This window comes from Acinetobacter higginsii, assembly GCF_000369845.1.
GTDB classification, from domain to species: Bacteria; Pseudomonadota; Gammaproteobacteria; order Pseudomonadales; family Moraxellaceae; genus Acinetobacter; species Acinetobacter higginsii.
The window spans coordinates 918087-975757 of the sequence record NZ_KB850211.1; the positions used below are offsets into that span (position 1 = coordinate 918087).

Consider the following 57671-nt stretch of genomic DNA (forward strand, 5'->3'; position numbering starts at 1 on the left):
CAAAAACTTTGGAACAACATTATTCCAACATTGAATATTTTGAATCAGTTGGTTGAGCAGCAAGTGATTCAAAATTTCACAGTGACCTCCGTTTATCGAAATAATTTATTAAATCAGTGTGCTGGTGGAGCTGGAAGTTCAAGACATGTTTTTAATGCTGCTTTAGATTTCCGCATTGGCAATCAAAACCCAGATGCTAAACAGCAAATATTCATCCAAGAAACGAAACTGAAACTTTGCCAATTTTGGTTAGATCACGGTGAAGCGCTGAATATGGGATTGGGTGTCTATGAATCAGGACAAATTCATATTGATGCTGCTGGTTATCGTACATGGGGTGTGGATCATCGTTATAGATCATCACCGTGTATGAAAGATTTTTCTAATTCTGTTCTCTCACATCTCAACACGATGGGTAAAACCGAATGAAAGCAAAACATGCCAATTCTTAATCCTAATCATTAAAGAATATTAGGTCTAAATCTTCCGTGCTTTTGAGTATGGATTCTAAAAAACTTAAACAGTGAGAACGCCAATGAATCATTCTTTAGCCACTCCATCAAAACTTCCTGTAACGGTATTATCAGGTTTTTTGGGTGCAGGAAAAACGACGCTACTGAATCATATTTTAAATAATCGAGAAGGCAGGAAAGTTGCTGTAATTGTTAATGATATGTCTGAAATTAATATTGATGCTGCTTTAGTTCGAGAAGGTGGAGCAGAGCTATCACGCACAGATGAGAAATTGGTTGAGATGAGTAATGGCTGTATTTGCTGTACTTTGAGAGAAGATCTATTACTTGAGGTACGCCGTTTAGCCGAGGATCAACGTTTTGACCAATTGGTGATCGAGTCAACAGGTATTTCTGAGCCTTTACCTGTTGCTGAAACTTTTACTTTTGAAGATGAAAATGGTATCTCATTAAATGAATTTGCCCGACTAGATACAATGGTGACCGTGGTTGATGCTTATAATTTTCTAAAAGACTATAGTTCGCTAGACAGTTTACAATCTCGAGGAGAATCATTAGGTGAAGAAGATCAACGGAATGTCGTCGATCTCTTAATTGATCAAATTGAATTTTGTGATGTAATCGTATTGAATAAAGTCGATTTAGTCGACGAACAAGAAAAAGCCAGACTATTTGGAATTCTCCATTCACTTAACCCAAGAGCAAAAATCGAAACATCAGAATTCGGACAGGTTGATCTTAAGTCTGTATTGAATACGCATTTATTTGATTTTCACCAAGCAGCTCAAGCACCAGGATGGCTAAAAGAGCTTAGAGGGGAACATCAACCAGAAACCGAAGAGTATGGTATAAGCAGCTTTGTCTATAGTGCTCGACGACCATTTCATCCGCAACGCTTCTTTGATTTTGTCCAATCTGAATGGCCAGGGGTGATTCGTTCAAAGGGCTTTTTTTGGCTAGCGTCTCACCCAGAGTTTGCAGGCTCTTGGTCTCAAGCCGGCGCTATGGCGAGACACGGGGTTGCAGGTTATTGGTGGGCAGCTGTACCAGATGAACATTGGCCAGAAGATCAACAGAGTCGCGAAGCTATAGAAAAGAAATGGGATGATCTAACAGGAGATGCCAGACAAGAAATTGTTTTGATTGGAATGGAAATGAATCAGTCTGAACTGATTCAAAGTTTCAATGCTTGCTTATTCAATGATGAAGAAATGGCACTAGGGGCAAATGCGTGGAAAAGCTTTGACAATCCATTTCTAGAATGGGATGAAATGACTCAAAACAACTAAATTTAGTACTGATAAGTATCGATAAAAAAACAAGAGAGTTTTAAAACTCTCTTGTTAAATCTCTAACGTTTTTATACAGGCATATCTAAATCATCAAATGTTTCTAGTGTTTTTCCTGCTTCCAAATGCTTTTGATAATATTCCAACCGAACTTCATCTAAAATCGTACTTGAAAGACCAACATTCCAATAACCTGTCACTTGTACATCTTTTTTAGGTAGTGACTTTTCCTCTAAAAAGAATTTGCGAATTGCTCTGGCTTCATTCCGTTCGCATGCAGCCCAAACAACTAGGTCATTTGTTTCTTTAAATTGGTAAGCAGCTTTTAGCAACAGCCCCATTTTTCCTGCTTGATCTTGGCGTTCTCTTTGCAGTAAATGTATTTGAACATTTTCTTGATTTGGAAGATATTCGCAAATATTGGCGTCATGACTTTCAACAAAAATATCTGCAGTTATATTGTTTTGCCAATGTTGCAAGATTGAATAAAGCGCAGGAAGGGCGGTGTCATCAGCAAACATCACGATATGCTTTTCTGCTTCAAAATCTGGAACAAAATGTGGTCTTGGTCCAATCAGCTGCGTTTTTGTTCCTACCTTGGCTTGATGTATCCATTGCATTGCAGGACTCTCATCTTCATGTTCAATCAGATCAATTTCTACTTCGTGGTGATCACGATTAAATGAGCGAATAGTATAAACACGGGTTAAATTTTCAGAAACTTCAATACGGACAGCTAAATTTGGCTTATCCCACATACCTGGTTGATTTGTATTAATTTTACCATGAACTCTTAAAATGCTTGGGAATGGCCTTGAAATTGCAGTGATTGTCATCTCGGTCTGTTCGAGATTTCTCATATGATCGTTTTGTTTGAGTATATTATTATCGTTTGAAGTCACTTTTTGCTTAATCATTGTCAATTTACCTATCATAATTAAGTGAAATTTCATTAATTATGCATGGTAATGATAATTATTTGCAATAACTTTAGCATAAAATAAGAGCGAGAGAATGCATTCGACATTTTCTCGCTCAGCTTAAAATAACTTTTTTGTTAGAACTTTCCTCTTATCCAACCATATGCAGCTGCAAAGGGTAAAGCCGTTCGCGCCAAGTAAGGTACATGCCACAAGCCACCATGATTGGCATTTTCCATAATCAAATCTAAAGGATGATTTAACTGTTTGGTTGGATTGGTCGCACTTTCTGGATTATTTAAATCATGTACCCAAAGCGCTGCCATGATGGCATTGGTCGTCTCTGGACTGAATGTTTCTACTTTAAATAAATCTGCACCGGCAAAGGCAGCTTTGAGAATTGGATTTTTAACCACGGAGTGTGTTGTTGTAGAGGGTGCAATATTGATGACCGTTTTTTGGCCACGTGCACGGCTGCGTATTGCAAACCATTGTTGTAGGCGTTTAGCAAGGGCGTAGTTCGGCCCTTGTTCAATGACCATACAATCGGAGATACCGTACTGTTGACCATTATCAGATTGGATTAACTGCTTTGCATTTGGTTTAAAGAAGTTAGTCAAGGAAATATTGTGAATAGATCGAGTGAGTAACTTTTCTATCATTGGACGCTGTTGAGTTTTTTCTTGTATGGAGTTCACTACAGCTTTTGGAATCGCATAAATATCAGTTGGCGTCAGCATAAACATGATACTGCTGTCCGCTTTTTGTTTGCTCAGTTGCTCCATAATGCTAATCATGGCGATTGAAACACGGACATGTTTTTCACCATCTAAATATGCAATACCTGCAAGGTCTAAGGTTTCTGCAAAGGTATTCAGCCAATTCGCAATTTCTGGAGTTTGGGTTAATAGGTTGGCACCGAGCTGTTTCTCTTTATTGGCTAAGCTGATCTGTGGAGCGATCAATGTCGCGTTACCTTGCTCAACTGTTTGAGTAATTTTTTCCCATATTTGAGGATTTGGTAAATCAATCGCAATAATATTGGCACGCCATTTTGCCAACCAACTGAGAGGACCCGCTTCAGAAGCTGCACCGAACAACACCATAGTCCGTGACGATAGATCAAACCATTCAGGGTGAGCGTGGAGTAGGCGTAGTGCTTTTGCATGGCTAGGTTCGATAACTTTTTGATTTTCCCAGCGATCTATTTGTTCGAGTAATGCTTGTCCCTGTAATTTTTCTCCATTGAAAGGAATATACCAAGGTTCAATCGCAGAATTACCTACGCCCTTTAAAACATAGTTATCAAAAGGTTGGTCTTTAATATCAGACATAGCTTGTTCTAACGTCGATTGTTGACCAGCTCGGTTAAATGTAAAGAGATTTTTAGCTGCATCTAGACCATTTTGGGCAATAAGTAATGGATAATGTACCGAGCTAATTCCTGTTTTTACAAGTTCTTGAAAGTAAGCTGGATATTTTTTTCTCCAATTTTTTTCTGCTTTAAGTTGTGATGCAAGTGGAGAATCAACGCTACTCAATGCGGCATATAGAATTTTCTTTGCTGTATTTGTCGTACTGGGAGCCTGTTTGCCGGATTGAATTGGAAATTGTATCCCATCATTTTTAGACTGTAATATATTACTCAACTCACTGCTCCCATCTATTGAATCCAGAAATCCCAGGTCAGGATGTCTCTATGCTTTTTCCATTCTATCTTTCAGAATAAAGCAAAATCCTGAAATACAAAATAGCGAAAATAGCGCAATTGATTGACTTTTTTGAATAGAGAAAATGTCGCAATAAATTTGTTGATTGTTTGAAAAATCTTTTTTATACAATTTGTTATGATGAAATATGTGCTTTTATATTGATTACATTGATAGGTAAAATATTACTTTATACATACTTAAGTTGCTTTAATGAATAAGCTATTGCAGTCAGATGAGCATTTTAAATTAAGGGCTAATAGTCACCATATGCAGAATAATCGGCGCTCATTTCAAAGAGGATGAGGCTGATACAGTCATTGTATTGGCACAATTATTTTTCGCATACTCAACAAATTCCTCTAATCTGATTGTCTCAGCTTTCACTTTACAGCGATATATTACCCCATACATTGGATGTTTTTGCTCATTGGTCATATAGTAATTTTTAACATGAACAAAAGAATAATAATGGAACAGGGTAGAGTTTTCATCGCCGTCATAGACATATTGCGTACCTGTAAAATGGATCTGTAAGGCTTTGGTTTGGTTCATTAATTCATCTAAATTATCCATAACTTCATGAGTACAGATGTCGAATGCTTTTGTTTCTTTTTTATCAAGATTTTTTAAATAATCACCAGCGCATTGTCTGATATACGCTTCATAAATCATTCCGTTTTCTTTCTTAACCGAAAAATATTGATAGCTTTTATTGGCAAGTGTCTTTATTTGGTTCTTTTCAATAATTTCTTTTCCATTGATTGTAATTAATGATTCTTGTAAATCTTTATCTAACAAAAGCGATAAGTTTTTTGCTAAACAAATTGATGAACTAAGACCCATACACATCAATAAGGGGAGGATTCGAAAAGACAATTGATACAGGTTCATGGGTACACCATACAAGATATTGCTTAATTTTTAGTAAGCTATTTCTTTCATTGAGTTTCATCTAAATTTTTTATGCTAGCGAACTAGCATAAAAATTAGGCTTAAATCTTACTTATTGAAGTTTGTCTTGCGTATGGGTATCAAAGTCACTTGCATCATGGCGTTCATGCAGTTGGGTTTCCAAATCCCCAAAAGTACGGTTAACCATTCGTCCTCGTTGCACGGCGGGCCGCGCTAGAATCGCATCTGCCCAGCGCTGTACATGTTTATATTGATCCACAGCTAGAAATTCATCTGCATTGTAGACCCAACCTTTCACCAGACTACCGTACCAAGGAAAAGCTGCAATATCGGCAATGGTATATTCTGTGCCAGCCAAGTACTCATGTTGTGCTAAATGTTGATCTAAAACATCCAATAAGCGCTTGGTTTCCATAGCAAAGCGATTAATGGCATATTCAATTTTCACAGGTGCATAAGCATAAAAATGTCCTAAACCACCACCAAGGTAGGGTGCACTTCCCATTTGCCAAAATAACCAATTTAGGCATTCAGTACGTGCAGCGATATCAGTTGGAATAAAGGCTTTAAATTTTTCGGCTAGGTAAAGCAAAATTGAACCTGATTCAAAAATACGTAATGGTGGATTTTGGCTATGATCAACTAATGCTGGGATTTTAGAGTTAGGGTTAATTTCAACGAAGCCACTGCTGAATTGTTGGCCTTCTCCAATTTTAATCAACCATGCATCATATTCGGCATCTTGATATCCCAAGGCTAATAGTTCCTCAAGCAGGATCGTCACTTTCTGGCCATTTGGCGTTGCCAATGAATACAATTGAAGCGGATGTTTACCAATAGGTAATATATGTTCATAGCGGCTGCCAGACGTGGGTTGATTTAAATCAGATTTTTCTCCAGTCCATTGCCAAACTTGCGGGGGGATATAGTTTGAATCACTCATTGTTATTTGCCATATGATCAACAGATCATTCTAGTCTAGGCGAGCTGACCCAAGATTGGGTAGCTTTTTTGTGGCAAAGCTTTATCCATTTTTCTGAGAATGTTATTCCTCTTTTTCACTGCTCTAACTTGGGCCTAATTTTTTGAAAATGTTGATGAATCACACTGAGCCATGCTTGTACTGCAGGAGAGACAGGAAGGTTTTTTTTCCATGCCATGGCCAAATGCCATTGAATGTTGGGCTTTTCCAGCGGGATTGCTGCGAATAATTGGGGATCAAGCATATCGGTATAATATTGTGGCAGTAGGGCAATACCCATACGTTGTAGTACCATATCAGCCAATAAATTCCATTGACTGGTACGGCAAGCAATCGTTGGATAAAAGCCGTGCTGTTGGCAGGCATCAAGAATGATGCTGTTGAGCGAAAAATTTTCAGGAAACATCAGAAAGGATTGCTGTTGCAGTTCTTCCAAATTTATTTTCTTCCGGTTTGCCCAAGTTGCATCTCGTCGCAATAGTACCATCAATGGGTAATCACACAGTTCGATACTGTTGAAAATTTGATGGTCAAAGGGCTGTAATAACACACCGACATCGAGTTCATTATTCAACAAGGCTTGCTCGATCCCTCGAGAACCGACTTCAAGAAAAGCAAGTTCGATATCTGGCCATTGCTGATGATAATCAAACAGGGCGGTGGTGAGTAGTTGCGAACCGAGTGGAGGCACACCGAGTTTTAAGGTGCCTGTTTTTAATTGTTGGTAATTTTCGATTTCCAGAAAGATATTTTGTTCGGCTTGCAATAATCCTACTGCATGTTGATAAACACGCTGTCCAATTTCAGTCAGTTCAACCTGTCTTTTTCGACCATATTCAGGTTTTACAAATAATGCCACCTGAAGCTGTTCTTCTAGCTGTTGCAGTATTTTACTGATGGTCGGCTGTGTCAAGGAAAGCTCTTCAGCAGTACGGGTAAAGCTTTTGCTGTTTACCAAACTGACAAAGCATTGCAATGATTTTAGTGAAAGCATAACAAACCTAAAATTATTCCATTTAGGCATAATTTTAACATGAATAATTCATATTATATCGATGTACAGTGGATAAGATAATTATGTTGTTCACCATCTGATGCCGTTAAATGAGTACCGAAGCTGTTCCTAAACCTCTCCCTCAAAATTCGCTTTTGGCATTAGTTAAACAAATTTTGATTCTTGCTGGATTCTGGTTGGCAGGTTATGTCTTAAACCAGAAAATCGGTATCCCAATTTCAGCAGGTATATTGGGTATGTTTCTATTGCTTTTCTGCCTGTTTTTTAAAGTCATTAAGATGGATCAAGTGGCAATGGGCGCTACCTTTGTCTTAGGGGAGCTATTGCTGTTTTTTGTACCTGTGGTGGTCGCTGTCGTGCAATATAAAAGTCTGTTTATGACCGAAGGCTGGCAAATTGTATTGAGTATTGCCATTGGTACTATTTTGGTCATGTTAAGCACCTGTTTAACCATCCATTATTACAACCGCTTAAGAAGCTACCTACAGACACGTAAGCGTTTTCAGCATAAGCACATCTAAGGTCATCAATATGAATATTTGGTCAATTGTTTGCTTGATCTGGACGCTGCTTGCATACATCGTGGCAAAGCGTGTCTATCAAAAGCATCCTCAACTCTGGTTATCTCCTGCGATTAGTGTGCCCGTACTCACGATTCTGTTGATGGCGATCTTTGGAATTTCATATCAAACCTATGCACAAGATACGCAGTGGATCGTAAATTTACTTGGGCCAGCAACGGTTGCTTTCGCCGTACCAATTTACCGTTATCGGGACACGATTCGTAAAAACTTGGGTGTCTTGTCGATTGCGATTGTGGTGGGGATGAGTGTGGGTGTGATGTCTGCTTACCAAATGGCAAAGTTATTTCATTTTAGCCCTGAAGTCACCAATAGTTTGATGGCACGCTCTATCTCAACACCTTTTGCCATGATTTTAGCAGAAGATATCCATGGCTCAGCCGCTTTGGTTTCTTTATTTACGGTCATTACAGGCTTGGTTGGGATGATTTGTGGCGATGCCATTTTAGCCATTACCAAAATCCGTTCTAATGTGGCAAACGGCGCAGCATTTGGTAATGCGGCACATGGTTTTGGTACGGTAAGAGCACAGCAACGTAATAGTGAAGAAGGTGTGATCGCAAGTTTAACCATGGTGATTGCGGGTATTTTGATGGTATTGGTTGGGCCATTTGCGATTCATTTATGGATTTGATGCAGCCAATTAATTAAGTATTAAAGCTGAAGAAATTCAAAAAGGTAAAGATAGCCACTTTTGAGCGGCTATAACTTTTTAAATTACCACTTATGGCTATAAGACACTTTGAGTGTTATGCCGTTAGCTAATAAGTGACTGGTATTATTACTATTTCTCATCAGTTGACTATAGAGCGGGTAATACTGATTATTAAATATATTTTCTAAGCCAATAGTCATTGTGTCCTTTTTATTTAGTGCGAAGCTGCTGAGTAAGTCTGCAGTTGTATATGACTTCACATCATAACGACCAAAACTATTCACACCATTTAAGCGGTAATCTTCTGCACCGAAATAAGTGGCTTGTAGACGGTTGGTCCATGTATCGGTCGGACTATAAGAAATATAGCCTGTGACTTTTAGCGGTGGGATACGATAGCCTGTCATATCTTGCTCGGTATTACTATTCTGCGGTGTTTCACGACCTTTCATCCAAGTGATACTACCACCAGTTCCCCATACTTTAGTATCGTCAAGATAGTCAAGCGTTGCTTCAACACCCGTCACTTTTTCTTTGGTTCTGGCCAACACTAAACCATTGTTAAAAGACTGAACCCCGCCTAGATCTGATTTGGAATGGAACACCGCTAAACTAGAACTAAAATTCTTAAAATGACCATTCCAACCAAGTTCATAATTATCCACTTTTACTGGCTCTAAAAATGAAGAAGCTAAGTTAAAGCCTATGTTAGCATTTCGAATGACAATACCAACATCAGGTAATTGGAAACCTTGGTTAAATGAGGCGTAAATCGAGTGCTCATCGTTTGGTGCAAAGCTGACATTGGCATTGTATAGCCAAGCATCTGCTTTAACTTTTCCACCTTGCACCGTATATGGATTGGCTTTGCCAAGTTGGGACAATGGAATAAAGCTGTCAATTTTGGCATAGCTGTCTTCATAGCGTGTACCTACTTCCGCTGACCATTGATCACTGAAACGGTGCTTTAATTGCGCAAATCCACCGATACTTTGAGTGGTGAGTTCTGGTAAATAAATCAGTTTTCCATTTTTGACAAATTCTAGACCACTAGACTGATCATAAATTTTGGGGTCAAAAGTATCTAATGGCATTTCACTTTTTTCACGGCTAAAGTCACCGCCCCAAACAATTGAGGTGTCGCCGAAGAACTCAAGTGGCGTATTGACCGTTAAACGGCTACCCAGCACATTATTTTCTTGGTATACCTGATCCACTTGTCCACCGCGTGTTGCCACTTTACGGGCATCAAATGGAGCAAAACGAGTAAAGAAATCTCGGTAATAGACTTGAGCATCTACTTTGTTGCCAAAAAAATCTTTATTGGAATAGGTCAAATTGTAGATTTGATTTTCGTTCTTATTCTGGTCTTTTAGTTTAAGCCCCTTGATTGCTTTAGCAGGAACGCTTCCCGCAGGGAGTTGGGCTACGCTCGGATCAGATGCATAGTCTGAGTCTTGTTCAGCGTTATAATAATTTGCGGCAAACTGAAGATATTGATTGTCATCGATGTGGTAACCAAGCTTGGTACCGATGCTATAGGCATCTGCATCAAATAGATCCCCTTGGCTTGGTTCAGGCGCAACACGTCTTCCACGTGCATCGTATGGACTGCCAATACGTTGATAACCAAAGTCTAGTGCATAATCGAAGTTATTTAGGCTGCCTGAAAAATATTGATGGATGTCACCACTCAAGGCATCGGAGCGAAGATTAGTTAAGCCACTTTGCAGTCCAATCACTGTTTTTGCTGTAGGTTCACCACCTGCAGCTTTTGTGGTAATGGAAATTGTACCTCCAGCTGCACCGCTACCATATATGGCATTACTGCCACGGATGACTTCTATACTGCTAATACTTTCAGGATCAATTGCAGAAAGGCCTCTGGAGGTATCTCGGGTTAAATTCATGGGTACACCATCGACTAAGATCAGTGCATTACGACCACGTAAAGTTTGCCCATAATCGGTAATGGTACGACTTGAATCAGATAAACCTGGGACTATTTTTGCTAGTACGGTGGCAATATTTCCTGAAGAGGAATTTTTCAGAAGTTCAATTTGTTTTTCATCTAATTTGGTGACTTGCTTTGCCGAGGAGGAGAGTTCATCTGCACGTGAAGCTGTAATGGTAATGGTTGGCAGTACTTCTGAGGCTTTCTCAGAATTCGCAGTTTCTGTAGGTGAGGCAGCAAAAGATGAGTTGGATAAAAAGATAAATCCACCTATTGATAAAAGTGGAATGAGGTGTTTGACTTCATTTTTTCGGTTGAACAGTTTATCTTTTATCATCTTATTTCCTTTGATCTTAGCCTGAAATTACTTTTAAATTGACGGAATTGTAATTGAGAATCATTCTATATTAAAAATATGAAAGCTTATACTAAACTCAAGCAACACTTATCTCTTTCATTGATTTTGTATCGAAAAAATTTATAAAAAATTGAGATATATTGCATAACATGCTTGTTCAATTTGGGAAAATTGTGAATACTCAAGCCCGTAAAATTCATGCTGTAAGATTATCTTTTGGGGTTAGACAACGACTGTGAAAACGTATCCATTTTCTCGTTTACAAAAAGCATTATTGGCGGTTGGTTCTTTTTCATGTCTTGGGCTAAGTTCCATATCAGCCTATGCTGAAACTGAAGGTGATACACCGCGATTAGCACCCATTACAGTAAAAGCCCAAACAGCAGGGGCTTCTTATTATCAACCGACTGTTAATTTATCGGGTTTTACTCAACAAAATCTTGCTGAAATTCCAGCCTCTATCAGCACAGTAACTGCTGTACGAATTGCAGATCAACATGCTAAAACATTAACAGATATTATTAAGAATGATGCTGCGGCAGGCGATGGCTATGCACCTATTGGTTATTACCCAAATATTGTTATGCGTGGCTTTGCTTTAAATCTAGGGTCAAGTTACTTATTGAATGGTAATTTGTTACGGGGTGAGCAAAATGTTGCACTTGAGAATAAAGAACAGGTTGAAATTTTAAAAGGTATTAGTGCCATTCAAAGTGGAATGTCAACGCCTGCTGGTGTGGTTAACTATGTGACCAAACGTCCCAAAGAGATTCGTTCTATCACCGTGGAAACAGACAGTCATGGCGGTAATCGTGTAGCCGCAGACTTAGGTGGTTTGCTTGGTGTAGATCAGCAATTTGGCTATCGAGTCAATCTTGCCAAAGAAGAAATTCATCCCTATGTCGAGCATGCTAATGGACAACGTTGGTTTGGTTCCGTTGCTTTGGACTGGAAAATTTCAGATCGTTCAAAACTCGAATTTGATCTCGAGTCACAACGTCAACGCCAGCGATCAGTTCCGGGTTACCAATTACTTGATGGAAAAACAGTACCTACAGATGTTGAGTGGGATCGTTTATTGGGACATCAAAGCTGGGGTAAACCAGTCATTAATGAAAGCATAAATACTGGTTTAAAGTATAGCTACCAAGTAAATGATGACTGGACAGCAAATCTTTCAGCGTCACAAAGTCGAGTGGTGGTTGATGATTATTCGGCATTTGCTTGGGGGTGTTATAGTGAAATATGCCAAACAACGGGTCTAGGAAATAGCTTTGATCAAAATGGTAACTATGATATTTATGAGTTTCGCAGCCCTGATGACAGCTATCTAACCAATCAATTTAAAGCTGGATTAAACGGTAAGTTCGACACAGGGACATGGCAACACAAACTCAACTTAGAGTTATCACAAAGCTATAAACGCCATGCACAATATGATGCGATTAATGAGTTAGTGGGTACGGGAAATATCTATACTGATCCTATTCAATATACACCGAGTGATAAGAAGCTAGGTCCGCATTACAAATCATTAAATAGTCAGCAAACAGCCTTGAATGTATTAGATCAGATTGATTTTAATAACAATTGGTCAGTTTTGGCAGGTGGAAAGCTTTTGCATTTAAATGAAGATGCTTATGATGCGGAAGGCAACAAAATCAGAGACACTAATTTTAATCGCTTTTTGCCGCAGTTTGCAGTGATGTATCAGCCTTGGCAAAGTACTCATGTATATGCTTCCTATGCCAAAGGTCTGAGTGATGGTGGACAAGCGCCATGGTATGCCAACAATGCATTTGCCACATTGGCACCAAAACATTCAACTCAGTATGAATTAGGTGTTAAGCAGCAGTGGCAAGATTTACTCTTTACAGCAGCCTTATTTAATTTAAAACAGGACAATCAGTATACCGATACAGCGAGTAACTATGTTACCGAAGGTAAACAACACAATCTTGGTTTGGAGTTCGGTGCACAAGGACGCTTAAGTCAAAATTTAGATATCACTTCTACTTTGGCTTTGACACGTTCACGTTTAAAAGATATTCAATCGGCTGAATATCAAGGGCATCAAACTCAAAACATACCTGCTGTGCGCTTTGCCAGTTATCTATCTTATCAACTACCACAAGTGGAAGGCTTACGCTTATTGGCTGGTATGCAATATAGCAGCAGTAAATATGCAGAGAAAACAGGTACTGTAAAAGTGTCAGGCTATACAGTGTTTAATGCAGGAACAGCTTATAACTTCCGTGCTTATGGTTATGACAATAACTTGAGATTAAATGTAGATAACCTATTTAATAAAAAATACTGGCGTGATGCAGGGAGTTTCTTCGGGGATGATTACTTATTCCTTGGCGCACCTCGCACGGCACAGTTGTCATGGAGTGTAAATTTCTAACTTATTATAAAAATATAGACATTCTCTTCATCTATAAAAGATAAACCGAATATTTTGAAAAGACCAGTTAAGCTATTAGCTGGTCTTTTTCTTTAATGCTATACAGAAATAATCTTTATCAGTGTTTCAATAAGTATCAAATATCACGGAAATTCAATATTTTTGTTTTATAAATAGAACAATTCGTCTTAATAATACTGCTGTGTTCTTTTTCTTAATTTGCAATATTAATCCTGTGTTCAGAAAACATCGATAAACAAGGAAATTCAATATGAGCCATTCAAATTTAGAACTATTGACTGCACAAAACTGCCAAATTATTTTTATCGACCATCAGCCGCAAATGGCATTCGGCGTACAGTCGATTGATCGTCAAGTACTAAAAAACAATACAGTCGGTTTAGCAAAAGCTGCTAAAGTTTTTAATATTCCAAGCATCATTACGACCGTTGAAACAGAAAGCTTTTCAGGTCATACCTATCCCGAACTCTTAGATGTATTTCCTCAAGCACCATTATTAGAACGTACTTCAATGAACTCTTGGGATGATCAGAAAGTGCGTGATGCCTTAGCAAATAATAAACGCAAAAAAGTAATTGTTTCAGGCTTATGGACAGAGGTATGTAATAACTCATTTGCTTTAAGTGCGATGCTCGAAGGTGGTTATGAAATTTACATGGTTGCAGATGCTTCGGGTGGTACCAGCAAAGAAGCACATGACTATGCAATGCAACGAATGATCCAAGCGGGTGTCATTCCAGTGACATGGCAACAAGTTTTACTTGAATGGCAACGTGATTGGGCAAAACGTGATACTTATAATGCAGTAATGGATATTGTTCGGGAACATTCAGGTGCCTATGGGATGGGTGTCGACTATGCATATACCATGGTACATAAAGCAGCAGAACGTACCACTTCACCACACGAAGTATTGGCGCCGATTGCAGCGAAATAATTAAAAATGGTGGAGGAATGATATGCCTCCACGACCTAAAACTGAAAATAATAAGGCTAGGCTCGGAGGGAATGACGGATGTCAGACGTTCAATTGATTTTAAGAAATGCCAAAATAACCACCCTTGATGAACAGAGTTCAGAGGCGCAAGCGATTGCAATTGCTGATGGAAAAGTTGTAAAAACGGGCAGTGATGATGACATCATGCGCTTATCAAACAGTACAACCAAAGTGATTGATTTAAATGGCCGTCGAGTCATTCCTGGTTTAAATGATAGCCACTTGCATATTATTAGAGGTGGTTTGAACTACAACATGGAGTTGCGTTGGGAAGGTGTTCCTTCACTTTCAGATGCATTAAGACTGTTAAAAGAGCAAGCAGAGAATACCCCAGCACCACAATGGGTTAGAGTCGTGGGCGGTTGGACTGAATTTCAGTTTGTGGAAAAAAGAATGCCCACTTTGGACGAGCTAAATCAAGCCGCACCAGATACCCCCGTATTTGTCTTACATCTTTATGCCAGCGCGATGTTGAATCGCGCAGCACTTGATGTACTGGGCTTTAATAAAGATACACCAGACCCACCAGGTGGAAAGATTGAGAGAAATGAGCGAGGTGAGCCGACTGGGCTACTTCTCGCGACACCATCCGCAATGATTCTCTATTCTACTTTAGGAAAGGCACCAAAACTGCCGCTTGAAGATCAGGTCAATTCTACACGTCATTTTATGCGTGAACTCAATCGTTTAGGCATTACCTCCGCAATTGATGCGGGAGGTGGTGGCCAAAATTATCCTGATGATTATGAGGTGATTCAGTCTCTGCATAATAATGATCAAATGACAGTTCGGATTGCTTATAACCTATTTGCACAAAAAGCAGGAGAAGAACTTGATGATTATAAAAAATGGACAGAGATGACATTCCCTGATGATGGCGATGAATTATTGAAGGTAAATGGTGCAGGGGAAAATCTGACATGGTCAGCAGGAGACTTCGAAAATTTCTATGAACCACGACCAGATTTACCAGAAAATATGGAAGCTGAGCTAGAAAGCATTGTTGAGTTGTTGGCTGAAAAGAAATGGCCATTCCGCATTCACGCCACCTATGATGAAAGTATTAATCGCTTATTGAATGTCTTCGAACGCGTCAACGGTAGACAGCCTTTTGCGACACGGTTCATTATCGACCATGCTGAAACTGTTTCAGATCGAAATATTGAGCGGATTGGTGCTTTGGGTGGGGGTATTGCGATTCAACATCGTATGGCCTATCAAGGAGAGATCTTTGTTCAGCGTTATGGTTTGGACGCTGCAAAATCGACTCCACCTGTGAAAAGAATGCTGGAGTTAGGCGTGCCTGTTGGTGCAGGTACCGATGCTACACGTGTTGCTTCATATAATCCGTGGGTCTGTTTAAGTTGGTTAAGTACAGGCAAAACAGTGGGTGGTTTACCACTTTATGATGAACAAAATCTATTAGACAGAAAAACCGCGTTAAAGCTCTGGACCAAAGGCTCTGCATGGTTCTCTGGAGAACATCAGCATAAAGGTGCGTTAAGTTCAGGTGAGCTTGCCGACCTGATAGTGCTTTCAGATGACTACTTTGCTGTGGACGATAATGAAATTCAGTGGATTGAGTCTGTTATGACAGTGATGAATGGCAAAATTGTCTATGCAGGTGCAGAGTTTAAGAATCAAGATCCATCGATTCCACCAGCATCACCAGATTGGTCACCAGTCAAACGTTTTGGTGGGCAATGGCGACGGTCAGAAAATCGCAATGCACCTTCGTTATCACCGTTACAAAGTAGCTCGGCACCGTGTGCGTGTTCTAGTAGCTGTGGTATGCATGGGCATAGCCATGCATGGATGCTGGATATGCCCATTAATGACAAAGACAAAAAGTCTTTTTGGGGTGCATTGGGCTGTTCTTGTTTTGCTTTTTAACTTGGATCCGCAGATAGATTTCACTTTATTTTAAGTGAAATCTAGGGAAAAGCACGATGAAAATGTATTTGATCTCTTTAGCTGCTGGGCTTTTGGTCGGTGTCATATATTACTTGTTGAATGTTAAATCACCCGCACCACCGTTAGTGGCATTGTGTGGCCTGTTAGGAATGGTCATCGGTGAACAATTACTTCCTGCGCTAAGAAATTTAATCAGTTGAAATTTAGCCGAATATAGGCTTGTTTTTTAGGAATTAGAAGATGGATGAGATTATAAAAAAACAGCCCTTGAGCTTATGGGACAGTTGTCGAGATCCTGTATTACTCACTGTCGTAGGCGGTGCAATCGATACCATAGGTTTTATTGCACTATTCGGCTTTTTCACTGCACATGTAACAGGAAACTTGGTACTGGCTGGGGCAGCATGGGTGAGTGGTGGGTCGGGTATCTGGATCAAACTTGCTGCGATTCCATTGTTCATTGTGACGGTGGCGATCACCAAATATTGTATCGATCGTAGTGCTCAAAAGAGTAAGACGCTGAGTTACCTATTTCTTGGTGAAGCCATTTTTTTAACGGGCTTTATGCTCTCTGGGCTTTATTTCGAGCCGTTCAACAATGCAAATAGTCTCACAGTCGCACTTACAGGTGGTCTGGGTTTAATTGCCTTGGCAATTCGAAACACATCAAGTAAAACGCTAATTAAACACATTAGTCCAAGTACAATGATGACAGGAAATACCACCCAGTTAGGGATCGATATTTCGAATTATATGAGACAGACCAATCCTGAAAATAAACGGAAATTGTTGCAAAGTTTAAGCATTGTTGTTGGTTTTATTGTGGGTGCATTTTTGGGCGCGATTCTTTATGTTTACCTCGATTTTTGGAGTGTCGCTTTCTTTATCATTCCTGTGCTTTATTTGGCTTATCTTGCAGCTCATCATCGTTTTGTTCAACCTGAAACATAAACGGACAGAGTTAGTGCTTTGTTGTTGAATCGTGATGAATGAGGTTGTATCGCATGATAATCAATAGAAGAACGCTAATAAAGGGCATTGTTTTACTTTGTCTCTTTTACAGCTTATCTGCCTGTCAGCTCGTCAAACTTCAACAACGAAGTTTGAGTGCATCCTTGACCGATAAAACTCAAAGTATTTTAACGAGACCTCAATTAAGCGATGCTTCACAAAATACCTTGCTTCTGGCTGGTATTCCAGCCAATGAATGTATCAATCAGCCCGATAGATGTATACAGACTTTAGAAAAAAAACTAACTGATAATAACGAACAGCGTTATGCTGCAGCCAGTGAAGTGTATTTGGCTCAGGCTTTACGGTTAAGTGAAGAAAAAAGATGTCATGTATCCTTGTTGGAAAGACAGCATTCAACGAAACAAAATCAGTGTTTAGATCAAGTACTGACTTTACTTGATCTAAGTATCCGTTTTAGCTATGCCTATTTATTCGAAACGCAACATACACCTCAACAACGTATTTTTGATCAGAGGCAAACGCAGGTTCGGCTTTTTTATAACGTGGCACTTTCACGATTAATCACGACGGCTTATTTACGCTATCAATTCAGTCAGTTTCCAAAACAATTGCTCATTAATCAGCATCGTTATTCTTTCAATTTCGATGATTATCCAGAATTAGCAACGACAGATATTCAATTACTGCAGTCGAGCTACAATATGCGTTTTTCTGGATTTTACAGTGTCAATCGTCGAGATGGCTTTGGTTCTGAATTTGTGTTGGTTGCAAAGAATAAGCAGCCATTCAACTCAGATTATGTTTATGATCCAGAAACCTTTTATGCTGCTCAGGAAAATCCATATATTCATACAGCAAGATATTTATCTGTTACTGCTGTAGCACAACCATTGAAACAGACCCAAGTTGAAGATTTACTTCGAGATGCCGCATTAGAAATCAAGCTGATTGATCCTTTTCGCCATGATGAGGTTCAGGTCGCGGGTGGGAATTATTTATTAACAGCGAATTATTCAGCACCATATGGTCTTTGGTTAGCAGAAAATAACTTAGGTGGTACAGGCTACAAGAGCTTGATCGATCGTAAAGAACAGTTGAGCATGCCACATTTATTCATGTTGGAGCCGTATCAACCGAATAAAAAAATTATTATCTTTATCCATGGTTTAGCAAGCAGTCCCGAAGCGTGGATTACTCTGACGAATGATATTTTAGGGGATGATAACTTACGTAAGCAATATCAGGTTTGGCAGGTTTTCTACTCTACCAACATGCCGATTTTAGAAAGCCGTGCCCAGATTTATGCTTTGTTGAAACAGGCATTTTCAATGCATGATCCTAAAGATGCTGCAATGTCTGACGCTGTTCTGATTGGACATAGTATGGGTGGTATTATTAGTCGTCTGATCATGGGGCAGGGTGATATCCGTCAGCAGGCTGTTGAAGCCATCAATAATGATAAAGCACATGATTTTATTTTCTCACCTGCCGTCAGTAAGCGCTTTATCTTCCGTCCAATTGATCAAATTAACCGTGTGATTTTTATTGCAACACCGCATAAAGGTACTGCCTATGCAGATCGCTGGTTTACACTCGCGTTACGCAAAGTTATTCATTTACCCAGCAAGTTTTTAACTGCAGCCGAGGTTGCGGTCAAAGAAAAGAAGATTGATTTACATCAGATGAAAAATAATCTTTCCTCAGGCATCATTGAAAATGGACCAAGTGATTTAAGCTATCAGTCCAAATTTATGAAAATGAGTCAGGATGTTCAACCAATAAAGGGTTTAGCGTACCATTCAATCATTGGTAATATCACTCAAAGCCAAGACCCCAAAAAAATGACAGATGGGATTGTGCCATATACCAGCTCACATTTAGAGGGTGCATTATCTGAAAAAATTATCCAAGGTGGACATTCGATTCAGGAAAAACCAGAAGCGATTTTGGAGTTAAGACGAATTTTAAAATTACATGCGAAACAGCATCCTTTGCCACAATGATGATTTAGAGTCCAACAATTTGATGATGGGAACTGTAGTCTCTAAATTTTAGTTATCTCTTAAGATTGCTTCCCCTGTGCGCGGATTGGTGAGGGTCACATTTTCTAAAGCACGAATCAACCAAGATCCGTTCTGTTTGCATAGGACAGCAAGAATTAAAGTATCTACCTGATGTACACCAGCAGGGTGAGCTAGACCTGCTGTTAATCTGCTCCAAAAATGGATAATGACCACTTCATCGGTGATTGGACTCAACTCTATGATTTCATTCTGAAGCGTCGAATCTCGATAGATGGTTTCATGAATAGGACGATGTAAGGCAACAATTTCTTTTATACCTTTTACATAGTGCCCAAAGCGATTTACAAAACTTGCATCCTCACAAAATAGCGAGGAAAACCCAGCTATATCATGCTCATTCCACGCAGTTTGGAATAAATATGGGATTTGTTCTGGGGTAGTTGCTTTAGCCATGATCATTTCCTTAGCTCAATCCCTTGATCAATGCACTGATCGTCATTTCTTTTAAGGTATTCGGATTTCCCCAAGGATATTCTGGAATACCAATCAGACTTAAGGTAATCCCTAACATACTACAGAGTAAAACGTTCTTGATTTCGTTCGCATCACCTGCACGTATTTCACCACGGGCTTGTGCTTCCTTAATCGCACGCGTGTAAATTTCTAATTGCGGAACTGCTTGTGAAGCATCGACAAAATAATGTTCCTCAGCATTTTGTGGATGATCTTCAATGAGGAAAATTGCTCTGCAATCATTTGGTCGATTTAACCAAAAATCAACTTGAGCAGTACACAGCTTTTCGAGTCGTTCTGATTCAGGACTGTTGTTATAGCATTCTTCCAGCTCAAGCATTAAATCTAAAAAAATCACTTCCCAAATATGGTGCAGTAACTGTCTTTTACTCGGAAATAAGGTGTAGAGCGTTGCAGGTAAACAGTCTGCTTGGGCTGCAATTTTACGCATAGATACACCTTCGTATCCATGTGCTGCAAATAGGTCTCTGGCCGCCTGAATAATTACATTTCGATTGGCTTCGATTTGTTCCTGACTGCGCGGAGGACGTCCACGGCGGGGGGCTTTTGTTTGATTATTTTCCATAGCTATTGATTTTAGTGAACACGTTCCATAAAATCAAATTTAATTTTAATGAACGCGTTCATTAAAATATGGATGATAATTTTAATAGCAGGAAATAATGATGAATACTCAAACAACTGAAAAAACGTGGGATGTAATCGTGGTCGGTGCTGGTTTGGCAGGTTTAAAAGCAGCACTGGAATTGAAGAAAGCGGGTAAAGATGTATTGCTTTTAGAAGCGCGTGATCGTGTCGGTGGGCGCTCAAAAGCAGGTGAAATCTATGGAGAAACCATTGATCTAGGTGGGCAGTGGGTTGGTCCGCAACAAAAACTGTTATTGGCACAGGCACAAGAACTGGGTGTCAAAACCTATCCTCAATTTATCAAAGGTGCGAGCTTGGTTAGTCGTAATGGTTTAGTTAAATCATATCGCTCCAATATCCCCAAGCTCCCAATTGCTTCACTGCTTGAAATTGCGCTACTTGAGCGCCGTTGGAATAAAGAAGCTCAAACATTGCCGAATGGAGAACCCTGGTTAGCATCACAAGCGAAGCAATGGGATGCTGAGTCGGTTGAAAGTTGGCTGTTAAAGCATGTGCGTACAGACGGTGCGCGAGACTTTATGCGAACCATCGTAGGGGCTCTCTTCTGTTGTAATACCTCTCAATTGTCCTATCTGTTTTTTCTCGAATATTTTAGACAAGGGCATGGACTTGAAGTTCTCATCTCAACAGAAGGCGGAGCGCAGCAAGATAAATTCATCGGTGGTGCATGGCAAATTTCCAAACTGATTGCAGATCAATTACAAGACCATTTAATCTTAAATTCATCAGTTTTAGCTGTTGAGCAGCATGCCGATCATGTCAAAGTTGTGTGTAAAACCCAAAGCTATAAGGCAAAAAATATCATCATTGCCACACCACCTGTACTTGCATCCAAAATTCATTACACACCACCGTTACCTACAAAGCGTGAACGCTTATTACAAAGTATGACCATGGGTGCTGTGATTAAAGTTCATTTGGCCTATAGCAACGCTTTTTGGAGGCAACAAAACTTAAATGGTGCTGTGGTTGCGACAGATCGAGCTGTCAGCGTTGTGTTTGATCAATCTCCAGAAGGAGCAAATCATGGTGTCTTACTGGGCTTGATCGAGGGTGATTATGCAATTGAGTTAAGTTCGCTGGATGTTGAAGCACGTCGTCAACGGGTCATTGCAGATTTTGTTTATTACTTTGGTCAACAAGCAGCACATCCTTTGGAGTATATAGAACAAGACTGGCTCACCGAAGAGTGGTCTCAAGGGGGATATGTTGCACATATGCCACCAGGGGTGATGACCACTTATGGCGATTGTATCAGACAGCCTGTCGATCGAATTCATTGGGCGGGTACAGAAACGGCGACCGAATGGAGTGGCTATCTAGATGGTGCTTTACAGTCAGGTATACGCGCTGCCAAAGAAATTATTCACAAACAGACCTTAAGTCTGTGATTGTTCAGTAGACACCTTGAATTACATGGTCTTCATTCTAATGAATAAGGAATAAATATGCGGTCTCAACAGTTTCTAAATGGAATTAACTATGAATTGCAAAATCGTGCCTTTGCGCTTAGCGCAATTGCACGTATCGCCAATCGCGTGCAGGGAACACAAGAATATATTTTCTGGAGTGCCTATGAAAAGTTAGAACAATTCAATACAGCACACTATTTTGCGTATGCAGAGAAGTTAGGCCTCAATGCGACACCATCTTTTTTGACCATGACAAAAGCATCACTGATTAGTTCAACGCCATCTTTCTTATTGGATGAATTACTTAAACTGGTTTATTCAAAAACGAAAATTTATATGGAGGATTTAAAACAAGTCCATGCTCAAGGAACAGAAGCAGATCGTGAGTTTCTAGACTATATGCTTGTACAAGAGCAAGTCCAAATAGAATTGATGGAACTGGCAATCAAGAAACAATATCGTGAAATTCCGCCTAAAATTGATCACTTTATCCAGCACTACGGAGAAAAGGTATTGGTCTAGCGCGTGTTTTATTCTTATGAGTTGAAAGTAAATCGTCCTATAGCTGCATCGATATAGGACGTTTAAACAAATAAAATGGCTAAGTCATTAAACGCACACCATTATTTAGATTCGGACTTTATCATATATTGCTTTTGCAGCTGATGTGATCGCTAACATATGAATAGCGCCATGAATCATGCCTTCTAACAGGTGAAATTTCACATTGACACCAGCTTTTCTCAATTTCTCTGCATACTTTTCACCATCATGTCGAAGTGGATCATATTCACATACAAAAATTGTGGCATCAGGTAAGTCTTGTAATGAATGCGCAAGCAAAGGGCTGACAAGCTCATTTACTTTGTCTGCCTCAGCATTAACATATTGATCCCAACAATAAGCCATCGTCGTCGTCGTTAAACCAAAGCCTTGTGCATATGTTTGATAAGAAGCGTTACTCATGCTGGCATCTAATGCTGGGTAGAACAGCAGTTGATGACTGATTTTAATATCAGGATGTTGTTTTGCCAGTAGGCAGGCCGCTGCTGCAATATTTGCTCCAGCACTGTCTCCACCCACTGCAATACGATTTTTATCAAGACCAAATACCGAAGCATTTTCCTGAATATAAGACAGTGCCGTAAAAAAATCGGTTAATGGTATTGGGAATTTAACTTCTGGCGCTAAACGATAGTCGACGGAGAATATCACTTGCACCATTGATTCAGCCAATAAACGACAAGCACGGTCCCATGCATCTAGGCTGCCAAGACACCATCCACCACCGTGAGCAAACACCATCGCTGGACGTTGTTGCACATGTTCTAAAACATAAGGAACATAAACACGAACTTCAATTTCTGCTTGATCCTCAGTCATCACCCTAAAGCTGTGTTGATAAGATGAGTCTTGTTCAACGCCTTGTTGTTGGATAATCGATTGATTTACCTGTACTCTCAGTTCATCCAATGTGTTTGCAGCGGGTAATGCAGACTGAGACTTAAGCCAATTTTCGATTTCAATATCTAAAGTCATCTTGCTTTTTCCTGCTGTAAAAAATTAAGAATCAATGAACAAAATACTTCTGCTTGTTCTTCCATAATGAAATGGCCACAATCTTTGACAATCGCACTGGATAACTGAGTACTCACTTTTTTCATGGTTTCATAAGGTGCATCATTTGTCGCATGCTCGGCACCGATTGCGAATACGGGCATATTTAAAGTTTTGGTTTCCCTAATTTTATTCTGACGAATAGTTTCAGGGATGGCACGATAGTAATTAAAACCTGCTGTTAAACGCCCTGAAACTTTATAAGCCTCTATATAGGTTTCAGCAGCAACTTTATCTCGATGCCATGACCATTTATCAAAAATATAATTGAGATAGGTTTCTTCACGGCCCATCACTAAAGCTTCAGGCAAATCGCTAATCTGATTAAACATAAAATGCCAGAGAAAAATATTCTGTTCAGGTGGAACAAAAATTGGGGGCGGTGGAGCCAACCCAGGAATTACAGCTTCTGTGACCGCAAGATGAGTGACTGATTCTGGAAAGTCGCAGGCGAGTGCATAGCCAACCCACATTCCAATATCATGCCCAATAACGGCATAGCGATGATGTCCAAGTTCGGACATCAGACTCGATAGAATGGCTGCAATATGTCCAGTATCATAATGAGCATCTAGTGGAGCTGAATATCCCGTTCCAGGTGGATCAACCGCAATCGCTTGATAACCATGCTGAGCCAACTCAGCCATGACGTGTCGCCATGCATACCATGTTTGAGGCCACCCCGGAATCAGTAAAACAGCGGGGCCATTGCCTGTGGATACGTAATGTAATTTTTTACCTTCAATATGGATGTAGTGATGATTAAATTGATTTGATAATTTTTCAGTGTGCGTCGTCATCATTATTTCTCGTTCTACGCTTAAATGCCCAATAATTGGTTGATTTGTGATTGATTTACGGGCGCAGCAGCAAAGTCATCAAATATTTTATCGGTCACATGGATAATATTTTGTTTAATGAATTCAGCACCTTCTCGCGCGCCATCATCTTTATTTTTTAGACAACATTCCCATTCCAAAGTTGCCCAACCTTGATAATCATTATGTGCTAGTTTTGAGAAAATCGATTTAAAATCAACTTGTCCATCACCTGTAGAACGGAAACGGCCAGCTCGATCGCCCCAATTTTGATAGCCACCGTACATGCCTTGACGACCTGTCGGTGTGAACTCGGCATCTTTTACATGGAACATACGAATGAAGTCTTTGTAGATATCTAAGTATTCTAAGTAGTTCAGTTGTTGAAGAATAAAATGACTAGGGTCGAACAATATCTGACAACGTGGGTGATGATTGGTGCGTTCTAAAAACATTTCAAAGCTAATCCCATCATGAAGATCTTCACCAGGATGGATTTCATAGCAAAGATTGACATCGTATTCATCACAGGCATTTAAGATTGGAGTCCAACGGCGAGCAAGTTCATCAAAAGCTGTTTCGATAAGCCCTTCAGGGCGTTGTGGGAAGGGAAAGATATAAGGCCATGCAAGAGAACCAGAGAAAGTTCCCATCTCATGTAGCCCTAAACGTGCAGAAGCTTGAACCGAAGCTAACATCTGTTGTTCGGCCCATCGGGTTCTTTCTGTTGGTTTACCATGCAAATATGAGGGCGAAAAACCATCACATAAAGCATCATAAGCAGGATGAACCGCCATTAACTGACCAAATATATGCGTGCTTAACTCACTAATTTGCAAACTGTTTTGATCTAAAACACCTTTGATCTCATCACAATAATTCTGACTTTCCGCTGCTAAATTGACATCAAATAATCGTTTATCCCAAGCTGGAAGTTGAACAGCCTTGAAGCCATTGTCAGCAACCCATGCGGCAATACTTGCTAAATTATTGAAAGGGAAAATATTATCACTGAACTGCGCGAGATGAATGCTTGGGCCTTTGATTGTTTGCATCTTTGAAACTCTATTGGTTGTCGATCGACAAACAATAGGCTGAATATTATTTAAAAACAACTTATTTTTTCAAATGAATGTCGATAATTGGGTTTGGATACAACAAATCATATTGATTTATTTGCGAAAAATATTTTTACGATTAATAATAAAAAACACTAAATTTGAAAAAAGAAATACTATGGCGGGTCGACCAAGAGAGTTTGATAGAGAAAAAGCGTTGGTCAAAGCACGGGATTTTTTCTGGCAGCATGGCTATGAAGGAACATCTATGTCAGATTTAGTTGAGGTTTTGGGTATTGCTTCAGCACGTATATACAAAGCATTTGGTTCAAAAGAAGCGCTTTTCAGAGAAGCTGTTAAGCATTATGAAGAACATGAAGGTGGCTTTGCTGTCCAAGCATTGCAACAACAAGATATTAAAGTGGCAATCAATCAATTATTCCAACAAGCGATCAAGATATACACCCAAACCAATCACGCGTATGGTTGTATGGTTGTTTCTTCGGCAAGTGTATTAAGCGAAGAGAATCAAGATCTTCTCGTCTGGATGAAACAGCAACGTATTCAGCGTGTTAAAGGGCTGATTCAACGTTTTGAGCAAGCTAAACTTGATGGTCAATTGCAGGAGGATGCCGATCCTGAACAATTAGGGCAATATTATGGGCTGGTTTTACATGGCTTATCTGTACAGGCAAGAGATGGTTATTCAGAACAAGTGCTATTATCAAACATCAGCTTTGCGCTTAAAAATCTAGATCAATATCTGGTAAAACCTTAGCAAATCAATAGCAGCCGATACTCGCCGTCTTTCTCAGCAGGTGCTCGGTGCACACATGGTGGGACTTGTTGCGTTGGATGATCAACTGCTAAACGCCAAAGATGTCCTACTCCTAAATTAACAGGTTCAGCATTGGGTTTAGCTTGATAATGCAAATCAAAGAAATACTCTGAGAGGAACGTTTCAAACTCAGCATCTGGACCATCATATAATTTCTTGAGTTGGTCTCTTATTTCTGGGATCAAAATCTTTTGTTCAACTTGATCATGAGCCAGAATATCGCTTGCAGGGCCGTAGTACGTACATAAAAAAGTATCTGTTTCGATAGGTGACCGATCAACATGATATGAATATACATCGGTTGAAATGAAATCGAGGTCTTCGTCACGCTCATAACTTTTAAGTAAATTCAGGCACGGCGATGCGCCTAAATCAGTCAGTAGCTGTATATCAGTTAATATCCTTTCTCTTGCAAAATCGCCTTTTTCTGAAAGTTGTAATGCCAAAAGATCCTCAACAGAAACCTCTGTAATATTCTCTTTTAATTCAAGTTTATTCACAATTTCTTTAAAATCACCAACCAAATTTCTATACCAGCAAAGGGCATTCATATCACCTTGAAAATGGCTATTGATAAGCTCAGAAAAACTAGAAACCGTTTTAATTTGGGTATTGTCAGAAAAGGGATTTTTCATATCAGAATTAAAAATAGATCATAGCTCATTATACAAGTAACTTTAGAGAAATGTCGTATGTACATTTATATTCAGTAAGCTTAACTCTTATTTAATGGTTTTTTATTTATGCTATTGATTTATTTAATAATTTATTTTGGTAAGTGATTTTATATATATTCTAGATAATTGAATAAACAAATGGGATTTTCATTAATCTGCAATGTAATCGGCACAAAATAAACAATGGAAAAATTTACGTCTAATCACGTATTAGAAAAATCACTTTTTATAAAATATAGAGTAACTCATGACTTCTATGCATGCACTTACAAATGGTCAGGAACACTGTTTGGAAACTTATATAAATCGAGAGTTATCATTATTAGAGTTTCATAAACGAGTGCTTGCACAGGCAAAAGATGATGGGCATCCACTACTGGAACGCCTTAATTTCTTAATTATTTTTTCTCGTAATCTGGATGAGTTTTTTGAAATCCGTGTTGCCAGCCTAATACAACAAATGAATTTGTCGACTCAGACGATAGGGCCCGAAGGGACCGCTCTCACGGACGTATTACAACAAATTTCTAAAGTCGTTCATGAAGCAGTAGAACAACAATATGAAATATTAAACCATTCCATTCTCCCTCAATTGCAAGGTCATGGAGTTCATTACATCCAGTATGCTGACATCCTAGAAAAGCATAAGGCATGGATTAAAGATTATTTTTTTAATGAAGTACAACCTGTTGTCACACCGATTAGTTTAGATCCTGCACACCCATTCCCTCGATTGGTTAATAAAAGTCTGAATTTTATTGTGACCTTAGAAGGAAAAGATGCATTTGGACGAGAAATTGATTTAGCTATCGTACCGGCACCGAGATCTTTACCTCGATTGGTCAAATTACCACATCAAATTTCAGGTAATTCAGAACATTACATTTTACTCTCTGCGATTATTCAGGAACATATAGCGGATTTGTTCCCGGGGATGAAAGCAACGGGATGCTATCAATTTCGTGTCACACGTAATGCCGATTTAACCGTATCAGAAGATGTTGAAGACTTGGCGATTGCGCTCAAAGGAGAATTATCAGCAAGACGTTTTGGACGCGCCGTTCGATTAGAAGTCAATAAGAACTGTCCTGAGCATATCGCTGATTATCTATTGGAACAATTTGAGTTAGAAAAAGAACATTTATATTTTGTTGATGGTCCTGTCAATCTGGCTCGTTTCATTTCCAATTTCGATTTACCAGAATTACGATTCCAACCTTACCAACAAAAAATCCCAAAAGCGCTCTATACCAAAAAGCCAATTTTTGATGTGCTGCAAGCAGGCGATGTATTGTTACATCATCCATTTGATAGCTTTGCCCCTGTGATCAAACTGCTCAGAGACGCAGCCTATGATCCCAAAGTACTTGCAATTAAACAAACGTTGTATCGGAGTGGTGCAGACTCTGAGATTGTCAAAATTCTTGCAGAAGCAGCAAGAAATGGCAAAGAAGTAACAGCCGTTATTGAATTAAGAGCGCGTTTTGATGAGGAATCAAATATTGAAGTAGCCAATGTACTTCAAGAAGCGGGTGCAGTCGTTGTATACGGGATTGTTGGTTATAAAACCCATGCCAAAATGATTCTGGTGGTACGTAGAGAACAAGATAGAATCAAACGATATGTGCATTTAGGTACTGGAAACTATCACGCGACCAATGCAAAAATTTATACCGATTATGGCCTATTAACCAGTGATGATGAGATTTGTGAGGATGTACATAAAGTTTTTCAGGAGTTAACAGGAATGGGGAAAATGGCAAAATTAAAAAAACTTTTCCATGCTCCATTCACCTTACATTCCCAACTTATCGAATTAATACAACAGGAAATTGAAAATAGTAAAGCGGGTAAAAAAGCGCAGATCATAATCAAGGTAAATGCATTGACTGAACCTCAACTGATTAATGCACTTTATAAAGCATCGCAGGCAGGTGTGCAAATTGATTTGATTATTCGTTCAATTTGTTGTTTAAGACCACAAGTGAAAGGGCTTTCAGAAAATATTAGAGTCCGCTCAATCGTAGGACGTTATTTAGAACATACTCGTGTTTATTATTTTTACAACGATGGTGAAGTTAAGTTGTACTGTGCCAGCGCGGACTGGATGGGGCGGAATCTGTTCTCTCGAATTGAATGTTGTTTCCCAATTGAAGATAAAAAGCTAAAAAAACTCATTATTGAAGATGGCTTAAAGAATTATTTGAAAGACAATTGCAGAGCATGGGAGCTTAAAGCAGATGGAACGTGGTTACAATGCCAGCCGAAACAAGATCAATCAGTGCATATCGCGCAAAGATATTTGATGGATAGAGAGGTTGGGTGAGTATTACTGAGTCACTGAATTGTGATGAAGCTAATTTAAAAACAACTGGCAAGAGCATATAAGCACCTATATCTGATCGATTCAAATTTTAGTCAGATAATGATATATCGATTGGATAATGGCGTTTCTTAGCTCTTGTGGCTTCACATTGACTGGTGGTTCAAGCATTGCTGCATGAATGAGTGACTCTAATAATTGTAAGATCATCCAAACAATGAGCGGTTTATTTTTTTCTACGATCTCCTCTTGATGTAATTCAACTAAACGGAAGATTTCTTGTCGAATCCCAGTTTCATCTTCAACTCTATTGATATCAAAGAAAGGGAGTTTCTTTTCAAGCAATTTGTGCAACTCAGGTTCAAATGAATGGGCAGCAATAACACCATCAACCAAAGACTCGATTCGCTGTTTTAAAGTTTGGGCATTTTGGTTATTAATCACAGTCCGCAGAAGATCTCCAATGTGCTGCGTATGCTTTTTATGCAATGCTACAATGAGTGAGTCTTTATTGGGAAAGTATTGATATAACGAACCGATACTAATACCAGCGCGCTCTGCAACTAAATTCGTATTAAATTTTGCATAATCCATTTCCTTCAAAATTTCTGCTGCACTTTGTAAAATTGCATCGACAGTCACTTTTGATCGGCCTTGGCTAGGTGCTTTTCTCGGTTTGAGCGCTGATTTCATGATAATAAGTAGACAGCCTAAATGTGAGCATTAACTCACTTTTATCAGCGACGATCAATATAATTGCTACCTAAAAATATGAGTAATATCTAAACCATCTACAAATACACAATAGAGATGAATTTTAATTAATTGATTTTATTTAATTTACATTCAGCTCTTCGACCATGGCTAAATGCGAGTATCTAATGCGAGCTTTTACTCATATTATGAATTCATCCTATGACTTCTTCAAATTATTGAGGAAACTGAAACAATGAAGATCAAACAATTTCTCACTTTTTCCCTCATTGCATTAAGCGGTTTTAATGCTTATGCAAATAGCCAGATTCCAGAGAGTCGTACTCAGTACCAGCTCACGGCTGCACCAATTGTCCAAGTAGAAAAGAAACATCAAATTGCCTCTGGGGTATGGCTTATCCCAGACCCATATATTAATTATGTACCTAACATTGGAATCATTGAGGGAAAGGATGCCATCCTCGTTATTGATACGGGTATGGGCCAAAGCAATGGTCAAAATGTCTATCAAGTGGCGAAAGACATTGCTCAAAACCGAAAGATTTATCTTACAACCACCCATTTTCATCCAGAGCATCAGTTTGGAGCTTCTGAATTCAAAGACGCGACCTATATCATTAACAAAAAACAAAATGATGAGTTAATCAATAAAGGCGAAAATTACCTAAAAATGTTTCGAGCTTTTGGGCAGATCGAAAAAAATGCACTTGAAAATGTAAAGCTCCGTTATGCAGATCAAACTTATACAAATCGGCAAGTCCTAGATTTGGGAGGCCGACTGGTTACACTACAACAGATGCCTGCACACACTCGTGGTGATCAAATTATTTATGATCAGCGTTCTGGTGTCGTTTTTATGGGAGATCTATACGAGAGAGAGTTCTATCCGATCATGCCTGATGAGGACTCGAAAGGGAGTCAATGGATTAAGGTGATTCAACAAACAATTGATATGAAGCCAAAGATTGTTGTACCTGGCCACGGCAAGCTTTCAACAGTTAAAGATTTACAAGAATTTAAGCAACATATGCTTCGAGTAAAAAGCTTGGTTAAACAGCAAATTGATTTAGGGCTTAACCAAAATCAGATTATTAAAAAGATATCACCTACGATTTATAGAGAATATCCTCAGTGGAATAATAGGGTGTTTCTCCCATTCCAGATTGCAAATTTTTATGCCGAGCTTACAAAACAATCAATCGTGTTACCTAGCTTAGTTAACGAACTTCAGTCTGATCCTGCTAAATAATTTTGGGAGTATGGCATGGAATTAAATTTAGAAAATTTCCCGATAGTGGAAGTGAGTCATCTTCATCAAGGTAGTTTAGCTGAATTTATACAGCAGTTAGATCAGTTGCTACAGCGCAATCAACCTTTCGTATTAATCCGAGATCTAAAAACCAAATTTAATGAACCATCGCCATCACAAGTACAATGGAAACAGACCATTCAGTGGATCAAAGCAAATGCACAAGCATTATCCATCGTGAAAGGGTGGATTGAGATTGCGGAAGAAAAAGTTGATCCCATGTTTTTAGATCGGGATCAAAAAATCTGGAAAATATCGTTCTACCAAGTCCAAACGCAAGAAGAAGCAATCCTGCTGAGTCAGAAGTTATTGTCTTCAACGTTTTAGAATGATTTCTAGAAAAAGACCGAGGAAGATAAATAGATTCTTCACTTGGTCTAAAGCTCTCATTTAGTTTTCAATAATGTTCTTTAGCCATTCACGAACGCCACTTTCAATGTCTGGTGGCATTTGGTCTTTAATCTCTACTTCTAGACCTTCAATAATGACATTGCATTTATGGAAACATTCGACTCCACTTTTTTTGCTGATGATACAAATGGTTATGCTCAAAGTAGCAGCTCAGATATATCAGCCAATGAAAAAGTACAGCAGACATGGATCAATTTTATATATTCTCCCGTAACACCAATTGACCTGGGTCTAGAATATATAAATGCTCAGCGCGAAACCTTTGCTGGTGAAAAATATCGCGATAACCGTATTGGAATTATGGCTAAGTATACGTTTTAATTTTAATCCGTCGTTCTTAGCTATCTTTAAATTAAAATAGCCCCTCAGATCTGAGAGGCTATTTCTATCTTCTTTAATCAATGAATGCAATTAAGCAACTAGATAAATCAAAGTGATAAAAGTAATGAATAGTAAATAAATCAGTGCACTGATTTATCCTCTATATGAACAGCACCTCAATATAAATATCTTAAGATACTGATAATCATAATTTATTTATTATTTGGGTCTGGCTCTTGTGAATCCTCTAGTTTTGATGAGTCTTCTGGTTTTGGAGTAGGTTGAGGGGTGTTTACCTGAGTATGTTCATTTGCTTGTAATAGTGGTGATTGATCATGGGTCGCTTTTTTAGAAAACTCTTTAAAATCAGACATTTTTATCTTCTTTGTTTCGTTATGGAAACCTCATACTACGCTGTTATTTTACTTACACTACAGCAGCTTTAAGAGCGATTTGTAGGGATATGTAGATGAATCAAAGAATATATCTATGAAATATTTCTTAAATAAAATCAAATAAATATTACTTGTTGATTGCTATCGCTTAAAAACTATTACTAGACCTCAAGAATTTCAAGGGCAAGTACACAAAGATCACAAATCTTATTTTTAAATAAATCCAATTACTCAGGTGTGATATTTATTGAAAAGTATTTCTAGCGAAGAAAGCAAGAAAGCTATCTTGTCTGATGATTTGTCGTAATTCGCTCACAGTCAGTTGAGTAGCTCACTCAATTGCTCAAAGAGGCTAAGCGAATGTTGCAGATCAAGCTGGATAATGCATTGGGGTAACCAACCACATCTTGCCTATTGAAGCTAAACTAAGACCTCGCCAAAGCTCTACATAAACAGCCCGATAAAGCAGATGTATATATGATAAGGTGAGCATTCAATCTGAGTGGTGATGATATTGAAATTATGTATTGGTGGTGATTTAGATGGAATGACGGTAGATTTGAATAAAAAAAACTTTAAAGCTGGAGAGATCGACAGTAAAAAGTCTTCAGAGTACGTTAAGCAGATTTATGTAAAAAACGATAGAGTCTACAGCTTTTGGATCTGTCAGGATTTGAGTGCCGATGAGGTGACAAGTCGCGTTGCGGATATTCTTGGTAAGTTAACGTAGTTAATTAATTGCTGAACTTGTTCTGGAATTTCATTAGTTACTGCTGTTAATAATTTAACGTTTGTATATATGTGCAGCTAGGCATACTATGATTGATTAAATTGGAGCATATTGATGCTAAAAGACATTATAATTATTGATTTCCAAGGTAAAGAAAGAAGGGCGCAAGCAAGCTACACCGAAGTAAAGACAACTAATACAATTCAATCAACTCGGGGGCAGAGTCCCAAAGTTGAATATATTTTGATAAAAGGTGAGATTATTTACCCGACATTGAATTGGGTTTTTAATAGCTCTGATGGTAATAGCTATTATATCGAGTAAAACATGACCCGCTTTGGCGGGTTTTTTAATGGGTAAATTTTATGAACGAAATCAGTTTTGTGACTCAGCCCGCATATCCACAAAATAGATTTTTGCTTCAGATCCTCTAAGCTGTGATCACTAAGCGTTAACCTTAAAAAATAGAAGTTAACTGATCGTACCTTCTATCTATTAGAATATTCGCTGAGTTGGATCAGAGTATCCATCTGGGGTATGTGATATTAACGCTTTGCTATTTATTACAATAAATAGCCCGAATTCCATCAATAACATGCTCATATCGCAACAGCGTATACTGAGAATTATTCTCAAAAAATTTCCAAAACTCCATAATTGGGTTAGAAAATTCTTGATGTGTGAAGTCCTTTTGAAGTTCAGGTTGTTTTTTTATTATCTTAAACCCGATAAACATGTCGTATCCTTACTTTGTTAGGAATCTATACTAACTTAAACTCAAGTAAAAGTATGTCTAATCTCTCAAATATCGACAAGTAGAGTGTAGCCTAAGCTTATATTGCTATTAGACAAGCTCTAAATGCGGTGAGGCAGAGAGAAAACATACCTAGAATCTGGTCCATAGACTAATTTTAATCTGGTGATGGTCTACTTGCTCATTTCAGCAAAATTCCAAGCCATGGTTTTCAAGTTTCGAATGAAGACCAATGTGTTTTTTCTATTCTTAACCAAGGTAAAAGATCACAAGTTGCTTTTACCAGACTGTCATTTAATTAGTTTGGATCAGTGAAAAAGCTCACGTTATGTGAGCTTTTTTGTTTTCTTATAAAATTTAAATCTTTTGATGTATTAGATTAGAAAATTAATACAGGCTTTTTTCACCTTTGGGCCGAGTTTTGAATCTACGATGGAACCACATATATTGCGTAGGATACATTTTTATTTGGTTCTCAATCACAAGATTGACTCGTGTTGCATCCTCAACTTCACAGTCACTTGGAAAATTTTGCAAAGCAGGCTCTAGCAAAATATGGTATTGGGGGTTACGAATGTCACCAGTGCGATAAAAAAATAAAGGAATTGCCGCTGCTTTGGTAATTTTAATTAACCGTCTATGTGCTGTTACTGTTGCTGCTTGTATATTGAAGAAAGGAGCCATCACCCCTTGTTTAAGTCCAAAATCCTGATCTGGACTATACCAAATAGCATGTCCATGCTTTAAACTTGAGATCAATCCTTTCATATCATCTTTAGAAATCTGATTCTGATAAATTGTAGCTCTACATCGACTAATAAGCATATCTAAGAGAGGATTATTTTGAGGACGATAGACAACATCAAGTTCAAAAAAACGACCACAAATATAGCCACCTGCATCTAATAAAGTAGAGTGTGTTCCTAAGAGTAGAACGCCATTTTCTTTAGCATTTTTAAGATGCTCTAAACCGTGAATATGCATCTTTTTTTGAAACCAACGAGGGCTGTACCAAGCATTCAATGCTTCAAAGAGTCCCAACATCATATTGAAAAAGACTTGTTTTGCATCTGCTTGTATTTCTTGTTCGCTTTTCTCAGGAAAACACAGTTCAAGATTCCTAATCGTTGTTTTGCGTCTAGATTTCAGCGCTTTCCAGGCAAGTGTCGAGAGGATATTTGCGAGTCGCCACTGTATCGCCCATGGAAGAATTGCAAACATCATTAAAAGAATTAAAGCCATCCATATTCCCCAATACTTAGGCAATAGAAATGACCAGTGAAACTTTCCTGCCCTAAATTTCCGTGTATACGTCATAGCAGCTGTTTCTTAAGAAAAACTGATCAGCCTAACATAAGTAAATTAGTTTTATTGATTTATTTAAATAGAGATCATTACGCTAAATCACGTACTGTACTTTCATCGTTGCGTTGCTAACACAAGTTCTAAAGATTGGTTGCTACTGACCTAGGCAGAAAATTCATGTGATGTCTTGTAATTGGCAGGATAGGCTATACTTCTTGTAAGACCTTCACAGTTACTTGGCACAGATGCCAGCAATATTGTATATCCCTAAAAGATCAATTTTTTATTGAAATTAAATGAGTGAGAGTAATGAGTAGTAATGTCCCTTTAGAATATGAAGTGGTAGATGAATTAACTGATAGTGATTTGGACAAAATAAATCAGATGATCGTTTCTACTTGGGATTATAACTCATGGGTGCCTGAAAAGAATGTAAGACCTATGGCAGAATTTTTTTTGGGTGAGGTGATCATAAGCTCCTCGCGCATTTTTGTGATGCGTGATAAAGACGAAATTATTGGAGTAATTGCTGCATCAATCATAAATAACATTAGACAGAAGGCTAATGCGAAAATAAGAAAATATAGAGCTCTACAGGAAATAATCTCAGACAAAAGAGAAGAAGTTTTTGAACATTATCTGGATACATTGATATTAAATGAAAAATTACTTCTTGAAAGTGGTAAAACCTTTGCTGCGTCCTTGAATTTTTTTATCTTAGATGAACGATATCAAGGTTTAGGAATAGGCAATAAATTGTATTCTCTTTTTATTGATTATCTGCAAGATAATAAAATTAAAGACTTTTTTCTTTTCACTGATAACAGTTCAAACTTTCAGTTCTATGAAAGAAAAGGATTATTAAAGATCGCAGAAGAGAAATATAGTTGGGGTGGAGATGTTGAAGATGCAGAATTGTATTACCTATACGAAGGACAAGTAAAATGACGAATGGAAAGGTTTATATACAATTGATAAAAGCTTTGATTTAAATCAATCAGGTGTAAATCATTGCTTACATTCGAACAAATGTATTTCTGGATTAAACTTATTGTTTAATCCAGAAATAAGAAAATTCTAATTTCTTCAAATTATTTAACTTTATACCAAGTCTGACTTCTACCAAGCGCAGAAATACCAATGTAACCACGACCGCTGAGCTTCTTGCCGTCAGGAGATAGGGCGGCATTAAAGCTGTAGGTTTTACCTGTCTTTGGATCTAAGATTGATCCATTGGTATATTTGTTTTCACCTGAACTTTTTAAATTTTTGACAATCGTCAGACCAACTAATGATTTATTTTGGTAGGCTCCTTCGCACTTAGTACATTTATTCGCTTCACTAGGAACCAGAATTTTTTCGATAGTCGCTGATAGAGCACCATTTTTATCTTCATTAAATCTTACAAGAGCTCTTGGTTGATTGGTTTCATCATCAATCGTTTTCCATACCGTACCATTGAGCTGGTCAGATGCGTATGACTGAACAGGATGGGCTGCAAATAAACATAAAAACAAATATTTTTTCATAACAATGGATTCTCTACTTAACAAACAGTATGTTTTTGATAGCCTAAATTGATTTTGCCATCACTACTAAAAATATGAGATTCAATCTGATCACCAATTTTCAGATATTGGGAACGTCTGGACTGGCTTTTGTTGAACAATTGCCATTTAAGCTTCTCAGGTAAAAGCGCCGTCATTTTTATCAGTGTTGTCGATGGTAATCCAAGTGCACATCCAGATGGGGTACCTGTCATCAGTACATCACCCACTTCAAAATTAGTAATCTGAGAGAATTCGGTCAGTGTCTCAGCGGGTTTAAAGACTAGATTCTCAGTAGAGTCTTGTTGGCGGACTTCACCATTTACTTTCAGGCTAAGTTGTAGTTTGTTGAGATAATGCATTTCTGCCTTACTCAATAAACACAATACAGGACCAAGCGGACAGAAAGTACGATAGCTTTTTCCTTTATAAAATTGCATTTGTGGAATCTGTATGTCACGCGCTGAAACATCATTACCAATACAGATACCTGCAATATATTCATGTAAATTTTCTGTAGTGACGGTGATACTATCTTGCGTTTTTTTCCCTAGGACTAGTGTTAATTCAATTTCATAGTCTAATAAATCAACATGGTTTGGTTTTTCAATCCATCCAGTTGGACCATGAAGCGATGCCAATGATTTGGTAAAAAACATATTAAATGACTGGGTATCAGGATTGATTCCCGAATCAAGCATATGTTGGCGATAATTCGCACCCTGACATAATATTTGAGATGGATTGGTAATTGGGCTCAGTAATTTCACGTTAGCAAGTAAGTATTTTTCTTTACTTTCCGTTGCCAATTTTGCCAGTTGGAGTATGCCACATTGAATGATTTCCTGAGTGCTTTCAAAGTCATGCTGAAAGGAAATAATTTCATCATTCTGAATGAGTCCCCAACGTTTTTTCTGTTGAGCATCAATAAAATGAACAATATGTAAAGCCATAACAAATATCCCAATTTTATTTTGAGCGTTTCTTTTCTGCGATAGCGATAATCGGCTGAGTCATCCAACGTTTAAATTTATTGCCGAAAGATTCTTGTTGATAAATTGGGCGCGGACTGACTTCTTCATTTGCTTTTTTGTATTGAGGGAACAAACTAAGCGCATTTCCTCTTTGAATTTTATAATGATCGGCTTCATTAAAAATGCTTAATTCGCCAAGGGTCTGTACTTGCATATGTGACACTGGTGCAGGTGCAAATGGAAAATCACTACCAAATAAAATTCTTTCAGTCCCTACGAGTTCTTTTAATGCTGACATGGCGTAAGGAGATGGTGATAACGCAGTATCAAAATAAAAACGCTTGATATAGGTCATGATCCCTTGTGGCGCATTTTTATTCATTTCAGTCATTAGGTTGCCTAACGAGACTCGCCATGCAATATAAGGTAGGAAACCGCCTGCATGAGCTAAAATAAACTGGATATCTGGAAAGCGTTCCATCACACCAGAAGTAATCAGGTTGACTGCTGCGCGTGTGGTATCAGGTAAAAATTCTAGAATAAATCCAGGCGTAGTCAATCCTAGATTTTCACTGGTCTCATGCAGATTGGGATGAATAAAAACAATCGCTTTACGTTTGTTGAGTTCAAACATGAGTTCTTCAAAGCGACTGTCACCAAGAAAAATACCATTGGTACTTCCCAATAAGACAATGCCATCCGCTTTCAGGACTTCTAATGCATATATTGCTTCAGCACAAGCTTCTTGAGTCAATGGCATTGGGAGAACAGCAAAGAATCCAAACCTGTTTGGAAAGTTTTGACGCATTTCAGCCGTATATTCATTGCATTGACGAGCCAAGCTGCATGCTTCTTGAACGTCTCCGAAATAAACGCCTGGTGCAGATAAGGAGACAAGCGCAGTTTCCGTTCCAATCTGATCCATAATTTCAATCGATTGTGATGGTGTCCAGACAGGTAAGGGAGCACCCGCGACTTTGTCGATGCCTTTATTCAGCATTGCCTCTCTAAAAACTGGAGGAACAATGTGATGATGCACGTCAATTCTTCCTTGCTGAAATATTGTATTTGTCATATCTGATCCTCAGCCGAGCTGTTCGTTTTTAGTTGCTAGTATTTCTAGACAACAAAATGTCAATATGCTTATATTAGATCAATAGTGGTTAAAATTGAACAATAGTGTTTAATATTTTTGTATTATTTTAATTGCGAATACGTTTAGTTTTTTGAAAAGATAATTTTAACGAGCGGGGGAAAACGTTTATGAAGTCAATAGGGATCATTTTTATCCAGATTTTTCTATTCAATATTTTTATAGCAAATACATGGGCTCAAGATATTACGGGGATGTGGAAGGCAATTGATGATAAAAGTGGTTATGCAAGAGCCAAAGTCAATATTTATGAAAGCAAAGATGGTCAATATGAAGGGAAAATTGAAGAAATATATCCTCTACCGGGCCACAGTACAGCGTTTACAGATAAATGTTTTAGATGCAAGGGGGAGCTAAAAGATGTTCCTTTAAAAGGGATGAAGATTCTGTATGGATTCAAAAAAAATATGAATAGACCAGATGAGTATCATGATGGTCATGTCATTGATCCGATGAGCGGTAATATTTATAAAGGTAAAATTAAAATCAGTGCTAGTGGTACTAGAATGATTTTAAGAGGATATATTGGTACTTCAGCCTTAGGTCGAAGTCAGGTTTGGATGAAAGTAGACTAAAGTTTGACGGCCCAAGCCAACATGATCTTATGATGTCGACTTGGGCTATGTAATTAAAATTTATAATTTAACTGAAGTGAAAAAATATCTGCGTCAGTGTCAAAAGAACCAGTGAGTGTTTGCATCGTTGGTTTACCTGCTACAACAGTTGGACTTTCAATTGTTGCTTCATTTGCGAATATATGTGAATAGCCAACATCTATGCCTAGGTTCTGTGTGACTTGAAAACCTGCACCTAAAGAAACCCAGATTCTATCGGTATCTGGAAATCGAACCGTTCGGTCAGAGGATGACTCAACCACAGATTGATCATAGGCCATACCGAATCGGAGTTGTGTTGACGGTGTAATTTGATAGAGAGCACCGATACTTGATCTTAAACCATCTTTAAAGTTGAGTTGCTCCTCGTATACGACAGCATTATTGTTAGGATTTACTGCACTAAAAGCAGGAAGAACTGACCAATCATACCAAGTGAGTTCTGCAAGCGCAGTCCATTGTGGTGTAAAACGATAGGCGCCTGCCAAGCTCGCACTTTGTGGCATTTTAATCTCGACGGTCGCTGGATTAACCAATTTTGCAGCTGGTGTTGTGACGGTGAGAGAACCATCCAGTTTTAAACTTGTTTCAGAACGATAGGTCAAACCTATGTCTAGATTTTCTGTAGGTTTTAAAAAGAACCCGATATTTCCTGCCCAGCCATGTCCATCACCTTTTAATTCGCCTTGAGCATCACCTAAATAAACGGGTGGATTGGTATTGATCAGTGGAGCAGCCTTTCTGGTAAGGGTGGCATCAAAATCGAGATAGTTTAATCCCAATCCAATCATGAGCTGAGGGTTAATCTCATAAGCCAATGAAGTATTCACATTAACACCAGTGACTTCAGTTTTTAGCCCTTTATAACGGCCAACAAAATCCTCATCCCATTCTCCTTTGTTTCCGTATAACGGAGACACACTCATCCCCACAGCAAAAGGTTGCTCACTTCGATACACATATTGAGCACTAGGCACGGCAAATTTTCGTTCAATACTGGCTTCTACACTCCCAGTTGGAACGATAGGTGAAATTGATGTGTTTTTTTCCCCTTTAAAATCCGTTTGTGCATCAACATATGATGCTGAACCTGATAAGTAATGGCCTGAACTTAAACCCATCATCGCAGCTGGGTTATAGGCGACCACACTCGCATTTTGTGCAAGCGCTGATGAACCGGCAAAAGCATAGCCAACGCCAGCGGCAGTCTGAGTATCGACAAAAACACCAGATGCGTAAGTTAAAGAAACAGGGCTTAAAGCAATAAGAAATATGAATTTTGATTTAAGTGGTCCGATCACAACAGTATCCTTGAAATTTACATGAATATAAAATATTAAACAAAAGTGTTCAAAAATCAATTGCTATGTAAAAATTATATTTTTTAGGGTTTTTAACGAATAATTTTTTATAAAAATTATATCTGACTGAAATATATAGATTTTAATTAAATGAACAAATATTGATTAATTTGAACAGTTATGTTCAAATTGATTATATAAAGTATTTGAGAAAGAAAAAATGACGAACACTCATACATTGACATCCCAAGTGGTGAAATTTGGTCAGAGACAGATTTTCTTAAGTGAACAGGGTGAAGGTTTCCCGATTCTTATGTTGCATGGTGGTGGTCCAGGTGCTTCAGGGCTATCTAACTACTCCAAGAATATTGATGCATTGGCAGAAAAATATCGCGTTCTCATCCCAGATATGCAGGGTTATGGACAGTCTTCAAAGGGAGTGAATCGTGATGATCCGTTTGGAGATTTAGCAGATGCAATGTTGGGCTTATTGGATCAATTAAAAATCAAGCAAGTCCATATTATTGGCAATTCTCTTGGTGGTGCATGTGGCTTACGCATGGCACTAGAACATCCAGAGCGAGTTGCAAGCTTGATTCTTATGGGACCTGGCGGAATTAATACCACCAAAGGTCTACCGACTAAAGGTTTGAACTGCTTATTAAATTACTACGGTGGCAAAGGACCGAGTATGGATAAGCTCAGGACCTTTATCCGTGAATACTTGGTCTTTGATGGCAGTCAGGTGCCTGAAAGTGTCATCCGTGAACGCTTCCAAGCCAGTATTGATCCAGACGTGGTTGCAGCACCGCCATTAAGACGACCTACAGGATTGAAAGGTGCTATTCGTATGGACTTCACTCGTGATTCACGACTTAAAAAATGCAAAGTTCCAACCTTGGTGGTTTGGGGTGCGAATGATTTAGTGAACCGTCCGAGTGGTGCACTGACTTTGCAGAAAATCATGCCAAATTGTGATGTTTATTTATTTGCTAATACAGGTCACTGGGTGCAGTGGGAAAGGGCGAACGAATTTAACCAGTTGAGTCTAGATTTCTTTGCTAGACAGAGCAATGTTTGAAAAGGTGAGTATATGAATAGCACCGCAGTAGATCAGGATATTTTTGGTTCAGTACGCATGGGTTATGCGGTAATTGAATCCAATAAATTAAAAGAATGGAAAACTTTTCTGCAACAAGGTTTGGGTCTGCATTTTAATGCAGGTCCAAAATTAATCAATGAACTCAGCTTTCGCATGGACGATCATGCCAAACGCCTGATAGTGCAAAAGGGAAAGTTAGAAGATTTTGTCGCACTAGGTTGGCAGGTTAAAGATCAAAAAACGTTAGACATTATTCTTGGTCGCTTGGCTGAACGTGATATTGCCGTTGAGAAAAGTACGCAGGCTGAGGCTGAGCAAAGAGGCGTTAAACAGTTTTGGCGAATCGTTGGTCCTAAAAAACAGAATATCGAGCTGTTTGTTGAAGCTAACTTGAGTGATGAACCCTTAAATATGTTGACCTCGAGCTTTGTGACAGGTGATGCAGGCATGGGACATGTGGCGATTACCTCACGAAAGCCTTTGAAGATGCAGCGGTTTTGGCAGGAAATCTTTGATGCAAGATTGAGTGACCAGATTGAGCAAGTCATTAGTGGTGTAACACTAGATGTAACTTTCTTACGTCTAAATGAACGTCATCATTCAGTTGCGATCGCTACGACCAGAGAAGTCGCTCTAGATCCAATTCGCACTAAAGTGCAACACATGAATCTACAAGGTGCTTCTTTAGATGACTTATCTAATGCCTTTCAACGATGTAAGCAGCTTGGTTATGAAATGGCGCATGAGATTGGGCAGCATCCAAACGACAAGGAATTGTCCTTTTATGTGATTAGTCCATCAGGTTTTGAAATTGAGTTTGGCTGGGCTCCATTGGTTGTAGATGAAAGCACATGGAAACCGACCAAGTATTTTGCAATTAGTTCTTGGGGACACAAGCCCGAGAATCCAAGCAAGCTGTATATGCTCTCAACCAATTTAAATAATTTGAAACAGGGAATCTCAACTGTGATTCATCCTGAATATTCACCCATCTAGTTTTAGAGGTTCTAAACATGACAGGTCAGAAAATTAAAAAAACGACATCACAAAATGTAGATGTGGTTATTGCAGGTCTAGGACCAACTGGATTGGTGTTGGCTCATATTTTAGGAAAGCGCGGACATCAGGTCGTGGTGTTGGAACGAGAACCTGTGTTTTATGGCAATGCTCGTGCTGTGTATACCGATGATGAATGCATGCGTATTTTTCAGTCGATAGATATGGCTGAAGAGCTGCAAAAAGATATGTTGTTGGATACGCCTGTACAACTTGTTCGTCCAGACGGCGCTGTGATTGCACAATACAAGCCGCTAAAACGTCCATTTGGTTGGTCGGTGGTGAATTTTTATTATCAGCCGTATTTGGAAACATCTTTAACCAATGCCTTAGAAAAATATCCAAATGTTAAAATTTTGCGTGGACGTGAACTGATTAATTTTAATCAGGATGCAGATAGCGTGACGGTGATTCATCAAGCCACACAAATTTATCGTTTTAGTGATGAGTCAGATGTCAAAACCGAAGCACAGGGTGATAGTGATATTCAGCAAGTCACCGCTCGTTATTTGGTCGGTTCAGATGGTGGACGTAGTACCGTTCGTGCCAAACTTGGCATTGAAATGTCAGGGAAAAACTTCCCAGAGCCGTGGCTGGTGGTGGATTTAAAGCAAAAAGACCGCAATAAAGGCTTACGTCACTTACCTTATTTTAATTTTGTGGTAGATCCCGATTTGCCAGTAGTGAGCTGTGTACAGCCAGATGGTTTCCATCGCTTTGAGTTTATGCTGAAAAAAGGTCAAACCAAAGAATATATGGAACAACCTGAAACAGTACGTATGTTGTTATCCAAATTTGTCAATCCTGATGACTTCGAAGTAAAACGTAAACTGGTCTATACCTTTAATGCTTTGGTTGCTAATCAATGGCGAGATAAACGTGTACTTTTGGCAGGTGATGCTGCACATATGACCCCACAATTTATGGGGCAAGGCGCAAGCTCAGGGATCCGTGATGCAGGCAATTTAGGCTGGAAACTCAGTGCGGTACTCAATGGTCAAGCTGGAGACAAATTATTAGATAGCTATGAAAGTGAGCGTCATGATCATGCCAAGGCAATGATTCAGGGTTCTGTCTTATTAAAAGATCTTGTTTCAATGACCAATCCAGTGATTGGGAAAATCCGTGATGGTGTAATTAAAGGCGTACTTTCTACCCCAAAATTAAAAGAATGGGGACAAGAAGGTGGGTTCAAACCAAAACCTATTTATACCAAAGGACAATATTTCGGTTTAGCACGTAAACATCGTTTAAGCCCTGAAGGTGGCTTATCTCCGCAGCCTATTGTCCGTGGTTTTGATGGTCGTCCTGTACTTTTAGATTCTCTATTAGGTGAGAACTATTCTTTGATTGGGTTATCAGTGGATCCAACATCAGGTTTATCAGACACATCTAAACAAGTCTTAGAACAAATTGGCTGTAAATTTATCACTCTATATCCATATTCTGGTCGACCTCAAGGCCATATCAATAGAGATTTAAATCCTGATGTGCTTGAAGTGGAAGATATTGATGGCGATATGGTGTGTTGGTTTAAAAAGGCATGTAAGACATCGCAATCCATTGCAATATTACGTCCTGATAAATTTACATTTGCTGTTGTTGATCAAGTCGAAATTAATTCGACCATACAGCAGTTAAAGCATCAATTGGATTTAACTGCTGATAAAACTGGTTCTCACACAATTGGCGGGGTGAATATATGACGATTAATGATCAAGAACGTTTAAATTCTGCGGCTTTGGCATTGCGCCACGCTAGACAATCAGGTCAAACAGTTGGGCAAATATCTGAATCACATCATATTTCTGGTTTAGATGAGGCTTATGCTGTTGCACAAATTAATAGTGATTATAAGGTCAGCCAAGGTGCAAGAATTATCGGCAAGAAAGTTGGTTTAACCTCAAAAGCAGTGCAACAACAGCTTGGTGTGGATCAGCCTGATTTCGGGATTTTATTCGATGATATGGAATACCTAGATGGTGACACCGTTCCTGTCAGCCAACTTATGCAGCCTAAAATTGAGGCTGAAATTGCTTTTATTGTTGGGCGAGATCTTGTTGGGCCAATGCCATCGTGGGGAGAGTTCATATCCGCATTGGCTTATGCCTTACCCGCTTTAGAAATCGTCGATAGCGCGATTCATAACTGGAAAATCACGTTAGAAGACACGGTAGCCGATAACGCATCTTGTGGTTTGTTTGTTCTAGGGAATCAGCCGATCGAAATAGGCAGCTTAAATCTAGCAAAAGTAAAAATGGAACTTGAACACAATAAAGTTGTGGCATCAAAAGGTAATGGAGCCGCGTGTTTAGGTCATCCTTTAAAAGCTGCTTGGTGGTTGGCCCGTACCATGTGTGAAAAAGGGATTGGTTTAAAAGCTGGTGAGGTCATTTTATCTGGTGCGCTAGGACCAATGGTCAATGTACAAGCTGGTGATAACGTGACCGCCTATATTGGCCGTCTTGGTTCAGTCAGTTGCAAATTGGTGTAGGGGAAAACATGAATAGTCAAGCAAACAATAAAATCAAGGCTGCGATTATTGGTAGCGGCAATATTGGCAGCGACCTCATGATCAAAATGTTACGTTATGGTGAGCATCTTGAAATTGCCGTAATGGTCGGTATCGACCCTGAATCAGATGGTTTAGCCCGTGCCAAACGCATGAATGTTGCCACTACCCATCAGGGTGTACAAGGACTAATAGATTTACCTGAATTTAAAGACATTGATATTGTATTTGATGCAACCTCTGCTGGGGCACATATCAAAAATGATGCCTTATTAAGACAACATAAGCCGAATATTCGTATGGTGGATTTAACTCCTGCGGCAATTGGTCCTTATTGCGTTCCTGTGGTGAATCTGGAACAACACATTGATCAGCCCAATGTAAACATGGTGACTTGTGGTGGACAGGCGACTATTCCAATGGTTGCTGCAGTCTCGAAAATTGCTAAAGTTCATTATGCTGAAATTGTGGCGTCTATTTCCAGTAAATCGGCAGGGCCAGGCACACGAGCAAATATTGATGAATTTACCGAAACCACATCAAAGGCACTGGAAACAGTTGGTGGTGCAACAAAAGGCAAGGCGATTATTGTCCTCAATCCAGCCGAACCGCCATTATTGATGCGTGATACGGTGTATGTGCTGTCTGAAGCTGCGGATCAGGCTACGGTTGAAGCCTCGGTTGAGCAGATGGTGGCTGAGGTTCAAAAATATGTTGCTGGCTATCGCTTAAAACAAAAAGTCCAGTTTGAGGTAATTCCTGAATCTGCCCCACTCAATATTGCAGGATTAGGGAAATTTTCTGGGCTAAAAACCAGTGTGTTTTTAGAAGTTGAGGGCGCTGCGCATTACCTACCTGCCTATGCCGGAAATCTGGATATTATGACTTCGGCAGCGTTGGCAACAGGCGAGAAAATGGCGGCATCGCTCCAGTCACAACGTGCATCGGATGAGGGCTAAGAGATGGATATGATCAAAAAATTATATATTTCCGATGTGACTTTGCGTGATGGCAGTCATGCAGTCCGCCATCAATACTCCATTCAAAATGTGCAAGAAATTGCCAAAGCGTTAGATGAAGCAAGAGTAGACAGTATTGAAATTGCGCATGGTGATGGATTACAGGGTTCAAGCTTTAACTATGGTTTTGGCGCACATACAGATCTGGAATGGATTGAGGCTGCTGCGGATGTACTCAACCATGCAAAAATTGCGACTTTATTGCTGCCTGGTATTGGTACCATCCATGATCTTAAAGCTGCTTATAACGCGGGTGCTCGAGTTGTTCGTGTGGCAACACATTGTACTGAAGCTGATATTTCCAAGCAGCATATAGAACATGCCAGAGAATTGGGCATGGACACCGTGGGCTTCCTGATGATGAGCCACATGACCACGCCTGAAGCATTAGCACAACAGGGTAAAATGATGGAGTCTTACGGTGCACAATGTATCTATGTCGTAGATTCGGGTGGTGCGATGTCGATGAGTGATATTCGTGCACGCTTCAGAGCGATGAAAGATGTTCTAAAGCCTGAAACACAAACAGGAATACATGCGCACCATAATTTAAGTTTAGGTGTTGCGAACTCTATTGTTGCTGTTGAAGAGGGCTGTGATCGTATTGATGCAAGCCTTGCAGGTATGGGGGCAGGTGCTGGCAATGCTCCGTTGGAAGTTTTCATTGCTGCTGCTGAACGTTTAGGTTGGCATCATGGTACTGATTTATTTACGTTAATGAATGCTGCTGATGAATTAGTAAGACCATTGCAAGATCGCCCAGTACGTGTAGATCGTGAAACACTTGCATTAGGGTATGCAGGGGTATATTCAAGCTTCTTGCGTCATGCCGAGATAGCTTCTAAACGTTACGGCCTAAATACCGTTGATATTTTAGTGGAACTGGGTCGTCGTCGTATGGTGGGTGGGCAGGAAGATATGATTGTCGATGTCGCTTTAGACCTTCTAAAAAAACAGCAACAGGCAGGATAACAGCATGTCTCAATTTAAATTAAATGGCAAAGTCGCTTTAATTACAGGTGCAAACTCAGGTATAGGCGCAGTCACGGCAAGAGAATTAGCACTACAAGGCTATCATGTCTTTTTAGCGTGTCGCTCTCAAAAGAAAGCACAAGCTGTACTTCAAGAAATCCAAAGTCTTAGTTTTGGACGAGCAAAGGCGGAATTTATAGAGTTAGATCTAGCTGATTTAGACTCTGTACGTCAGTGTGCGGCACAATTTCTTTCCAGAAACTTAGCCTTGCATTTACTCATTGCCAATGCCGGCTTGGCTGGTCAAAGAGGTATGACACAATCGGGCTTTGAACTCACATTCGGCGTTTGCCATGTTGGACATTTTCTACTCACCCAATTGCTCACTGAAAAATTGATTGAATCAAAACCCGCACGAGTAATCGTAGTTTCAAGTAAGGCGCACCGTCATGCTCAAGGTATTGATTTCAATGCTGTGTTGAAATCAACCAAGAGTTTTGGTGGCTTGAAAGAGTATGGAGTGGCCAAACTTGCAAATATTCTTTTTGTGAAAGAACTCGGTCGTCGTTTATATGGTACAGGCGTCACAGCCTATGCCATACATCCTGGTGTGGTTTCAACTAATGTCTGGCGAGGTTTGCCAGAATCATTAGTGAAGTTAATCCGTCGCTTTATGATTAGCCCTGAAGAGGGAGCAAAAACAACACTTTATTGTGCAACCCAGCCACAGCTTGCTGGTGATACGGGGTTCTATTATGAAGATTGTAAAGTCAAAGTTTCTTCACATGCTGCTCAGAATATAAATTTAGCCAATGAGCTATGGGAAAAAAGCCTAAATTGGGCAAAACAATAAACCAAGTTTTAAGAATACAGGGACGTCTTCTTAATTTGATGAGGAGAATAAAATGGATAACTTTGTACCCCCAAAAGAAAATTATGGCAAATGGGGACGTGATTTAGAACGTTGGTATTTTGATCCAGTCTTTTTAAACTCGGATCAACTCAATATGTCAAAACCTGCGTTATTTGTTGGAAATCATACCTTGTATGGTCTTTTGGATGTGCCATTGTTTGTTGAACATATACGGGAGCAACATGGTATTCACTTACGATCTTTAGGGGATCGTATGCATTTTCATATTCCAGTATGGAAAGACATACTCACAAAAGGTGGTATGGTCTTAGGTTCGCCAGAAAACTGTCATGCCCTGATGGAGGGGGGACAGTCAATCATTGTATTTCCTGGTGGTGCACGTGAAGTTATGCGTAGGAAAGGGGAAAAATATCAACTGATTTGGAAAAAGCGAACAGGCTTTGCCCGCCTAGCAATAGAACATGGTTACGATATTATTCCCTTTGCTTCTGTTGGAGCAGATGACTGCTTTGATATCGTTGTAGATGCTAATGATATCCAGAATAATTCAACAGCCCAAAAAGTATTATCTGCATTCAAACTCAATGATAAATTGAGAGGTGGGGACATTTTGCCTCCCTTACCAACAGGTGTGGGTTATTTACCAATCCCTAAACCTCAACGTTTTTATTTTAGTTTTGGGGAGCGAATATCTACTTTGGATGTTACGCAGGATGAACAAGCTATATGGGGTATTCGTGAGCAAGTTGCGCAATCCATTGAAAAGCAAATCTCAGAACTAAAAGAATACAGATCAACCGATAAAAAGGAGAACTGGAGCTGGTTACGTAAGAAACTCACAAAAAGTTTTGATGAATAGTATAATTTGTATAATAATAGTCAAAATTGTTCAAATAAAGCATTCTTGTTCAAAAGGTTTAAATTGTGCGTTTATCTTCATCACAGCAAAGAATTCATAAAACAGCATTAAAACTTTTTGCTGAAAAAGGTTCTACGAATATTAGTATAAGTGAGCTCGCTTCAGCTTCTGGTGTGGCTCGTGGCACTATTTATAATAATCAGCTAGATCCTGATACTTTGTTTGAAGACATTGCATCTCAGCTCGCTGAAGAGATGAATGCACGTGTTATTAAAACACTAGGAAATGAATCAGATTCGGCTATCCGTCTTGCGACGGGTATTCGTATGTATGTTCGTAGAGCACATGAAGAGTCTGATTGGGGGCGATTTATATGCCGCTTTGCTTTTAGTTCAAAATCACTAATGGCCTTATGGTCAAGTAGTGATTCACCATTGCCAGATGTAATGGCCGGTTTAGACAGTAAGCGATATACATTCCGTGAAGATCAACTACTTTCCATTATGTCTTTGATCGCAGGTTCAGTTTTAACATCTATTTTTCTCGTATTAGAAGGACATAAAACTTGGAGAGATGCAGGTACTGAAATTGCGGAGTTATTGCTATACGCAATGGGCGTAGATCGTGATGAAGCCTATGAGATTGCAAGAAGGGAATTACCACCTTTATTAGAGCTATAACGATTGCATTAAAAATTAAATGTCTATCATCAGATAACCTTCTAGATAGCAGTTTAAGTTGGTAAAAAATATTAATGATGTGGAGCATCCTAAAAGGAATTAAAAACGCTCTTATTTATTAAAAATAATCTAATGGCTTATATCCAATTCACAAAAAAATTAGAGTGTAGAAAAACTACTTGCTTATGTGTTTATGGTATCACGTAGAAAACTTCCATCTTTAAATGCTTTACGTGCATTTGAAACAGCGGGCCGAAAGTTAAGTTTTCGCGCTGCTGCTGATGAGTTGGGAGTGACTCAAGGTGCAATCGCTCAGCAGGTTCGAGCATTAGAAGATCATCTAAAGGTTATTTTATTTCAACGGCTTCCTCGGGGACTATCCTTGACGCCTGAAGGAACAAAGTATTTGGTCGATATAACTCGTGCCTTTGATATTCTGACTGAGTCAACAGAATCACTATTAGAGCAGCCAGATCGTGTAACTATAAGTGTGACACCAACGATTGCGACCAAAATGTTAATCCCTCGATTAGGTGATTTACATGCAGTACTGCCTGATATCAATTTATGCACGCTTGCAACTGAGGTTGTGTCAGACTTCGATCGTGATCAGGTTGATATCGCGATAAGGCTCACCCAGAAATCATTTCCAGAAAATCTAGAAACACGATTATTGTTTCATCAAGAGCTTATTGCGGTAGCAAGTCCTGATTTTATTCAGAATTTAACCCTTCCTTTGAAACTTGAACAGTTGATCAACATGCCTCTACTACACGATGCCCATGATCATTGGCCAAATTTTCTGAACACGAATACGAAATTATCTGGAGCAGTCTTTAATCAAACTACGCTAGCATTAGATGCTGCTTTGTCTGGGCAAGGGGTTGCTTTAGCATGCCGAGCATTTGTGGATGCTGATATTCAATCAGGAAAACTCGTACAAGTAACTTCGGATACAAAAACTATGGAACCAAGTTATTATCTTGTCAGAAAAAAAACCTCACATTGCAATAGCACAGTCGATAAAATTTGGCAGTGGTGTATCGAATATTTAGGTACGAAGCAAAAATTAAAATAGATAATTATTTGTGATTGTTTGGTCAGTTCTAATCTTGAAGGGATAATTTATCCCTTCAAATTTTGATTAAAAGTCATTATACAGAACGAGTTAAACCACCATCTACACGGATATTTTGTCCTGTAATATAAGCCGCGCCATCCGACGCAAGGAAAGCAACTGTAGCTGCAATTTCTTCTGTTGAACCATATCGTTTCATTGGAACGCTTTGAGTGCGTTCATCTGTTTTTGGTAGGCTATCAATCCACCCAGGTAAGACATTATTAATACGAATATTATCAACAGCATATGTGTCTGCACAAATCTTAGTAAAAGCTGCTAATCCAGAACGGGCAACGGCAGACGTTGGAAATAGTGAACTAGGCTCAAAAGTCCATGCACTGGAAATATTAACAATCACGCCGTGTTTTTGTTGTTGCATGATAGGAATCACTAAGCGAATAGGGCGTACAGCATTGAGAAAATAAGTATCTATACCATCATGCCAATCTTGATCTGTTAATTCTAAAATTCCTTTGCGTGGGCCATGTCCAGCACTGTTAACTAAAACATCTATACGTCCCCAACGAGCAAGCGTTTCATCAATAAGGCGTTGTATATCATCTATTGATTGATTAGATCCAGTAACACCTAAGCCATTCAGTTGATTCGCAAGGATTTCACCTTTGCCTGATGAAGATAGAATTGCAACTTTGTATCCATCTGCTGCTAGTTTTTTTGCAACAGCTGCGCCCATACCACTTCCTGCAGCCGTAACAATAGCGACTTTCTCAGTCATGATTTTTACCTCTTAATGTCATTCGGAATATGAAAGAGTTAACTAAGTTCAAAATAATATTAAAGTTCAACAGTGTGCCGAGCAAACGATAAATTTTCGTTAAAGCCAGTAGAAAATCTACAGGCTTGATTCGTAATCAAATCAAGTAAAAATGGGACATCCTAAAAAACAAGCGAAACAGGTCTAAACTAAAAGGCAGTATCATAGATATAGAAAGATTTTTAGGTATTATTCTTTATGCTAAATCGACAGGATTGTATTTCATTTAAACAAGGCTCAAGCCACGCAAATGAAAACTATGTGTAATCCTGAATATGTGCTGTTACAACATGTGTAAATTGCTAGATTCTCTCATGAGATTGTTCCAGTATAGATTTAGACACTCGAATTTTCAGGACAATGATCATGGCAATAAGACATCGTATATTATTAAAATATCTTGCTATTTTAGGTTTTGTGGCAAGCTCATCCGTGATGAGCAGCATAACTTTCGCAAGTTCTGAGCAGGCATGGAACAAACATGATCAGGAAATAAAAGCGGCTTGTATAAAAGCGAGTCAACTTAAAAATGCCAAGACAGTGAGCAGTGTCATGCTGTTTGATGATCGTGTTGGATATTCGGCACTCCTGATTGAAGGAAAATATCCTCAAGCACATATGAAAAATAAAACAGGGCAAGAGCTTTGTTTATGGAACAAGACATCGAAGAAAGCTTATTTAACTGAAACAAACATGAAAGCACACTGAAATCATAGCTTTGATAGCTACAGTCTCTGTTTGGCTTTTTGGCGTAAGACATACAAATATAAACTTTCTACTTTTTCACGTGCCCATGGTGTGGTACGTAAGAATCGCAACGATGACTTAACACTTGGATCTATACAAAAACATCTAATTTCAATTTTACGACTTAAGCCTTCAAAGCCACCGTAATAATCCAATAACTCATCCAAAATATCAGCAAGTTTTTTGCCGTGTAGAGGGTCATTGGAGGCGTTCATAATAGATCAACTATATTTGGGGAGACCATCATTATAACCTGAACTCGTTGAAAAATGAGAGGGTTAGCATTTAAGCGTAATTAACGATGTGTGCTGAAATAGCAGGAGACATTCTCTTGGGAAATTCTAGGCAGCCGAGTTGTAAAAATTTTCTGCCATTTGATTTGGTGTCTTAAAATCTAGACCTTTCTTTTTATGTTATGCAATGAGAACCCAAAGTCAGCAACGTGCATCTCTATGATCATAATTCACGTTGCTGGGCTTTCGATTTTATTAAAAAAATCAAGTTATTAAAATATATTTTATTTATATTGATAACTTACTCTCCTAGTGGAATAGACAGAGAAAGTAATTTTAAGAAGATAAATATATTTTTTTTATTATTTTGTCAGATACTTTCGGCTAGATGCCTCATTCATTGCAGCTATATTTTGATTTAATTTATTTAGAATAAGTATGAATTGTTCTATTTCATCTTTTGATAGCGGTTTAAGCATTTCTTGTTCACGATCAAGTGCAATATCAATGACTTGATTATGTAAGTTTACTCCTTTTTCCGAAAGCTCAACAAAAGTAGCTCGACGATCATTTTCATCAGTACTCAAGCATAAGTAGCCTTCTTTTTCTAATCGATTAATTGAACGACTAACAGTGGCTTTATCAAGCCCAATCACTTCAGATACACGTTTAGCAACAATTGGATGTTCTACAGCCAATAGAGACACGATACGCCATTCCGTCACACTGATGTCAAACAATTCAGAATAAATCTGAGTTGAACCTGTCGAAATTTTATTGACAAGAAAAGTGACTAGAGCAGGTGTATAGCGAGCTAAATCTAATTTTTTTTGAATTTTCATACTAGGAACGCATTGAATTTTTGATGATTTTAACAAGAAAAAAGAAATTATGAAAAAATTAGTTGCGAATGCAACTAATTTGAGCTTATGATAATTTTAACAACAATATGCACTATGCAAGGATTGCAAAATGATGAATTGCCGCATTGAGGCCATTGCGGATGAGGCCTTAGGTATCAAGAGTTTTCTCTTAAAACCAACTGAAGATATCCAATTACCTACGTATGCTGCTGGGGCGCATATTGATGTCCATGTCAGCTCAGAAATCATCCGCCAATATTCCTTAGTTAAACTTCCTGAGCTTGAAAACCAGTACATGATTGGAGTTCTTAGAGATCAAAATTCTCGAGGTGGCTCTGAACAAGTCCATACTGAATTTACTGTAGGCAAAGAAATTAAAATTTCTGAACCTAGGAATTTATTTGCTTTGGACGAACGCGCAGAACATTACATGTTATTTGCAGGTGGTATTGGAATTACCCCTATTTTATCCATGGCTTTAGAGCTATATCAGCAGAAAAAATCATTTGAATTGCACTATTGCATTCGTACTCAAGAGCACGCCGCTTTTCAAAAGCAACTTCTTGATTCTCCAATTACAAATCATTGTTTTTTGCATATGGATGACAAGCCCTTAACTAAAATGGATTTATCAGAAATTTTAAAGCACAGCCATTCACAACATCATATCTATGTGTGTGGACCAGCAGGCTTTATTGATTACATTAACCGCACTGCTTCAGAAAATGGATGGTCAGAACAGCAATTCCATAAAGAAAACTTTAGTAATTCTGTTGATCACGCCGATGATCAGTCCTTTGAATTGGTACTCGCAGATTCCAAAAGAATTTTGTTAGTTCCTGCCGATAAGTCGGCCCTAGAAATTCTTATAGAAAATGAATTGGATGTGGATTGTTCTTGTGAGCAAGGAATTTGTGGCACTTGTGTACTGGAGGTGATTGATGGAGAAGTTGAACACCATGATCAGTTCTTAACAGATGAAGAAAAAAACTCGAATAAATTATTTACCCCTTGTTGTTCAAGAGCCAAATCAAAACAACTTGTTATTCGTCTATAACGCAAATGGATATTTAGGAGAAACTCATGGATCAAATTTCAAAAAAAATCGATCTCGTTGAAGAGATAAAAATGCCTAATCTTTTCCCTAGAAATCAATGGTATGTGTGTGCATTAAGTAAAGAGCTTTTAACAGAAAAACCACTCGCTAGAACGATTTTAAATACCAATCTAGTTTTATTTCGCCATCATAATGGTCAAGCTGTTGCTTTGGAAGATCGATGCTGTCATCGGGCTTTAGCACTATCGTGCGGAACAATTGAAGATGGTGGAATTCGTTGTGGTTACCATGGCTTACTTTATAACGAGACTGGTAAGTGCATTGAGATTCCTGGTCAAGAGAAAATTCCTACTAAAGCCAAAGTTAAAGCTTATCCAATTCAAGAACGGAATAAAATTATTTGGTTTTGGTATGGCAGTGAAGAGCATCCAACACCAAATTGTGAGCCGCCGGAATACACAATCCATGATGACGTTCGTTATGTATATGATGGTGATGTTTATCACTACGATGCACCCTACCAATTGATTCATGACAACTTAATGGATTTAAGCCATTTGGGATATGTGCATTTAAAGACGATTGGCGGGAATGCCAATGTACATATGAATGCAGAAATGAAAGTGGAACAAGAAGGTAACATCGTTAAAGTTGTACGATATATGCCAGCTTCTGAACCACCTCCGACATATAAAATGGCATATCCATTTAAGGATAAAGTTGACCGTTGGCAAGAAATTGAGTTTAAAGTTTCGCACATTACTATTTGGACAGGGGCAGTGGATGCCAATACCGATAAGCTTGATGATCCAAATCGCCAAGGATTTCATATGCGTGGATTCCATGGCATCACCCCAGAAACAGAAACGACCTGTCACTATTTCTGGACGATAGCGACCAATCCGAGTGACCCTGAAAAAGCGGAAGAAATCAAAGCAACAGTCGTTCAACAGACGAAAGATACCTTTGATGAAGATCGTGTTGTCATCAATGAGCAGTATCAAAACATGCTAAAAATTCCGAGTCAGAATATGGTGGATATTCATGTGGATGTTGCTGCTAATCGTGTACGTCGCATAATTAAGAATCTGTTGCAGGCGTCCTAAATAGATAAGCTTCATCCAATAAAAAACTATCGCTTATTGAACAATTAAGCTTTTTTTCTCAGAATTTCAAACGAGATGAGTTGCCCCAAAACAGCTGATCTCTATCAAAAAATACAAAAACTCACGTAAGAAGACACAGGGATTGTCGTGGTATATGTATATGGATCAGGTACATAGAGGCTTTTCCTGTTTTTACTATATACACAAGGAGTGTAACAATGGAAACAGACTTGAGGAAAATACTCAATCATAAAGCAATGAATACATATCAATGGTTTGTTGTGATTTTATGCGTATTTTTAATTATTGTAGATGGTTTTGATGTAATGGTGATGGCTTTTACCGCCGCATCTGTATCCAAAGAGTGGGGGCTGACAGGATCTCAACTCGGGGGATTATTAAGTGCAGGTTTGGTTGGTATGGCTATGGGATCAATTTTCCTCGCGCCTTGGGCAGATAAAAAAGGACGACGCCCCTTAATTTTATGTTGCTTAGTGATTTCTGGTATTGGCATGATACTTTCTGCTCTAGTTCAGTCAGCACTTCAGTTAGGCATTTTACGTTTTATCACAGGACTTGGTATTGGCGGCATCCTGGCGAGTAGTAACGTTTTAGCAAGCGAATATGCATCGAATCGCTGGCGTAGCCTAGCTGTCAGTTTGCAAACAACGGGTTATGCCATTGGTGCAACAATTGGCGGATTAATCGCAGTGATGCTGATAAGTAAGTTTGGTTGGCGTTCAGTCTTTTTAGCAGGTGGTATTACGACCTTTGTGATGTTAATCGTGACTTATTTTAGTTTGCCTGAATCCTTGGACTATCTTTTAGCTAAACAACCGAAGAATGCTTTAGAAAAAATTAATTCATTAGCAAGAAAATTAGACTTACCTAAACTCTCAAATTTACCAACAAATGAAATAGTTATCGAAAATTCAAAACAAGGAATTACTAAACTGTTTAGTAATGGACTTGGGCTTACAACGTTATGTCTATGGTTGAGCTTTTTCCTAGTGATGTTTGGTTATTACTTTGTCATGAGTTGGACGCCTAAAATATTAAGTTCATCAGGGATGACGACTGAGCAAGGTGTTACGGTCGGTATTTTACTTAGCGCAGGTGGAATTGTAGGTACGGCTTTAGTGGGGCTGATTAGTGCCAAAATACGAGTTTATTATGTACAAGCGGTATTTCTCGGACTCACGGCAATTTCAATTCTATTACTGGTAAATAGTGTTTCAATTTTAACTTTTGCTTTGATCTTTGGATTATGTTTAGGCGTTCTTGTTAACGGTTGTGTGGCTGGCCTATATGCAATGTCGCCAACGATTTATGATGCAGAAGTACGTACTACAGGAGTTGGCTTTGCCATTGGTTTTGGTCGTACAGGTGCAATTCTTTCTCCGTTAGTCGCGGGTTCATTCTTAGATGCAGGCATTCCTGCACTTAGTCTTTATAGCTACTATGCTTGTGCTTTTTTATTGGCAATTGTGGTGGTGTTACTGATTGCCAAAAATCGTAAACAACAAAAACAAGAATTTACTCTAAAGCGTTCTGTAATTTAAACCAAGAAAAGAGTTGTCAGGAAGGACAGCTCATTCAACTGATTTGGATGAATCAAATGAAGTATGTAATTTATTTTACAGGGCTTTACGCACCTTTTATTTTGATTAATATAAGCTATGCACATGATTTTATTGATGATATAAAAACATCAATTACAGCTAGAAATTATTATTTAGATCGAAATTACACTGAAGAAACACCATATCCAGCTGCACGTGATTGGGCTCAAGGTTTTATTTTAAAAGCCCAGTCTGGATATACAGCAGGAGATGTGGGAGTCGGCTTAGATTTTATGGCGTATGCGGGCTTTAAACTTTATGGCTCTTTGGATTATGCTGCAACAGGATTATTACCTGTAAATAAAGTAACTAATCAACGAGCTAATAATTATGGAGAAATTGGCTTAACAGCAAAAGCTAAAATTTTTGAAAACACCACAGTTCATGTAGGAATTTTAGAGCCTAAATTGCCTGTCTTATTTGCTTCACCTG

58 protein-coding genes and 1 pseudogene (2 of these 59 cut by a window edge) are annotated in these 57671 nt (G+C 38.8%); 36 read left to right on the forward strand and 23 right to left on the reverse strand.

The genetic code is table 11. From position 1 onward, the window contains the following. A protein-coding gene (locus F885_RS15570; RefSeq protein WP_005313879.1) for a D-Ala-D-Ala carboxypeptidase family metallohydrolase crosses the window boundary here: on the forward strand, positions 1-429 show its 3' portion. 327 nt of this gene lie to the left of the window's left edge; the window shows 429 of its 756 coding nt (coding positions 328-756); its start codon lies off the left edge, out of view; its stop codon occupies positions 427-429. Positions 430-535: 106 nt separating this feature from the next. Then, positions 536-1762, forward strand: coding sequence for a zinc metallochaperone GTPase ZigA (gene zigA, locus F885_RS15565; RefSeq protein ID WP_005313881.1), 1227 nt, complete (start codon positions 536-538; stop codon positions 1760-1762). A 71-nt stretch (positions 1763-1833) separates the two neighbouring features. On the opposite strand, the gene F885_RS15560 is transcribed toward zigA, so the two are convergent. The 5 genes from F885_RS15560 to F885_RS15540 all read right to left on the reverse strand — a co-directional run bounded on the left by F885_RS15560 (position 1834) and on the right by F885_RS15540 (position 7282). Next, complete coding sequence (locus tag F885_RS15560; protein ID WP_005313884.1) at positions 1834-2679, reverse strand: siderophore-interacting protein; 846 nt, start codon at positions 2677-2679, stop codon at positions 1834-1836. A 140-nt stretch (positions 2680-2819) separates the two neighbouring features. After that, positions 2820-4331 carry a hypothetical protein gene (locus F885_RS15555; RefSeq protein ID WP_005313887.1) on the reverse strand — a complete coding sequence of 504 codons (1512 nt, stop codon included), beginning with the start codon at positions 4329-4331 and terminating at the stop codon, positions 2820-2822. Positions 4332-4679: 348 nt separating this feature from the next. Next, a complete protein-coding gene (locus tag F885_RS15550) occupies positions 4680-5285 on the reverse strand; it encodes a hypothetical protein (RefSeq protein ID WP_005313894.1) in 606 nt (201 codons plus the stop codon). A gap of 112 nt (positions 5286-5397) precedes the next feature. Then, positions 5398-6249 (reverse strand): glutathione-dependent disulfide-bond oxidoreductase, encoded by an 852-nt coding sequence (gene yghU, locus F885_RS15545; protein ID WP_005313896.1) that lies wholly within the window; start codon positions 6247-6249, stop codon positions 5398-5400. 115 nt (positions 6250-6364) lie between these two features. Further along, a complete protein-coding gene (locus tag F885_RS15540; protein WP_005203676.1) occupies positions 6365-7282 on the reverse strand; it encodes a LysR family transcriptional regulator in 918 nt (305 codons plus the stop codon). Between the two features lie 110 nt (positions 7283-7392). Between F885_RS15540 and F885_RS15535 the strand changes: the two genes are divergently transcribed. Further along, the gene (locus tag F885_RS15535) at positions 7393-7824 is read left to right on the forward strand and encodes a CidA/LrgA family protein (RefSeq protein ID WP_005313898.1); all 432 of its coding nucleotides are present in this window, start codon (positions 7393-7395) and stop codon (positions 7822-7824) included. A 10-nt stretch (positions 7825-7834) separates the two neighbouring features. Then, complete coding sequence (locus F885_RS15530; RefSeq protein ID WP_005313899.1) at positions 7835-8518, forward strand: LrgB family protein; 684 nt, start codon at positions 7835-7837, stop codon at positions 8516-8518. An 83-nt stretch (positions 8519-8601) separates the two neighbouring features. On the opposite strand, the gene F885_RS15525 is transcribed toward F885_RS15530, so the two are convergent. Next, positions 8602-10830 carry a TonB-dependent receptor gene (locus F885_RS15525; protein WP_005313906.1) on the reverse strand — a complete coding sequence of 743 codons (2229 nt, stop codon included), beginning with the start codon at positions 10828-10830 and terminating at the stop codon, positions 8602-8604. Between the two features lie 256 nt (positions 10831-11086). Between F885_RS15525 and F885_RS15520 the strand changes: the two genes are divergently transcribed. The 6 genes from F885_RS15520 to F885_RS15500 all read left to right on the forward strand — a co-directional run bounded on the left by F885_RS15520 (position 11087) and on the right by F885_RS15500 (position 19168). After that, positions 11087-13258 (forward strand): TonB-dependent siderophore receptor, encoded by a 2172-nt coding sequence (locus F885_RS15520; RefSeq protein ID WP_005313908.1) that lies wholly within the window; start codon positions 11087-11089, stop codon positions 13256-13258. Between the two features lie 271 nt (positions 13259-13529). Continuing rightward, the gene (locus F885_RS15515) at positions 13530-14216 is read left to right on the forward strand and encodes a hydrolase (protein WP_005188475.1); all 687 of its coding nucleotides are present in this window, start codon (positions 13530-13532) and stop codon (positions 14214-14216) included. Positions 14217-14294: 78 nt separating this feature from the next. Further along, positions 14295-16169, forward strand: coding sequence for an amidohydrolase (locus F885_RS15510; RefSeq protein WP_005313910.1), 1875 nt, complete (start codon positions 14295-14297; stop codon positions 16167-16169). 56 nt (positions 16170-16225) lie between these two features. Beyond that, on the forward strand, positions 16226-16390 hold the full coding sequence (locus tag F885_RS20535; RefSeq protein WP_004653475.1) for a DUF1427 family protein: 165 nt from the start codon (positions 16226-16228) through the stop codon (positions 16388-16390). A 40-nt stretch (positions 16391-16430) separates the two neighbouring features. Continuing rightward, positions 16431-17141, forward strand: a complete 711-nt coding sequence (locus tag F885_RS15505; RefSeq protein WP_005313912.1) for a YoaK family protein — start codon at positions 16431-16433, stop codon at positions 17139-17141. A 53-nt stretch (positions 17142-17194) separates the two neighbouring features. Further along, the gene (locus F885_RS15500) at positions 17195-19168 is read left to right on the forward strand and encodes an esterase/lipase family protein (RefSeq protein ID WP_005313914.1); all 1974 of its coding nucleotides are present in this window, start codon (positions 17195-17197) and stop codon (positions 19166-19168) included. A gap of 48 nt (positions 19169-19216) precedes the next feature. Here the strand turns inward: F885_RS15500 and F885_RS15495 are convergent, their stop codons facing one another. Then, positions 19217-19642, reverse strand: a complete 426-nt coding sequence (locus tag F885_RS15495; RefSeq protein ID WP_005313916.1) for an SgcJ/EcaC family oxidoreductase — start codon at positions 19640-19642, stop codon at positions 19217-19219. A gap of 10 nt (positions 19643-19652) precedes the next feature. Next, positions 19653-20288 (reverse strand): TetR/AcrR family transcriptional regulator, encoded by a 636-nt coding sequence (locus F885_RS15490; RefSeq protein WP_004807064.1) that lies wholly within the window; start codon positions 20286-20288, stop codon positions 19653-19655. A gap of 100 nt (positions 20289-20388) precedes the next feature. Between F885_RS15490 and F885_RS15485 the strand changes: the two genes are divergently transcribed. Next, on the forward strand, positions 20389-21762 hold the full coding sequence (locus F885_RS15485) for a flavin monoamine oxidase family protein (protein WP_005313921.1): 1374 nt from the start codon (positions 20389-20391) through the stop codon (positions 21760-21762). 57 nt (positions 21763-21819) lie between these two features. Continuing rightward, positions 21820-22305: a hypothetical protein gene (locus F885_RS15480; RefSeq protein ID WP_005313923.1), complete on the forward strand. Its 486-nt coding sequence runs from the start codon at positions 21820-21822 to the stop codon at positions 22303-22305. A gap of 105 nt (positions 22306-22410) precedes the next feature. Here the strand turns inward: F885_RS15480 and F885_RS15475 are convergent, their stop codons facing one another. Genes F885_RS15475 through F885_RS15465 form a run of 3 tightly spaced genes read right to left on the reverse strand, consistent with a single transcriptional unit; the run spans position 22411 to position 25273 of the window. Then, a complete protein-coding gene (locus tag F885_RS15475) occupies positions 22411-23322 on the reverse strand; it encodes an alpha/beta hydrolase (protein ID WP_005313924.1) in 912 nt (303 codons plus the stop codon). Continuing rightward, positions 23319-24203 (reverse strand): alpha/beta fold hydrolase, encoded by an 885-nt coding sequence (locus F885_RS15470; protein ID WP_005313926.1) that lies wholly within the window; start codon positions 24201-24203, stop codon positions 23319-23321. The genes F885_RS15475 and F885_RS15470 overlap by 4 nt, the downstream gene beginning before the upstream one ends. Before the next feature lie 17 nt (positions 24204-24220). After that, the gene (locus F885_RS15465; RefSeq protein WP_005313927.1) at positions 24221-25273 is read right to left on the reverse strand and encodes a sugar phosphate isomerase/epimerase family protein; all 1053 of its coding nucleotides are present in this window, start codon (positions 25271-25273) and stop codon (positions 24221-24223) included. 181 nt (positions 25274-25454) lie between these two features. Between F885_RS15465 and F885_RS15460 the strand changes: the two genes are divergently transcribed. Continuing rightward, on the forward strand, positions 25455-26054 hold the full coding sequence (locus F885_RS15460) for a TetR/AcrR family transcriptional regulator (RefSeq protein ID WP_005313929.1): 600 nt from the start codon (positions 25455-25457) through the stop codon (positions 26052-26054). Here F885_RS15460 and F885_RS15455 read toward each other — a convergent pair. Continuing rightward, complete coding sequence (locus F885_RS15455; protein WP_005313937.1) at positions 26051-26749, reverse strand: DUF1826 domain-containing protein; 699 nt, start codon at positions 26747-26749, stop codon at positions 26051-26053. The two genes, F885_RS15460 and F885_RS15455, sit on opposite strands and share 4 nt — an antisense overlap. Positions 26750-27038: 289 nt before the next feature. Between F885_RS15455 and ppk1 the strand changes: the two genes are divergently transcribed. Beyond that, positions 27039-29117 (forward strand): polyphosphate kinase 1, encoded by a 2079-nt coding sequence (gene ppk1 / locus F885_RS15450; protein WP_005313940.1) that lies wholly within the window; start codon positions 27039-27041, stop codon positions 29115-29117. A gap of 81 nt (positions 29118-29198) precedes the next feature. On the opposite strand, the gene F885_RS15445 is transcribed toward ppk1, so the two are convergent. Continuing rightward, complete coding sequence (locus F885_RS15445) at positions 29199-29807, reverse strand: TetR/AcrR family transcriptional regulator (protein WP_005313944.1); 609 nt, start codon at positions 29805-29807, stop codon at positions 29199-29201. Positions 29808-30063: 256 nt separating this feature from the next. On the opposite strand from F885_RS15445, the gene F885_RS15440 reads away from it, so the two are divergent. From F885_RS15440 to F885_RS15430, 3 genes and pseudogenes are all read left to right on the forward strand, one after another. Beyond that, a complete protein-coding gene (locus F885_RS15440) occupies positions 30064-31077 on the forward strand; it encodes an MBL fold metallo-hydrolase (protein WP_005313946.1) in 1014 nt (337 codons plus the stop codon). A gap of 15 nt (positions 31078-31092) precedes the next feature. Beyond that, on the forward strand, positions 31093-31464 hold the full coding sequence (locus F885_RS15435; protein WP_005313949.1) for a hypothetical protein: 372 nt from the start codon (positions 31093-31095) through the stop codon (positions 31462-31464). 195 nt (positions 31465-31659) lie between these two features. Further along, positions 31660-31869, forward strand: a pseudogene (locus tag F885_RS15430) (hypothetical protein); the annotation flags it as partial. 212 nt (positions 31870-32081) lie between these two features. Here F885_RS15430 and F885_RS20995 read toward each other — a convergent pair. After that, on the reverse strand, positions 32082-32243 hold the full coding sequence (locus F885_RS20995; protein ID WP_005313954.1) for a hypothetical protein: 162 nt from the start codon (positions 32241-32243) through the stop codon (positions 32082-32084). 529 nt (positions 32244-32772) lie between these two features. On the opposite strand from F885_RS20995, the gene F885_RS15425 reads away from it, so the two are divergent. Beyond that, positions 32773-32994, forward strand: a complete 222-nt coding sequence (locus tag F885_RS15425) for a hypothetical protein (protein ID WP_005313955.1) — start codon at positions 32773-32775, stop codon at positions 32992-32994. Positions 32995-33108: 114 nt separating this feature from the next. Further along, the gene (locus F885_RS15420; RefSeq protein WP_005313958.1) at positions 33109-33318 is read left to right on the forward strand and encodes a hypothetical protein; all 210 of its coding nucleotides are present in this window, start codon (positions 33109-33111) and stop codon (positions 33316-33318) included. A 232-nt stretch (positions 33319-33550) separates the two neighbouring features. On the opposite strand, the gene F885_RS21180 is transcribed toward F885_RS15420, so the two are convergent. Both F885_RS21180 and F885_RS15410 read right to left on the reverse strand, forming a co-directional pair. Further along, positions 33551-33730, reverse strand: coding sequence for a hypothetical protein (locus F885_RS21180; RefSeq protein ID WP_004807103.1), 180 nt, complete (start codon positions 33728-33730; stop codon positions 33551-33553). Positions 33731-34135: 405 nt separating this feature from the next. Further along, positions 34136-35065, reverse strand: a complete 930-nt coding sequence (locus F885_RS15410; protein WP_032858961.1) for an LpxL/LpxP family acyltransferase — start codon at positions 35063-35065, stop codon at positions 34136-34138. A 297-nt stretch (positions 35066-35362) separates the two neighbouring features. Here F885_RS15410 and F885_RS15405 point away from each other — a divergent pair, with 297 nt between their 5' ends. After that, positions 35363-36001, forward strand: coding sequence for a GNAT family N-acetyltransferase (locus F885_RS15405; protein WP_005313962.1), 639 nt, complete (start codon positions 35363-35365; stop codon positions 35999-36001). A 143-nt stretch (positions 36002-36144) separates the two neighbouring features. On the opposite strand, the gene F885_RS15400 is transcribed toward F885_RS15405, so the two are convergent. Genes F885_RS15400 through F885_RS15390 form a run of 3 tightly spaced genes read right to left on the reverse strand, consistent with a single transcriptional unit; the run spans position 36145 to position 38649 of the window. Beyond that, a complete protein-coding gene (locus F885_RS15400) occupies positions 36145-36582 on the reverse strand; it encodes a DUF2147 domain-containing protein (protein WP_005313964.1) in 438 nt (145 codons plus the stop codon). Between the two features lie 17 nt (positions 36583-36599). Further along, a complete protein-coding gene (locus F885_RS15395; RefSeq protein WP_005313965.1) occupies positions 36600-37553 on the reverse strand; it encodes a fumarylacetoacetate hydrolase family protein in 954 nt (317 codons plus the stop codon). A gap of 16 nt (positions 37554-37569) precedes the next feature. Beyond that, entirely contained in the window at positions 37570-38649 is a 1080-nt protein-coding gene (locus F885_RS15390) for an amidohydrolase family protein (RefSeq protein WP_005313968.1), read from the reverse strand. 188 nt (positions 38650-38837) lie between these two features. Between F885_RS15390 and F885_RS15385 the strand changes: the two genes are divergently transcribed. Then, entirely contained in the window at positions 38838-39302 is a 465-nt protein-coding gene (locus tag F885_RS15385) for a DUF2147 domain-containing protein (RefSeq protein WP_005313971.1), read from the forward strand. Positions 39303-39355: 53 nt separating this feature from the next. Here F885_RS15385 and F885_RS15380 read toward each other — a convergent pair whose 3' ends face one another. Beyond that, positions 39356-40642: an OmpP1/FadL family transporter gene (locus F885_RS15380; RefSeq protein WP_005313973.1), complete on the reverse strand. Its 1287-nt coding sequence runs from the start codon at positions 40640-40642 to the stop codon at positions 39356-39358. A 220-nt stretch (positions 40643-40862) separates the two neighbouring features. Between F885_RS15380 and F885_RS15375 the strand changes: the two genes are divergently transcribed. From F885_RS15375 to F885_RS15330, 10 genes are all read left to right on the forward strand, one after another. Further along, the gene (locus F885_RS15375; RefSeq protein ID WP_005313976.1) at positions 40863-41723 is read left to right on the forward strand and encodes an alpha/beta fold hydrolase; all 861 of its coding nucleotides are present in this window, start codon (positions 40863-40865) and stop codon (positions 41721-41723) included. A 12-nt stretch (positions 41724-41735) separates the two neighbouring features. Beyond that, positions 41736-42740, forward strand: a complete 1005-nt coding sequence (locus F885_RS15370; RefSeq protein ID WP_005313978.1) for a VOC family protein — start codon at positions 41736-41738, stop codon at positions 42738-42740. A 17-nt stretch (positions 42741-42757) separates the two neighbouring features. Next, positions 42758-44506 (forward strand): bifunctional 3-(3-hydroxy-phenyl)propionate/3-hydroxycinnamic acid hydroxylase MhpA, encoded by a 1749-nt coding sequence (gene mhpA, locus F885_RS15365; protein ID WP_005313980.1) that lies wholly within the window; start codon positions 42758-42760, stop codon positions 44504-44506. Beyond that, positions 44503-45294, forward strand: a complete 792-nt coding sequence (locus F885_RS15360; protein ID WP_005313982.1) for a 2-keto-4-pentenoate hydratase — start codon at positions 44503-44505, stop codon at positions 45292-45294. Before mhpA ends, F885_RS15360 begins: the two co-directional genes overlap by 4 nt. Before the next feature lie 8 nt (positions 45295-45302). Next, a complete protein-coding gene (locus F885_RS15355; protein ID WP_005313986.1) occupies positions 45303-46271 on the forward strand; it encodes an acetaldehyde dehydrogenase (acetylating) in 969 nt (322 codons plus the stop codon). A 3-nt stretch (positions 46272-46274) separates the two neighbouring features. Continuing rightward, positions 46275-47303, forward strand: coding sequence for a 4-hydroxy-2-oxovalerate aldolase (dmpG, locus tag F885_RS15350; RefSeq protein WP_005313992.1), 1029 nt, complete (start codon positions 46275-46277; stop codon positions 47301-47303). Positions 47304-47307: 4 nt separating this feature from the next. Next, on the forward strand, positions 47308-48156 hold the full coding sequence (locus F885_RS15345; protein ID WP_005313996.1) for an SDR family oxidoreductase: 849 nt from the start codon (positions 47308-47310) through the stop codon (positions 48154-48156). 52 nt (positions 48157-48208) lie between these two features. Beyond that, positions 48209-49036, forward strand: a complete 828-nt coding sequence (locus F885_RS15340; protein WP_005313999.1) for a lysophospholipid acyltransferase family protein — start codon at positions 48209-48211, stop codon at positions 49034-49036. A gap of 65 nt (positions 49037-49101) precedes the next feature. Beyond that, positions 49102-49716, forward strand: coding sequence for a TetR/AcrR family transcriptional regulator (locus F885_RS15335; protein WP_005314005.1), 615 nt, complete (start codon positions 49102-49104; stop codon positions 49714-49716). Between the two features lie 193 nt (positions 49717-49909). Beyond that, positions 49910-50794, forward strand: a complete 885-nt coding sequence (locus F885_RS15330) for a LysR substrate-binding domain-containing protein (protein ID WP_005314006.1) — start codon at positions 49910-49912, stop codon at positions 50792-50794. A 76-nt stretch (positions 50795-50870) separates the two neighbouring features. On the opposite strand, the gene F885_RS15325 is transcribed toward F885_RS15330, so the two are convergent. Further along, a complete protein-coding gene (locus F885_RS15325) occupies positions 50871-51572 on the reverse strand; it encodes an SDR family oxidoreductase (protein WP_005314007.1) in 702 nt (233 codons plus the stop codon). Between the two features lie 405 nt (positions 51573-51977). Here F885_RS15325 and F885_RS15320 point away from each other — a divergent pair, with 405 nt between their 5' ends. Next, positions 51978-52319 (forward strand): hypothetical protein, encoded by a 342-nt coding sequence (locus tag F885_RS15320; protein ID WP_005314010.1) that lies wholly within the window; start codon positions 51978-51980, stop codon positions 52317-52319. Between the two features lie 17 nt (positions 52320-52336). On the opposite strand, the gene F885_RS15315 is transcribed toward F885_RS15320, so the two are convergent. Both F885_RS15315 and F885_RS15310 read right to left on the reverse strand, forming a co-directional pair. Beyond that, positions 52337-52573, reverse strand: coding sequence for a VF530 family protein (locus tag F885_RS15315; protein ID WP_005314024.1), 237 nt, complete (start codon positions 52571-52573; stop codon positions 52337-52339). Positions 52574-52953: 380 nt separating this feature from the next. Continuing rightward, positions 52954-53433: a MarR family winged helix-turn-helix transcriptional regulator gene (locus F885_RS15310; RefSeq protein ID WP_005314028.1), complete on the reverse strand. Its 480-nt coding sequence runs from the start codon at positions 53431-53433 to the stop codon at positions 52954-52956. A 130-nt stretch (positions 53434-53563) separates the two neighbouring features. On the opposite strand from F885_RS15310, the gene F885_RS15305 reads away from it, so the two are divergent. The 4 genes from F885_RS15305 to F885_RS15290 form a co-directional block, all read left to right on the forward strand. Then, positions 53564-54511, forward strand: a complete 948-nt coding sequence (locus F885_RS15305) for a PDR/VanB family oxidoreductase (protein ID WP_005314029.1) — start codon at positions 53564-53566, stop codon at positions 54509-54511. Positions 54512-54537: 26 nt separating this feature from the next. Further along, positions 54538-55617: an aromatic ring-hydroxylating oxygenase subunit alpha gene (locus F885_RS15300; RefSeq protein ID WP_005314031.1), complete on the forward strand. Its 1080-nt coding sequence runs from the start codon at positions 54538-54540 to the stop codon at positions 55615-55617. Positions 55618-55835: 218 nt separating this feature from the next. Beyond that, a complete protein-coding gene (locus F885_RS15295) occupies positions 55836-57179 on the forward strand; it encodes an MFS transporter (RefSeq protein ID WP_005314033.1) in 1344 nt (447 codons plus the stop codon). 56 nt (positions 57180-57235) lie between these two features. Then, positions 57236-57671: the 5' portion of an OprD family outer membrane porin gene (locus F885_RS15290; protein ID WP_005314035.1), read on the forward strand. Its footprint extends 365 nt past the window's final position; 436 of the gene's 801 nt are visible here — the first part of the coding sequence; its start codon is at positions 57236-57238; the stop codon falls past the right edge of the window.

Coding starts and splice junctions, on each gene's coding strand:
- zigA (WP_005313881.1), top strand. CDS start 536: ATGAATCATTCTTTAGCCACTCCATCAAAACTTCCTGTAACGGTATTA.
- F885_RS15560 (WP_005313884.1), bottom strand. CDS start 2,679: ATGATTAAGCAAAAAGTGACTTCAAACGATAATAATATACTCAAACAA.
- F885_RS15550 (WP_005313894.1), bottom strand. CDS start 5,285: ATGAACCTGTATCAATTGTCTTTTCGAATCCTCCCCTTATTGATGTGT.
- yghU (WP_005313896.1), bottom strand. CDS start 6,249: ATGAGTGATTCAAACTATATCCCCCCGCAAGTTTGGCAATGGACTGGA.
- F885_RS15540 (WP_005203676.1), bottom strand. CDS start 7,282: ATGCTTTCACTAAAATCATTGCAATGCTTTGTCAGTTTGGTAAACAGC.
- F885_RS15535 (WP_005313898.1), top strand. CDS start 7,393: ATGAGTACCGAAGCTGTTCCTAAACCTCTCCCTCAAAATTCGCTTTTG.
- F885_RS15530 (WP_005313899.1), top strand. CDS start 7,835: ATGAATATTTGGTCAATTGTTTGCTTGATCTGGACGCTGCTTGCATAC.
- F885_RS15525 (WP_005313906.1), bottom strand. CDS start 10,830: ATGATAAAAGATAAACTGTTCAACCGAAAAAATGAAGTCAAACACCTC.
- F885_RS15515 (WP_005188475.1), top strand. CDS start 13,530: ATGAGCCATTCAAATTTAGAACTATTGACTGCACAAAACTGCCAAATT.
- F885_RS15510 (WP_005313910.1), top strand. CDS start 14,295: ATGTCAGACGTTCAATTGATTTTAAGAAATGCCAAAATAACCACCCTT.
- F885_RS20535 (WP_004653475.1), top strand. CDS start 16,226: ATGAAAATGTATTTGATCTCTTTAGCTGCTGGGCTTTTGGTCGGTGTC.
- F885_RS15505 (WP_005313912.1), top strand. CDS start 16,431: ATGGATGAGATTATAAAAAAACAGCCCTTGAGCTTATGGGACAGTTGT.
- F885_RS15500 (WP_005313914.1), top strand. CDS start 17,195: ATGATAATCAATAGAAGAACGCTAATAAAGGGCATTGTTTTACTTTGT.
- F885_RS15495 (WP_005313916.1), bottom strand. CDS start 19,642: ATGGCTAAAGCAACTACCCCAGAACAAATCCCATATTTATTCCAAACT.
- F885_RS15490 (WP_004807064.1), bottom strand. CDS start 20,288: ATGGAAAATAATCAAACAAAAGCCCCCCGCCGTGGACGTCCTCCGCGC.
- F885_RS15485 (WP_005313921.1), top strand. CDS start 20,389: ATGAATACTCAAACAACTGAAAAAACGTGGGATGTAATCGTGGTCGGT.
- F885_RS15480 (WP_005313923.1), top strand. CDS start 21,820: ATGCGGTCTCAACAGTTTCTAAATGGAATTAACTATGAATTGCAAAAT.
- F885_RS15475 (WP_005313924.1), bottom strand. CDS start 23,322: ATGACTTTAGATATTGAAATCGAAAATTGGCTTAAGTCTCAGTCTGCA.
- F885_RS15470 (WP_005313926.1), bottom strand. CDS start 24,203: ATGATGACGACGCACACTGAAAAATTATCAAATCAATTTAATCATCAC.
- F885_RS15465 (WP_005313927.1), bottom strand. CDS start 25,273: ATGCAAACAATCAAAGGCCCAAGCATTCATCTCGCGCAGTTCAGTGAT.
- F885_RS15460 (WP_005313929.1), top strand. CDS start 25,455: ATGGCGGGTCGACCAAGAGAGTTTGATAGAGAAAAAGCGTTGGTCAAA.
- F885_RS15455 (WP_005313937.1), bottom strand. CDS start 26,749: ATGAAAAATCCCTTTTCTGACAATACCCAAATTAAAACGGTTTCTAGT.
- ppk1 (WP_005313940.1), top strand. CDS start 27,039: ATGACTTCTATGCATGCACTTACAAATGGTCAGGAACACTGTTTGGAA.
- F885_RS15445 (WP_005313944.1), bottom strand. CDS start 29,807: ATGAAATCAGCGCTCAAACCGAGAAAAGCACCTAGCCAAGGCCGATCA.
- F885_RS15440 (WP_005313946.1), top strand. CDS start 30,064: ATGAAGATCAAACAATTTCTCACTTTTTCCCTCATTGCATTAAGCGGT.
- F885_RS15435 (WP_005313949.1), top strand. CDS start 31,093: ATGGAATTAAATTTAGAAAATTTCCCGATAGTGGAAGTGAGTCATCTT.
- F885_RS20995 (WP_005313954.1), bottom strand. CDS start 32,243: ATGTCTGATTTTAAAGAGTTTTCTAAAAAAGCGACCCATGATCAATCA.
- F885_RS15425 (WP_005313955.1), top strand. CDS start 32,773: ATGATATTGAAATTATGTATTGGTGGTGATTTAGATGGAATGACGGTA.
- F885_RS15420 (WP_005313958.1), top strand. CDS start 33,109: ATGCTAAAAGACATTATAATTATTGATTTCCAAGGTAAAGAAAGAAGG.
- F885_RS21180 (WP_004807103.1), bottom strand. CDS start 33,730: ATGTTTATCGGGTTTAAGATAATAAAAAAACAACCTGAACTTCAAAAG.
- F885_RS15410 (WP_032858961.1), bottom strand. CDS start 35,065: ATGACGTATACACGGAAATTTAGGGCAGGAAAGTTTCACTGGTCATTT.
- F885_RS15405 (WP_005313962.1), top strand. CDS start 35,363: ATGAGTAGTAATGTCCCTTTAGAATATGAAGTGGTAGATGAATTAACT.
- F885_RS15400 (WP_005313964.1), bottom strand. CDS start 36,582: ATGAAAAAATATTTGTTTTTATGTTTATTTGCAGCCCATCCTGTTCAG.
- F885_RS15395 (WP_005313965.1), bottom strand. CDS start 37,553: ATGGCTTTACATATTGTTCATTTTATTGATGCTCAACAGAAAAAACGT.
- F885_RS15390 (WP_005313968.1), bottom strand. CDS start 38,649: ATGACAAATACAATATTTCAGCAAGGAAGAATTGACGTGCATCATCAC.
- F885_RS15385 (WP_005313971.1), top strand. CDS start 38,838: ATGAAGTCAATAGGGATCATTTTTATCCAGATTTTTCTATTCAATATT.
- F885_RS15375 (WP_005313976.1), top strand. CDS start 40,863: ATGACGAACACTCATACATTGACATCCCAAGTGGTGAAATTTGGTCAG.
- F885_RS15370 (WP_005313978.1), top strand. CDS start 41,736: ATGAATAGCACCGCAGTAGATCAGGATATTTTTGGTTCAGTACGCATG.
- mhpA (WP_005313980.1), top strand. CDS start 42,758: ATGACAGGTCAGAAAATTAAAAAAACGACATCACAAAATGTAGATGTG.
- F885_RS15360 (WP_005313982.1), top strand. CDS start 44,503: ATGACGATTAATGATCAAGAACGTTTAAATTCTGCGGCTTTGGCATTG.
- F885_RS15355 (WP_005313986.1), top strand. CDS start 45,303: ATGAATAGTCAAGCAAACAATAAAATCAAGGCTGCGATTATTGGTAGC.
- dmpG (WP_005313992.1), top strand. CDS start 46,275: ATGGATATGATCAAAAAATTATATATTTCCGATGTGACTTTGCGTGAT.
- F885_RS15345 (WP_005313996.1), top strand. CDS start 47,308: ATGTCTCAATTTAAATTAAATGGCAAAGTCGCTTTAATTACAGGTGCA.
- F885_RS15340 (WP_005313999.1), top strand. CDS start 48,209: ATGGATAACTTTGTACCCCCAAAAGAAAATTATGGCAAATGGGGACGT.
- F885_RS15330 (WP_005314006.1), top strand. CDS start 49,910: ATGGTATCACGTAGAAAACTTCCATCTTTAAATGCTTTACGTGCATTT.
- F885_RS15325 (WP_005314007.1), bottom strand. CDS start 51,572: ATGACTGAGAAAGTCGCTATTGTTACGGCTGCAGGAAGTGGTATGGGC.
- F885_RS15320 (WP_005314010.1), top strand. CDS start 51,978: ATGGCAATAAGACATCGTATATTATTAAAATATCTTGCTATTTTAGGT.
- F885_RS15315 (WP_005314024.1), bottom strand. CDS start 52,573: ATGAACGCCTCCAATGACCCTCTACACGGCAAAAAACTTGCTGATATT.
- F885_RS15310 (WP_005314028.1), bottom strand. CDS start 53,433: ATGAAAATTCAAAAAAAATTAGATTTAGCTCGCTATACACCTGCTCTA.
- F885_RS15305 (WP_005314029.1), top strand. CDS start 53,564: ATGATGAATTGCCGCATTGAGGCCATTGCGGATGAGGCCTTAGGTATC.
- F885_RS15300 (WP_005314031.1), top strand. CDS start 54,538: ATGGATCAAATTTCAAAAAAAATCGATCTCGTTGAAGAGATAAAAATG.
- F885_RS15295 (WP_005314033.1), top strand. CDS start 55,836: ATGGAAACAGACTTGAGGAAAATACTCAATCATAAAGCAATGAATACA.